Annotated in this window: 56 protein-coding genes (2 of these 56 cut by a window edge); 43 read left to right on the plus strand and 13 right to left on the minus strand. The window is 36.3% G+C overall.

Features of this window, described 5'->3' with window-relative positions:
• The 17 genes from J8281_RS14030 to J8281_RS14110 form a co-directional block, all read left to right on the plus strand.
• Positions 1 to 270: the 3' portion of a polymer-forming cytoskeletal protein gene (locus J8281_RS14030; RefSeq protein WP_210198269.1), read on the plus strand. Its footprint begins 189 nt before the window's first position; the window shows 270 of its 459 coding nt (coding positions 190-459); its start codon lies off the left edge, out of view; the stop codon is at positions 268 to 270.
• A complete protein-coding gene (locus tag J8281_RS19975; protein WP_371812619.1) occupies positions 212 to 466 on the plus strand; it encodes an AtpZ/AtpI family protein in 255 nt (84 codons plus the stop codon). The genes J8281_RS14030 and J8281_RS19975 overlap by 59 nt, the downstream gene beginning before the upstream one ends.
• A gap of 6 nt (positions 467 to 472) precedes the next feature.
• On the plus strand, positions 473 to 850 hold the full coding sequence (locus J8281_RS14040) for a DUF6168 family protein (RefSeq protein WP_210198271.1): 378 nt from the start codon (positions 473 to 475) through the stop codon (positions 848 to 850).
• Between the two features lie 121 nt (positions 851 to 971).
• Positions 972 to 2,051: a F0F1 ATP synthase subunit A gene (gene atpB, locus J8281_RS14045; protein ID WP_210198272.1), complete on the plus strand. Its 1,080-nt coding sequence runs from the start codon at positions 972 to 974 to the stop codon at positions 2,049 to 2,051.
• Between the two features lie 32 nt (positions 2,052 to 2,083).
• Positions 2,084 to 2,278, plus strand: coding sequence for an ATP synthase F0 subunit C (gene atpE / locus J8281_RS14050; RefSeq protein ID WP_210198273.1), 195 nt, complete (start codon positions 2,084 to 2,086; stop codon positions 2,276 to 2,278).
• Positions 2,279 to 2,373: 95 nt separating this feature from the next.
• Positions 2,374 to 2,874 (plus strand): F0F1 ATP synthase subunit B, encoded by a 501-nt coding sequence (locus J8281_RS14055; protein ID WP_210198274.1) that lies wholly within the window; start codon positions 2,374 to 2,376, stop codon positions 2,872 to 2,874.
• A gap of 7 nt (positions 2,875 to 2,881) precedes the next feature.
• Positions 2,882 to 3,409, plus strand: coding sequence for an ATP synthase F1 subunit delta (gene atpH / locus J8281_RS14060; RefSeq protein WP_210198275.1), 528 nt, complete (start codon positions 2,882 to 2,884; stop codon positions 3,407 to 3,409).
• A gap of 60 nt (positions 3,410 to 3,469) precedes the next feature.
• A complete protein-coding gene (atpA, locus tag J8281_RS14065; RefSeq protein ID WP_210198276.1) occupies positions 3,470 to 5,047 on the plus strand; it encodes a F0F1 ATP synthase subunit alpha in 1,578 nt (525 codons plus the stop codon).
• A gap of 35 nt (positions 5,048 to 5,082) precedes the next feature.
• Positions 5,083 to 5,424 (plus strand): four helix bundle protein, encoded by a 342-nt coding sequence (locus tag J8281_RS14070; protein WP_210198277.1) that lies wholly within the window; start codon positions 5,083 to 5,085, stop codon positions 5,422 to 5,424.
• A 46-nt stretch (positions 5,425 to 5,470) separates the two neighbouring features.
• Positions 5,471 to 6,331, plus strand: coding sequence for an ATP synthase F1 subunit gamma (atpG, locus tag J8281_RS14075; protein WP_210198278.1), 861 nt, complete (start codon positions 5,471 to 5,473; stop codon positions 6,329 to 6,331).
• A gap of 156 nt (positions 6,332 to 6,487) precedes the next feature.
• Positions 6,488 to 6,979 carry a hypothetical protein gene (locus tag J8281_RS14080; protein WP_210198279.1) on the plus strand — a complete coding sequence of 164 codons (492 nt, stop codon included), beginning with the start codon at positions 6,488 to 6,490 and terminating at the stop codon, positions 6,977 to 6,979.
• Between the two features lie 49 nt (positions 6,980 to 7,028).
• Positions 7,029 to 8,489, plus strand: coding sequence for a lipopolysaccharide biosynthesis protein (locus J8281_RS14085; protein ID WP_210198280.1), 1,461 nt, complete (start codon positions 7,029 to 7,031; stop codon positions 8,487 to 8,489).
• Between the two features lie 108 nt (positions 8,490 to 8,597).
• On the plus strand, positions 8,598 to 9,032 hold the full coding sequence (gene dut, locus J8281_RS14090; protein ID WP_210198281.1) for a dUTP diphosphatase: 435 nt from the start codon (positions 8,598 to 8,600) through the stop codon (positions 9,030 to 9,032).
• A gap of 511 nt (positions 9,033 to 9,543) precedes the next feature.
• Positions 9,544 to 10,560: a sugar phosphate nucleotidyltransferase gene (locus J8281_RS14095; RefSeq protein ID WP_210198282.1), complete on the plus strand. Its 1,017-nt coding sequence runs from the start codon at positions 9,544 to 9,546 to the stop codon at positions 10,558 to 10,560.
• Between the two features lie 85 nt (positions 10,561 to 10,645).
• On the plus strand, positions 10,646 to 11,977 hold the full coding sequence (locus J8281_RS14100) for a lipopolysaccharide assembly protein LapB (protein ID WP_210198283.1): 1,332 nt from the start codon (positions 10,646 to 10,648) through the stop codon (positions 11,975 to 11,977).
• Positions 11,978 to 12,060: 83 nt separating this feature from the next.
• A complete protein-coding gene (locus tag J8281_RS14105) occupies positions 12,061 to 12,753 on the plus strand; it encodes a DUF4292 domain-containing protein (RefSeq protein ID WP_210198284.1) in 693 nt (230 codons plus the stop codon).
• A complete protein-coding gene (locus tag J8281_RS14110; RefSeq protein WP_210198285.1) occupies positions 12,750 to 13,979 on the plus strand; it encodes a murein hydrolase activator EnvC in 1,230 nt (409 codons plus the stop codon). The genes J8281_RS14105 and J8281_RS14110 overlap by 4 nt, the downstream gene beginning before the upstream one ends.
• 4 nt (positions 13,980 to 13,983) lie before the next feature.
• Here the strand turns inward: J8281_RS14110 and J8281_RS14115 are convergent, their stop codons facing one another.
• Together J8281_RS14115 and J8281_RS14120 are read right to left on the minus strand one after the other, a co-directional pair.
• Complete coding sequence (locus tag J8281_RS14115) at positions 13,984 to 14,493, minus strand: acyl-CoA thioesterase (protein WP_210198286.1); 510 nt, start codon at positions 14,491 to 14,493, stop codon at positions 13,984 to 13,986.
• 403 nt (positions 14,494 to 14,896) lie between these two features.
• Positions 14,897 to 15,907, minus strand: a complete 1,011-nt coding sequence (locus tag J8281_RS14120; RefSeq protein WP_210198287.1) for an SPOR domain-containing protein — start codon at positions 15,905 to 15,907, stop codon at positions 14,897 to 14,899.
• 149 nt (positions 15,908 to 16,056) lie between these two features.
• On the opposite strand from J8281_RS14120, the gene dprA reads away from it, so the two are divergent.
• Complete coding sequence (gene dprA / locus J8281_RS14125; RefSeq protein ID WP_210198341.1) at positions 16,057 to 17,160, plus strand: DNA-processing protein DprA; 1,104 nt, start codon at positions 16,057 to 16,059, stop codon at positions 17,158 to 17,160.
• Positions 17,161 to 17,265: 105 nt separating this feature from the next.
• On the opposite strand, the gene J8281_RS14130 is transcribed toward dprA, so the two are convergent.
• The 3 genes from J8281_RS14130 to J8281_RS14140 form a co-directional block, all read right to left on the minus strand.
• The gene (locus J8281_RS14130; RefSeq protein ID WP_210198288.1) at positions 17,266 to 18,369 is read right to left on the minus strand and encodes a glycoside hydrolase family 3 N-terminal domain-containing protein; all 1,104 of its coding nucleotides are present in this window, start codon (positions 18,367 to 18,369) and stop codon (positions 17,266 to 17,268) included.
• A 26-nt stretch (positions 18,370 to 18,395) separates the two neighbouring features.
• Entirely contained in the window at positions 18,396 to 19,709 is a 1,314-nt protein-coding gene (locus J8281_RS14135; RefSeq protein ID WP_210198289.1) for a rhodanese-like domain-containing protein, read from the minus strand.
• A gap of 304 nt (positions 19,710 to 20,013) precedes the next feature.
• Positions 20,014 to 21,009: an NAD(P)H-dependent glycerol-3-phosphate dehydrogenase gene (locus J8281_RS14140; protein WP_210198290.1), complete on the minus strand. Its 996-nt coding sequence runs from the start codon at positions 21,007 to 21,009 to the stop codon at positions 20,014 to 20,016.
• A gap of 126 nt (positions 21,010 to 21,135) precedes the next feature.
• On the opposite strand from J8281_RS14140, the gene J8281_RS14145 reads away from it, so the two are divergent.
• From J8281_RS14145 to J8281_RS14160, 4 genes are all read left to right on the plus strand, one after another.
• Positions 21,136 to 22,068 (plus strand): nicotinic acid mononucleotide adenyltransferase, encoded by a 933-nt coding sequence (locus J8281_RS14145; RefSeq protein ID WP_210198291.1) that lies wholly within the window; start codon positions 21,136 to 21,138, stop codon positions 22,066 to 22,068.
• A 434-nt stretch (positions 22,069 to 22,502) separates the two neighbouring features.
• The gene (locus tag J8281_RS14150; RefSeq protein WP_210198292.1) at positions 22,503 to 23,045 is read left to right on the plus strand and encodes a 3-hydroxyanthranilate 3,4-dioxygenase; all 543 of its coding nucleotides are present in this window, start codon (positions 22,503 to 22,505) and stop codon (positions 23,043 to 23,045) included.
• Between the two features lie 424 nt (positions 23,046 to 23,469).
• A complete protein-coding gene (locus J8281_RS14155; protein ID WP_210198293.1) occupies positions 23,470 to 25,023 on the plus strand; it encodes an aldehyde dehydrogenase family protein in 1,554 nt (517 codons plus the stop codon).
• Between the two features lie 353 nt (positions 25,024 to 25,376).
• Positions 25,377 to 29,099 (plus strand): T9SS type A sorting domain-containing protein, encoded by a 3,723-nt coding sequence (locus J8281_RS14160; protein WP_210198294.1) that lies wholly within the window; start codon positions 25,377 to 25,379, stop codon positions 29,097 to 29,099.
• 347 nt (positions 29,100 to 29,446) lie between these two features.
• On the opposite strand, the gene J8281_RS14165 is transcribed toward J8281_RS14160, so the two are convergent.
• The 4 genes from J8281_RS14165 to J8281_RS14180 form a co-directional block, all read right to left on the minus strand.
• Complete coding sequence (locus tag J8281_RS14165; RefSeq protein WP_210198295.1) at positions 29,447 to 29,629, minus strand: hypothetical protein; 183 nt, start codon at positions 29,627 to 29,629, stop codon at positions 29,447 to 29,449.
• Between the two features lie 290 nt (positions 29,630 to 29,919).
• On the minus strand, positions 29,920 to 30,648 hold the full coding sequence (locus J8281_RS14170) for a metallophosphoesterase family protein (protein ID WP_210198296.1): 729 nt from the start codon (positions 30,646 to 30,648) through the stop codon (positions 29,920 to 29,922).
• Positions 30,649 to 30,715: 67 nt separating this feature from the next.
• Positions 30,716 to 31,852, minus strand: coding sequence for an ATP-binding protein (locus tag J8281_RS14175; protein WP_210198297.1), 1,137 nt, complete (start codon positions 31,850 to 31,852; stop codon positions 30,716 to 30,718).
• Positions 31,853 to 31,953: 101 nt separating this feature from the next.
• Positions 31,954 to 32,703: an SDR family NAD(P)-dependent oxidoreductase gene (locus J8281_RS14180; RefSeq protein WP_210198298.1), complete on the minus strand. Its 750-nt coding sequence runs from the start codon at positions 32,701 to 32,703 to the stop codon at positions 31,954 to 31,956.
• A 525-nt stretch (positions 32,704 to 33,228) separates the two neighbouring features.
• Here J8281_RS14180 and J8281_RS14185 point away from each other — a divergent pair.
• From J8281_RS14185 to J8281_RS14250, 14 genes are all read left to right on the plus strand, one after another.
• Entirely contained in the window at positions 33,229 to 34,230 is a 1,002-nt protein-coding gene (locus J8281_RS14185; protein WP_210198299.1) for a MoxR family ATPase, read from the plus strand.
• Between the two features lie 87 nt (positions 34,231 to 34,317).
• Complete coding sequence (locus J8281_RS14190) at positions 34,318 to 35,184, plus strand: DUF58 domain-containing protein (RefSeq protein WP_210198300.1); 867 nt, start codon at positions 34,318 to 34,320, stop codon at positions 35,182 to 35,184.
• A 13-nt stretch (positions 35,185 to 35,197) separates the two neighbouring features.
• The gene (locus J8281_RS14195; RefSeq protein ID WP_210198301.1) at positions 35,198 to 36,856 is read left to right on the plus strand and encodes a DUF4381 domain-containing protein; all 1,659 of its coding nucleotides are present in this window, start codon (positions 35,198 to 35,200) and stop codon (positions 36,854 to 36,856) included.
• A 2-nt stretch (positions 36,857 to 36,858) separates the two neighbouring features.
• Positions 36,859 to 37,863, plus strand: coding sequence for a VWA domain-containing protein (locus J8281_RS14200; protein WP_210198302.1), 1,005 nt, complete (start codon positions 36,859 to 36,861; stop codon positions 37,861 to 37,863).
• A 63-nt stretch (positions 37,864 to 37,926) separates the two neighbouring features.
• Positions 37,927 to 38,961 (plus strand): VWA domain-containing protein, encoded by a 1,035-nt coding sequence (locus tag J8281_RS14205; protein ID WP_210198303.1) that lies wholly within the window; start codon positions 37,927 to 37,929, stop codon positions 38,959 to 38,961.
• 1 nt (position 38,962) lies between these two features.
• Positions 38,963 to 39,862 carry a tetratricopeptide repeat protein gene (locus J8281_RS14210; RefSeq protein WP_210198304.1) on the plus strand — a complete coding sequence of 300 codons (900 nt, stop codon included), beginning with the start codon at positions 38,963 to 38,965 and terminating at the stop codon, positions 39,860 to 39,862.
• A 57-nt stretch (positions 39,863 to 39,919) separates the two neighbouring features.
• Entirely contained in the window at positions 39,920 to 41,686 is a 1,767-nt protein-coding gene (locus tag J8281_RS14215) for a BatD family protein (protein ID WP_210198305.1), read from the plus strand.
• A 10-nt stretch (positions 41,687 to 41,696) separates the two neighbouring features.
• Entirely contained in the window at positions 41,697 to 42,446 is a 750-nt protein-coding gene (locus J8281_RS14220) for a tetratricopeptide repeat protein (RefSeq protein WP_210198306.1), read from the plus strand.
• A 153-nt stretch (positions 42,447 to 42,599) separates the two neighbouring features.
• Positions 42,600 to 43,211 carry a GNAT family N-acetyltransferase gene (locus J8281_RS14225; RefSeq protein WP_210198307.1) on the plus strand — a complete coding sequence of 204 codons (612 nt, stop codon included), beginning with the start codon at positions 42,600 to 42,602 and terminating at the stop codon, positions 43,209 to 43,211.
• Between the two features lie 554 nt (positions 43,212 to 43,765).
• Complete coding sequence (locus J8281_RS14230) at positions 43,766 to 44,074, plus strand: hypothetical protein (protein ID WP_210198308.1); 309 nt, start codon at positions 43,766 to 43,768, stop codon at positions 44,072 to 44,074.
• A 118-nt stretch (positions 44,075 to 44,192) separates the two neighbouring features.
• Entirely contained in the window at positions 44,193 to 45,773 is a 1,581-nt protein-coding gene (locus J8281_RS14235; protein ID WP_210198342.1) for a SulP family inorganic anion transporter, read from the plus strand.
• Between the two features lie 11 nt (positions 45,774 to 45,784).
• On the plus strand, positions 45,785 to 46,417 hold the full coding sequence (locus J8281_RS14240; protein ID WP_210198309.1) for a carbonic anhydrase family protein: 633 nt from the start codon (positions 45,785 to 45,787) through the stop codon (positions 46,415 to 46,417).
• Between the two features lie 198 nt (positions 46,418 to 46,615).
• Positions 46,616 to 48,463, plus strand: coding sequence for a SulP family inorganic anion transporter (locus J8281_RS14245; protein WP_210198310.1), 1,848 nt, complete (start codon positions 46,616 to 46,618; stop codon positions 48,461 to 48,463).
• Between the two features lie 42 nt (positions 48,464 to 48,505).
• Complete coding sequence (locus J8281_RS14250; protein ID WP_210198311.1) at positions 48,506 to 48,928, plus strand: VOC family protein; 423 nt, start codon at positions 48,506 to 48,508, stop codon at positions 48,926 to 48,928.
• A 246-nt stretch (positions 48,929 to 49,174) separates the two neighbouring features.
• On the opposite strand, the gene J8281_RS14255 is transcribed toward J8281_RS14250, so the two are convergent.
• Positions 49,175 to 49,375 (minus strand): hypothetical protein, encoded by a 201-nt coding sequence (locus J8281_RS14255; protein ID WP_210198312.1) that lies wholly within the window; start codon positions 49,373 to 49,375, stop codon positions 49,175 to 49,177.
• Positions 49,376 to 49,454: 79 nt separating this feature from the next.
• Between J8281_RS14255 and J8281_RS14260 the strand changes: the two genes are divergently transcribed.
• Positions 49,455 to 49,964: a DUF6265 family protein gene (locus J8281_RS14260; RefSeq protein ID WP_246849124.1), complete on the plus strand. Its 510-nt coding sequence runs from the start codon at positions 49,455 to 49,457 to the stop codon at positions 49,962 to 49,964.
• 318 nt (positions 49,965 to 50,282) lie between these two features.
• On the opposite strand, the gene J8281_RS19845 is transcribed toward J8281_RS14260, so the two are convergent.
• Positions 50,283 to 50,687, minus strand: a complete 405-nt coding sequence (locus tag J8281_RS19845; RefSeq protein WP_210198344.1) for a transposase — start codon at positions 50,685 to 50,687, stop codon at positions 50,283 to 50,285.
• Positions 50,688 to 50,759: 72 nt separating this feature from the next.
• A complete protein-coding gene (locus J8281_RS14270; RefSeq protein WP_210198313.1) occupies positions 50,760 to 51,245 on the minus strand; it encodes a CvpA family protein in 486 nt (161 codons plus the stop codon).
• 236 nt (positions 51,246 to 51,481) lie between these two features.
• On the opposite strand from J8281_RS14270, the gene J8281_RS14275 reads away from it, so the two are divergent.
• The 5 genes from J8281_RS14275 (at position 51,482) to J8281_RS14295 (ending at position 55,018) form a co-directional block, all read left to right on the plus strand.
• Positions 51,482 to 52,027 carry a fasciclin domain-containing protein gene (locus tag J8281_RS14275; protein ID WP_210198314.1) on the plus strand — a complete coding sequence of 182 codons (546 nt, stop codon included), beginning with the start codon at positions 51,482 to 51,484 and terminating at the stop codon, positions 52,025 to 52,027.
• 205 nt (positions 52,028 to 52,232) lie between these two features.
• A complete protein-coding gene (locus J8281_RS14280; protein ID WP_210198315.1) occupies positions 52,233 to 52,589 on the plus strand; it encodes a hypothetical protein in 357 nt (118 codons plus the stop codon).
• Positions 52,590 to 52,814: 225 nt separating this feature from the next.
• The gene (pheS, locus tag J8281_RS14285) at positions 52,815 to 53,834 is read left to right on the plus strand and encodes a phenylalanine--tRNA ligase subunit alpha (RefSeq protein ID WP_210198316.1); all 1,020 of its coding nucleotides are present in this window, start codon (positions 52,815 to 52,817) and stop codon (positions 53,832 to 53,834) included.
• Positions 53,835 to 53,957: 123 nt separating this feature from the next.
• Positions 53,958 to 54,353, plus strand: a complete 396-nt coding sequence (locus J8281_RS14290; protein WP_210198317.1) for a hypothetical protein — start codon at positions 53,958 to 53,960, stop codon at positions 54,351 to 54,353.
• Between the two features lie 128 nt (positions 54,354 to 54,481).
• On the plus strand, positions 54,482 to 55,018 hold the full coding sequence (locus J8281_RS14295; RefSeq protein WP_210198318.1) for a hypothetical protein: 537 nt from the start codon (positions 54,482 to 54,484) through the stop codon (positions 55,016 to 55,018).
• A 684-nt stretch (positions 55,019 to 55,702) separates the two neighbouring features.
• Here J8281_RS14295 and trpS read toward each other — a convergent pair.
• Positions 55,703 to 56,671, minus strand: a complete 969-nt coding sequence (trpS, locus tag J8281_RS14300; RefSeq protein ID WP_210198319.1) for a tryptophan--tRNA ligase — start codon at positions 56,669 to 56,671, stop codon at positions 55,703 to 55,705.
• 401 nt (positions 56,672 to 57,072) lie between these two features.
• On the opposite strand from trpS, the gene J8281_RS14305 reads away from it, so the two are divergent.
• Positions 57,073 to 57,671, plus strand: partial view of a lysophospholipid acyltransferase family protein gene (locus tag J8281_RS14305; protein ID WP_371812621.1) — the 5' portion only. Its footprint extends 88 nt past the window's final position; the window shows 599 of its 687 coding nt (coding positions 1-599); the start codon lies at positions 57,073 to 57,075; its stop codon lies off the right edge, out of view.

Raw genomic sequence — 57,671 nt, forward strand, 5'->3', positions numbered from 1 at the left:
ATACAAGGAACATTAGAATGTTCTGACGCCGATTTTGAAGGTAAATTTTCAGGAAACCTGAATGTTTCAAACACCTTATCTTTAAAACCAACAGCGCATATCGAAGGTGAAGTTACCGTAGGTAAATTAGCTGTAGAACCCGGTGCAAATTTTAATGCTTCCTGTTCTATGAAAGGCGGCGTAAAATCGTTAAGCAAACCATCATCAAGCAGTGAGCCAACAAAACAACCGCAAGCAGCCCAACCACAAGGACAAGGGAAGTCAGCTTAGGCGATTTGCAATACTAACGGGTATTGCTTTTGAAATGGGAGCCATTATTTTTTTGTTTGCCTATGTGGGCGAACAAATAGATACGTATTATGGGTTCGCAGAGCAATGGTCGACCATAGTTTTTGTACTATTGGGCGTGGCAGTTTCGTTGTATATTGTTATCAAGCAGCTTCATAGAGTTAATACGTCGAAATGATTACATATGCGCAGGCAGGCCATTAAATTTATAGTACTATTTATAATAGTAGTAGGATTAAGCTATATCGCTCATTATTGGATTGTCGATCATCTTTTTTTAGGAGGTCATATCGATATGGTACAAAAATCATATGGTTATAATGCATCTTTTACCTTTGTCTTGACTTTGATCCTTATTGCATTGAGCAAACGGTACAAAGATCAGATAGGTTTTATTTTTTTGGCAGGAAGTTTTATAAAAACAGGATTATTTTTTGCGATATTTGAGATGACAACATTCAAAATTGACAAAAATGTCTTTCTTAATTTCTTCATACCATATCTTCTTTGTTTGATTCTAGAAGTTTATTATGTTTCAAAAATTTTAAAAGCAGTTAAATAACTCATAATCATATATTTATATAGAATTAAGAGCACTTTAACTTATTTGTAAAAATAGTTTAAGAATCTAACTTAATTATGTACATTTGCACCGAAATTTAGGAACCGAATTTATACACGTAATGCAAAAACGTACTGTTGTTAAGATTTTATTGATTTTTACCTTTGTTTTTAACACATCAAACTTGTTTGCCAAAGAACCCGATAACGGAGAAGATGGCGGAAAAGTAAATACAAAATCTGAAATTGATGCGTATATAGAGCATCACTTGCAGGACACTCACGATTTTACACTTTGGTCTGATGGAGAAACAGGATCTCATGTTGGTTTTCCACTTCCGGTTATCTTATGGGATAATGGTTTAAAAGTTTTTTCTTCATCCAAATTTCATCATGGAGAAACCATTGCAGAAGTTGATGGTAATTATTACAGATTATATCACGGTAAAATTTATAAAACCGATGCAGAGGGTACTATAACATATGACGAGGATCAACATCCTACAAATCCTAAACCTTTAGATTTTTCAATTACAAAAAACGTAGTTACCATGATATTTGTGGGAATACTTATGTTTTTGTTATTTGGTGGTCTGGCCAGATCGTATAAAAAAGGAGCGCTGCCTACCGGTTTTGGCAGGGTACTAGAACCTCTGGTAATTTATGTGCGAGATGAAATTGCCATACCCAATATTGGAAGAGAAAAGCATAGAAAATTCATGGGCTTTTTGCTTACTGTGTTTTTTTTCATTTGGATTTTAAATTTATTGGGAATGACTCCTCTGGGCGTAAACGTAACTGGTAATATTGCCGTAACTGTTTGTTTGGCCTTATTTACCTATTTTATCACTCAGTTCAGTGCAAATAGAGAGTACTGGAAACATATCTTTTGGATGCCAGGAGTACCGGTAATCATGAAGATTGTTCTAATGCCTATCGAAATTCTGGGAACATTAACAAAACCTTTTGCATTATTAATACGTTTGTTTGCAAACATAACTGCTGGTCACGTGGTGATCATGAGTTTGATTGCATTAATTTTTATGGCAGACAATTTATACGTAATGACACCAATCTCATTACTATTAACCATATTTATATCAGTGATCGAACTTTTAGTGGCCTTTTTGCAAGCATTCATCTTTACGATGTTATCTGCTTTGTTTATTGGTTTGGCAGTTCAGGATCACGAGCATCATTAATAACAATTGTTTAATTATTTAATATTTATTTTATGGAAATTCCAGCTTTAGTAGGTGCAGGTTTGATCGTAATCGGAGCAGGTATCGGTTTAGGAAAAATTGGTGGTTCTGCAATGGAGGCGATCGCTCGCCAGCCAGAAGCTACTGGTAAAATTCAAACTGCGATGATTATTATCGCAGCGCTTTTAGAAGGATTAGCATTTGCTGCTTTAATTCTTGGAAAATAAGCAAAAATCCTAGAACATTATCTGTAACGGTTGGTTGCAGATAATGTTTACTTTAACAAAAATAATTAGACATCAAAAATTTAAGTACATAAGAAATGGATAAATTAATTAATGATTTTTCATTCGGATTATTTTTCTGGCAGGCCTTAATTCTTTTAGTGCTGCTATTTTTATTACGAAAGTATGCCTGGAAACCTATTCTAGATTCTTTAAATAATAGAGAAGAAGGCATCAAAAACGCTTTAGAATCTGCAGAAGAAGCTAAAAAAGAAATGCAAAGTTTGCAAGCAGATAACGAGCGCATTCTAAATGAAGCGAGAGCCGAGCGTGATGGTATGTTAAAAGAAGCGAGACAGCTTAAAGAAACGATGATTACAGATGCAAAAGCAGAAGCTCAAGCAGAAGCAGATAAAATCGTAGCTCAGGCGCAAGCCACCATTGCAAGTGAAAAGAAAGCTGCAATTACCGAGTTAAAAAGCCAGGTCGCTGAACTTTCAGTAGAAATTGCAGAAAAGGTAGTGCGAAAAGAATTAGCCAACAAAAAGGAACAACTAGAATTGGTTGATGCTATGTTGGGAGATGTTACTTTAAATTAATGATATCATGAGTAGAGCGGCAATACGTTACGCAAAAGCTGTTTTGAGTTTGGCTCAGGACAAAAAAGCCACGGGTGACGTTCAGAGCGATATGCAAACTATTATCGCTACGGTTAACCAGAGTGATGAGCTTAAAATGATACTGAATAGCCCGTTAATTAAGAACGAAGTAAAGTTGACTTCTCTGCGGGAGATTTTTAAAAATACAGGAGACATCACACAAAAGTTATTTGATATATTAATTCATAATAAAAGAGTTGATTTATTAGCTGATGTTGCCAAGCAGTACGTGGTTTTATTCGATCGCTTGCATCATACTCAGGTCGCAAAAGTGACTACTGCAGTGCCTTTAGACAAAGCTTTGAGTGACAAGGTTTCAGCAAAGGTTAAAGAGCTAACGGGTAATGAAGCTACTTTAGAAAACATAATCGATGAAAGTATCATTGGTGGTTTCATTCTAAGAGTAGGGGATTTGCAATACAACGCCAGTATAGCAAATAAGCTTACGAATTTGAAAAGAGAATTGAGTAATTAAACTATAAAATTAATAATAAGAGAGTAAGATTTTTATTTTATTCTTCTAAATTACTATAACATGGCAGAAGTGAATCCTGCTGAAGTATCAGCAATAATAAAACAACAATTATCTGGATTTGAAGCATCCGCTTCATTAGAAGAAGTGGGGACCGTATTACAAGTGGGTGATGGTATCGCACGTGTATATGGGTTATCTAATGCACAATATGGGGAATTAGTACAGTTTGATTCTGGATTAGAAGGAATTGTACTTAACCTTGAAGAAGATAATGTTGGGGTCGTACTTTTAGGTTCTTCTACAGAAGTGAAAGAAGGTGCTACCGTAAAGCGTACTCAGCGAATTGCATCGATTAATGTAGGAGAAGGAATTGTAGGGCGTGTGGTAGATACCTTAGGGAATCCTATTGATGGAAAAGGAGCGATCGAAGGTGAAACTTTTGAAATGCCATTAGAACGTAAAGCCCCGGGAGTTGTTTTCCGTCAGCCGGTAAATGAACCGCTTCAAACCGGTATCAAATCAATTGATGCTATGGTGCCCATCGGTAGAGGGCAGCGTGAATTGGTAATCGGAGACCGTCAAACGGGTAAAACTACCGTATGTATTGATACCATCCTTAATCAAAAAGAATTTTATGACGCTGGTGAGCCCGTATATTGTATTTATGTGGCTATCGGTCAAAAAGCATCTACAGTAGCAGGTATTGCTAAGGTTTTAGAAGATAAAGGTGCATTGGCATATACGACTATTGTCGCAGCAAACGCATCAGATCCTGCACCAATGCAGGTATATGCTCCTTTTGCCGGTGCGGCTATCGGAGAATATTTTCGTGATACCGGTCGCCCTGCGTTGATCATTTATGATGATTTATCTAAGCAAGCGGTTGCCTATCGTGAAGTATCTTTATTATTACGTCGTCCACCGGGGCGTGAGGCGTATCCGGGTGATGTTTTCTACCTTCACTCAAGATTGTTAGAGCGTTCAGCAAAGGTAATTGCTGATGATACGATCGCAAAAGACATGAACGACCTTCCTGATTCTATAAAAACAAAAGTAAAAGGTGGTGGATCATTAACTGCATTACCAATTATAGAGACTCAAGCAGGTGATGTATCAGCCTATATCCCCACTAACGTAATTTCTATTACCGATGGTCAGATCTTCTTAACATCAGACTTATTTAACTCTGGAGTGCGTCCTGCGATTAATGTAGGTATCTCGGTATCTCGAGTAGGAGGTTCTGCTCAAATCAAGTCGATGAAGAAAGTAGCAGGTACCTTAAAACTAGATCAAGCTCAGTTTCGTGAACTAGAAGCCTTTGCAAAGTTTGGTTCTGATTTGGATGCCGCTACATTAAACGTGATTGAAAAAGGAAAACGAAATGTTGAAATTTTGAAACAAGCACAAAACGATCCTTATACGGTAGAAGATCAAATCGCGATTATCTATGCCGGATCCAAGAATCTGTTGAAAGAGGTTCCTGTATCCAAAGTAAAAGAGTTTGAAAAAGACTATTTAGCATATCTTAACGCAAAACACAGAGACACATTAGATACATTAAAGTCAGGAAAGCTTACCGACGAAGCAACTGATGTATTAAGAGCTGCTTGTAAAGAAATATCGGCGAAGTACAAATAATTCAGAATTCGGAATGCTGAATTCAGAATTTATGTATGACGTATAAGAGAAGAAATAATATAATTGTTGATAAGAGTTTTTATTTTGGTTGTGATATTGTAAAATTTTGCAAAGAATTAAAAAAGAAGCATGAGTATGAAATAGCTAGTCAACTTATTAGAAGCGGTACTAGTATTGGAGCCAATGTAAGAGAATCACAAAGAGGAGTAAGTAATAAAGATTTCAAAAATAAATTAGCAATTGCATTAAAAGAAGCCGATGAAACATCTTTCTGGTTGGATATTGTAGAGGAAACCACAATGGAAGTTCCGAATCAATTAATCGAAAGGTGCGATGAACTTATAAGGCTTTTAGTTAGTATAATTAAAAATTCATAATTCTATCAATTCATAATTCATAATTCTGAATTCATAATTATAAAAAATGGCAAATTTAAAAGAATTACGTAATAGGATCACATCGGTATCCTCGACAATGCAAATTACCAGTGCTATGAAAATGGTATCTGCTGCAAAGTTGAACAAGGCTCAGATGGCAATTACGGCAATGAGACCCTACGCAGATAAGCTCACCGAATTATTGCAAAACCTTAGTGCTTCTCTAGACGGAGATAGTGCGAGCACATATGCAGAACAGCGTGAAGTGAACAAAGTATTGGTAGTAGCTATTGCTTCAAACCGTGGTCTGGCAGGTGCATTTAACTCGAATATAATCAAAGCAGTAAGAAATTTATCTGAAAATGAGTATGCCACTCAGCAAGTAGATTTTTATACGATTGGAAAAAAAGTAAATGATGTCGTTGCCAAAACGCATATTGTTGTTGCTAATAAAAACGATATCTACGATGACCTTTCGTTTACAAATGTTGCAACTGTGGCAGAAGAGTTAATGCACATGTTTACTACCGGTGCCTATGATAAAATTGTCATCGTTTACAATAAATTTAGAAATGCAGCTTCACAAGATGTTACTACAGAACAGTTTTTGCCTATCGTTCCGATAGAAGGAGATGCGATTACTAGCGCCGATTATATTTTTGAGCCGTCAAAAGAAGAAATCGTAGAGCAATTGATCCCTAAGTCTCTTAAAACACAACTGTACAAGGCGATACGTGATTCGTTCGCTTCAGAACACGGTGCGCGTATGACTGCTATGCATAAAGCAACAGATAACGCTACAGAGCTTAGAGATTCGCTTAAATTATCGTACAACAAAGCACGACAAGCTGCGATTACCAATGAGATCTTAGAGATCGTTGGTGGTGCAGAAGCATTGAATAGTTAAAATATGTCATTCCTGCCCTTCGTCTATCGCTCAGGATAAACTTCGGCAAGAATCTTAGAACTACATCAAATATGTAAAGCCTTACAAGGAAACTTATAAGGCTTTTCTTATTTTTGGCATTAGATTTGTCTTTCAGTATGATAAATAAGAATGATCATGAAAAATTTTAAAATGCTTTGCATTAAAATATGTATACTTTTAGGGGCAGTTACTTTTACGCAATGTGCTACTGGCCAAAAAATGGATAAAAACTCTGATTTGCAGATCAAAGACGCCTTTTTTCAGGAAATTCCTTCAGGAATAGCTAATGGTCCTATAACCTTATTCGTAAGTTTTAAAATTGAAGAAACTGCAACGATTCAGCTTACTCATGCTTTTTTTCGAGGGAAGAAAATTGCGTTGAAGAAATCAAAGACATCAGAACATACCTATGAAGGGCAGTATACCTATCCCGAAAAGTTACATGATTTAATCATGAGCGGTGATCCAAAAAAGGAATTCGGCAACCAGGTACCAAAAATAGAAGAACCAATTCCTTTTGAGCTTACAGGAAACGAATGTATGCTGCAGTATATCGATGACGGGAAAGAAAAAGTGTTTAAAATCAATACCCTTAAAGAGAAAGCATTGAAGAATATACCGATGTAAATCAGAGGATAAAAAATTGTATTTTTACAACTACGATTAGATTTAGCCATTGAGCATTTTTCAAAAACTATTTAAACAGACTTTTATTTACGGACTGGCAACTGTCTTGCCTAGAGTTCTAGGCATTATATTAGTACCGTTATATGTCGATGTTTTAGAAACCAATGATTATGGGGTTTATGCCTCATTAATGGCGCTTTTAATTACTGGCAATATTCTATTCTCTTACGGAATGGAAACGGCTTTTTTTAGATTTATCAATAAAGAAGGAAGCGATAAAAAAGAGGTACAATCGACCGTATTAACGACGTTAACGATCTCTACACTCTTTTTTTTTGGTCTAGGAGTAGTATGTAGAGAACATCTTGCAGTATTTCTGGAGTTTGACGTGCAATACATCACATATGGTTTAGGTATACTTTCGCTGGATGCTTTGGTAGTACTACCTTTTGCCTGGTTTCGCGTAAATGAGCGCCCCATTCGATATGCAATACTTAAAATATTGAATGTAAGTATTAATTTCGGACTTAATATATTTTTCTTTTTGATATTGCCCGTTTTGGCTAACCATACGAACTCTTTCTGGGATGCGATATATTTTAAAGAAGATTTGGTATCCTACGTGTTCATCGCAAATTTGGTGGCCAGTTTGCTTACATTTTTCATGGTACTTTCGCTTTATTTTAAAATTGGATTTGGATGGAATAAGGCAATTTGGACATCAATGATAACATATGCATTTCCAGTACTTATCGCAGGAGTAGCTTTTTCTATCAATGAGGCATTTGATAAACTGCTTTTAAAATATATCTTGCCGGCCGATATTGCAGCATCAGAAGTAGGAATTTATGCCGCCTGTTATAAGTTAGGGGTGTTTATGACACTGTTTAGTACTGCCTTTAGATTAGGCATAGAACCTTTTTTCTTTAATCATGCCAAGGCCAAAAATGCAAAAGAAACCTATGCTAAAATTACACTTTATTTTTCTGTGTTAGGAAGTTTAATCTTATTGGGTGTAGTGGTGTTTTCTGATGTTTTAAAAAAACTTCTGATTCCAGACTCATCGTATTGGGAAGCTATGGTAATTGTTCCAATCATTCTCTTGGCAAATCTCTGCCTGGGCTTATATCACAATCTTTCGGTTTGGTATAAAATTACAGATAACACGAAGTTTGGCGCCTATATTTCTATAGTTGGCGCTAGTATTACGTTAGTTCTTAATTTCTTACTCATACCGCAGTATAGCTATGTCGGATCAGCCATTGCCACCTTGGCAGCATATGGTATAATGATGTTCTTATCTTGGTATTTCGGAAGAAAATATTACCCCATTCCTTATAATTTAAAAAAGATAGGAGTATACCTCATCACATCAATCGTGTTCTCGATACTATCTTTTTATGTTTTCCAAAGTAATTATATGATTTCTATTCCGTTGTTACTCCTGTTTTTAGTAATTTTATACGCTCTTGAGCGTAAAGAATTTAAACAAATTTTAAAAAGATATTAGAAATCAAAAGCTGTTTTCGGTCATCTCGAGCGTAGTTGAGGGCTATTCAGGTTATGCTGAGCGCATTTTTAATTATACGCAACGTGACAGTGACATATAAAAATTTATATGCAAATAAAAATTATTAATCGATCACCACACGATCTTCCTAATTACGAAACCATTGCCTCTGCAGGGATGGATTTAAGAGCAAATGTTATAGAACCTATCACGTTACAACCTCTTGAAAGAACTATAGTAAAAACAGGTATTTTTATAGAACTTCCTGTAGGTTACGAAGCACAAGTAAGACCAAGAAGTGGATTAGCAGCCAAAAAAGGGGTCACTGTGCTAAATGCGCCAGGAACTATCGATGCAGATTATCGAGGAGAAATTGGTGTTATTTTGGTAAACCTTTCCAATCATGATTTTACCATCGAAAACGGAGAGCGAGTAGCCCAATTGGTAATAGCAAAGCACGAGCGTGCCGAATGGATAGAAGTAACCGAATTATCTGAAACTTCGAGAGGCGAAGGCGGATTTGGAAGCACGGGAGTAAAATAGGTATGAATGATGAGGTATGTGGTATGAGTATAGCTTTTAATTTAAAATTAAACATAAGCTCCTCCTTCTTTTAGGGGGAGGTGTCGAAGGCGGAGGGGGTTTTATTGGCACCGCCAAAGGGTATAATACTCTGAGGCTTGTCTCGAAATTGAAAAATTGTTTACAACGAATGCCTCGTGGGCTTGCCCCGAGGTAGTTTACCAAAATAGAAAAACTATTAATTTAACCCGGTTTATGCATTAGAATTTCGTTATGAGGTTTGAAAATGCACGACAAAGCATTGCTTTGGGCGAGATGTAGCGCTGGAAGAGTGTTTTCTAAGTTTCAGCATAGCATCGCTACGGTGAAACTTAAAAATACAACGTAGTGCTTGGTTTTGCAGTAGTTTAAAGCCGTAATAGATTTTCTAATGCATAAAACGGGTTTAGAATCTAAACATCCATAATTCCCCCTTTGAAGAGGACAAGGGGGTTGTATTAAAAATCAATAAACAACAATAAACAAAAAAAGAATGAAAATAATTGTACCTATGGCGGGCAGAGGTTCTAGATTAAGACCTCATACACTTACAGTTCCAAAACCATTAATTCCGGTGGCCGGTAAACCCATCGTGCATCGATTGGTATCAGATATCGCCAGAGTGTTAGCTGAACCTATAGACGAAATTGCTTTTGTTTTGGGTGATCCTGCTTTTTTTGGGGATGACGTGGTTGCCAGTTTAACCGAGTTGGCACAAGGCCTTGGTGCAAAAGCTTCTATTTACCGTCAAGACGAACCATTGGGTACAGGACATGCTATCATGTGTGCAAAAGATTCACTCTCGGGACCTGCCGTAATTGCCTATGCCGATACATTGATTAGAGCAGATTTTAATCTGGATAAAGAAGCTGATGCAGCTATCTGGGTAAAACAAGTAGACCAACCAGAAGCCTATGGGGTAGTGAAGCTTAACGATAAACGTCAAATTGTAGAATTGGTAGAAAAACCAAAAGAATTTGTGTCAGACCTTGCGGTTATCGGGATTTACTATTTCAAAGATGTAGCAGTGCTTAAAAATGAGTTGCAATATGTGTTGGATAACAATATCATTAACGGAGGTGAGTACCAGATTAACGATGGTATTAAAAGAATGATGGCCAATAACAAAACGTTTGTTACCGGTCAGGTAGACGAATGGATGGACTGTGGTAACAAAAACGTAACGGTAGAAACCAATACACGAATGTTGGGCTTTTTACAAAGCGATGCAGAAGAATTGGTAAGCAAAAATGTAACCTTAGAAAATTCAACAATACATCCACCTTGTTACATTGGACAAGACGTCATATTAAAAAATACAACAGTTGGACCAAATGTTTCTATAGGTGAGGGATGTGTTCTGGAAAATACGACGATCAAAAATAGTTTGGTTCAGACCAAAACTGTCATAAAAAATGCTAACTTAGACAATGCAATGATAGGAAATAACGCGATTTATGATGGAAATTTTAAAACAGTGAGTATCGGCGACTATTCTGTTTTAGAATAATATACCACCTACAATCAGGTTTTCAGTCTGTTCTATGAGTAAAAATGGTATACATATATGTTTCTCAATACTATTCGTCATTTTGATGGGGAACGTAATGATGTATGCGCAAGAGATAGAGCCAAAAGAAGAATTAAATATCGATGATTTGGGAGAGGTTTCAGATGAATTTCAAGAAAACTTCTTTGAAGCACTTATGCAAAAGGCAATTACGAATTATGATAAAGCAATTAAGGCATTAGAAAAATGTATTGAAATTGACGCTGAACCGATTTTTTTGTATTCAGAATTAGGGAAAAACTATTTGGCACTTAAGGTGTATGAAAAAGCCGAAGAGAATTTAAAAAAAGTACTTGAGGCTCAACCCAATAATAGATATGTGCTAGAACTTTTGTATGAAGTATATTTTCAGCAACGTAATTATAAAGCATCTATTAAAATTGTGGAAAGGTTGGTACCCTTCGATAGTATGTTCAAAGAGCAATTAGCAAATTTGTATTTTCTTGAAAAAAGATATGATGATGCGCTAGAGGCTCTTGATCAGCTCAATGATGAGTATGGGGTTGACAATTACCGTACCCAATTACGAAAAAGAATTACCGCAAAAATAACAAATCCCGATAGCAGAATAGCAATTCTTGAGAAGAAGATAAAAAAGAACCCGAAATCAGAACAAAACTATCTGAATTTGATCTATATATACAGTCAAAATAATCAGAGCGAAAAAGCTTTTGAGACCGCCAGACAATTACAAAAGGTGAAACCAAATTCAGAATTGGTACACCTGGCATTATATAAATTCTATTTGCAAAACAACGACGATAAAGCGGCTATGAACTCAATGCAAATAGCCTTACAAAGTAAGAAAGTAGATACGGCATCTAAATTTAAAATAATAAGTGATTTTTTACCGTTCTTAGATAAGAATCCGGAGTATGAGATAAAATTATCTGAAATTATGTCTCTAATCGATAGTAATCAGGATAATGCCAAGGTATTTACAGCGTTAGGCCATTTTTATTATAAAAAAGATCAAAAAGAGCAAGCCCTTAATTTTTATGAAAGAGGTATAAAAAGCAATGCCAGCGATTTTGCGCTTTTAAGAAGGATTTTATTATTACAGTTAGACCTAAAACGCTATGAAAAAGCAGCTATAGGAAGCCAAATGGCGTTAGAAATGTATCCTGCACAACCTATTTTTTATTTGGTGAATGGCGTTTCGTTGATTCACAGTGATAAAGCAGAAGAAGCCATAGAAATCTTATCTTTAGGCATTGATTATATTATTGATAACCAAAAAATGGAATCTGATTTTTATACACAAATGAGTATGGCGTATGAAAAACTAGGAAATACAACAAAAGCTTCAGAGTATCAGCAAAAAGCAAGTCAACTTCAGAAAAATCAAAACGGTTAATGTATAGAATTTTTTACGTATTGTGCCTTTCATTACTACTACTAAGTTCTTGTAAGGGGTCCAAAACGGCTACAGGTATAAAAATGAAAAAACTGAGTGCTCAAAAGGTTATTGCTAATCATTATAACAATGCGTTTAATTTTACTACGCTTCATGCCAAAATTAAAGTGCGATATGATGATGGAAAAAATTCGTATAGTCCTTCTGCTACTTTGCGTATAGAAAAGGATAAAGCGATTTGGATTAGCGTTAAAATGTTGGGAATCACACTGGCAAAAGTACTAATCACTCCAGAAAAGGTGAGTTACTACGAGAAAATCGAAAATACGTATTTTGAAGGAGATTTTTCGATGTTGAGCGAATGGTTGGGCACCAAAGAACTCGACTATCAAAAAATACAGCAAATGCTACTAGGGCAAGCACTTTTTAATTTGAGAGACGACCGGTACGAAGCTGCTATTGTTGAAGAAACCTACCAACTTCAGCCCAAAACCGAATTAGCGTTATTCGAGCGTTTGTTTAGAATACATCCCGATAGTTTTAAGATGAGTACCCAGCATATAAAGCAAACAGCAGAGAACAGAATGCTTACCATAAGCTATAACGGCTACCAAAAAATCGGAAATCAGGATTTTCCCAAAGAAATTAATATCGAAGCGTTGCAAAAAGACCAAAAAACCACAATAAGTATCATCTATAAAATGGTAGATTACAATGCGCAAGTAAGTTTTCCGTTTAAAATACCATCAGGTTATAAGGAAGTTACTATTCAATGAATTCGATAAGGGTATTATATGGTGTTATATTATTATTGATTGGCAATCCTTTGTTTTCTCAAAGCACAAAGCAACAACAGCTTGAAGAAGAGCGACAACGTCTTCGAGAAGAGATTGCACAAATGAAACGGTTACGAGAAGACAACAAGAAAAAAGAGCTATCGGTACTTGATCAGGTAGAAGCTATCAATTCTCAGATAAGCACCAGAGAAAACCTTATAAAAATTACAAATCAACAGGCTAATCTGTTAACACGCGAAATAAATACGAATCTAAAAAAAATAGATGTGTATCGTACCGAATTAAAAGCGCTTAAAGCAGATTATGCTAAAATGATTAAGAAATCCTACAAAAGTAAATCTCATCAGAGTAGAATCATGTTTCTGTTATCATCATCCAACTTTGCACAGGCGTATAAACGATTGCAGTATATGAAGCAGTATAACGAGCATCGTAAAGAACAGGCAATTCGAATAGAAGGCAATGCACTGGAACTTCAAAGATTGAACCGCGATTTATCCAAACAAAAAGAAAATCAACAAGCGCTCATCACAGAAAATAGAGAGGCACAAGACAAGCTCTTAAAAGAGAAAAAAGAACAACAGGTACTAATGGCCTCAATTCGCAAAAAGCAAGGGGTATATACAAAGCAAATCAAAAAAAAGCAGGAGCAAGCTAGTGCAATTGATAGGGCGATCGAGAAGTTAATTCGCGAAGCCATTGCCAAGGCAAATAAAAAAGCAGGTAAGAAGGTCACCAATAAGGGCTCTGCAACTACATTTGCATTAACAGCAGAGGCAAAGTTGGTAGCCGATAATTTTACAGCTAATAAAGGTAAATTGCCCTGGCCAGTAGGCACCGGTAGAGTGACCAAAAAATTTGGTCGACAGCCACACCCTACACTACCTAATATACAAATTAATAGTAGCGGGGTAGAAATTGAAACCAGAAAAGGGGAGAAGGCCAGAGCTATATTTGAGGGCGAAGTAATTGCCATTCAAAAATTAAAGGGGGCCAGTCGCTTAGTTCAGATTAGACATGGTAATTATATTACGACCTACTATAACATTGAAAATATTTCGGTAAAGGAAGGACAACAAGTTAATACCAAGCAAGCCATAGGCGAGGTTCGAGTGAACCCTACTACCGGAAGGGCTATTATGAAATTTTTGATTTATCAAAATGCGAAACGCTTAAATCCGCAAAGTTGGATTTACAGAATGTGAATTCTTAGACAAACAATGCTTTTAACTCGGTAGCATCATCGGGTTTCATTTTTCCGGCCAGTACCAAACTTAATTGCTTGCGTCTTAATGCAGCATCATATCGCTCCTTTTCAAGATCGGTTTGTGGTTCGATAGGCGGTACCACGACAGGATTTCCTGATTCATTTACAGCAACAAACGTATAGATAGCTTCATTAGCTTTGGTTTTATCACCACTTTGGCGATCTTCTACCCACACATCTATATATACTTCCATCGATGAAGTAAATGCCCGCGATACTTTTGCCTCTACGGTGACCACACTACCTAGCGGGATCGCTTTATTAAAAGCTACATGGTTTACAGAGGCAGTCACTACAACTCTTCTCGAATGTCTACCGGCGGCAATACCCGCAGCTCGATCCATGCGGGCTAGTAATTCACCACCAAATAGATTGTTCAAAGAATTAGTTTCTCCGGTCAAAACAAAATCAGTAAGTGTAGCAAGAGATTCTGAAGGGTATCTGGCATTCATAGTAAATTAAATTTTTAGCAAAGATAAATTACGTATACAGAAGTAGTACTATATGAACTTGTAAAAATAAAGGCTGACACAGATGACTATATTGTCAATTTAGCATAGATTTTATCTAAAATTTGCTATACTCCCTAAAAAAGGAAAAGAAGTACGAAAATAGTATGAAGTTAATCGGATTTCTTTAGTAAAAGAATAATTTTTAAACCCGCTTTATGCATTAGAATTTCGTTATGAGGTTTGAAAATACCACGACAAAGCATTGCTTTGGGCGAGACGCAGCGTTGGTTGTATTTTCTAAGTTTCAGCATAGCCATAGCTACGGTGAAACTTAAAATACAACGTAGTGCTTGGTTTTGCAGCAGTTTGAAGTCGTAATAGATTTTCTAATGCATAAAGCGGGTTAAAGTTCCTGAACCAACAACCAGGCTCTTGGGCTTTCTTCTTTTTTAATACGTCGAAGTGCTTCTAGGGCTTCAATTCTATCGTTATAGCTTTGATACACGACTTGATGAAGACCGTATTTGTTCACACCGATAAGAAAAGCATCAAAGCCTGCAGTTTTGAGTTTACGAACCTTCTTGTCTGCATTTGATTTGATTCTAAAAGCACCTGCAACAATATGATATTTTCCAGATATCGACTTCGTTGTATTGGCATGTTTTTTGACTGGGTTTTCTTCCGCGTTTTCTTCTTTTGTGATGTTTAATGTAATTACCGGCAATGGATTAGTAATTTCGAAGGTAGCTTCCTGAATTCTATTCTCGATTTCGGCATTTGCTTTTTCCCATTCGATATTGTTATGGCTTATGGTATGATTACTTACTTGTTTCAACCCAAAAAAACCTCCTACTCCAAAAATGATGGCAGCGACAGCAGCATATTGTAAATAAGGGCGGTCTTTACGTTTTTCTGGAGTAAATATTAGGGGAACAGTCTCTTCAAGGCTTTCAACTTCTTTTTTATAGACCTCGCGCATTATTGTACTTTCCGTTTTAACCACGGGAGAAACGAAACTATGCAGTCCAAAGGCTTCTGTAAGATAGTTGACGCTTTCTTGAGGTTCAAATTGTATCGTATCTTCTAATGAGGTAAAAAATGCTCCAATATTAGCAAGCTCAAGTCGTTCACCTTTGGCCATTTTTTCGGTAAGAGATACTACATATCGCTGGATTTTGGCTAAGGCATCTGTATACGATATCGATTCTGCCGAAGCTATATAATTCGCCAATAATCCATCGTTATTTTTTAATTGGCTATTAAAAGATATACACTTTTTAGGAGGGAAAAACGAGTGTGTATCTTCATGTATTTCTGCAGGTTTTCTCCTTGTTAAAAAGGCACCAAATCCCGGTAATATGACGCACTCATATCGGTACAATAATTCGCTAATATATGTTGCTGTGTTATTCATTATCCCCTTGCTTTGATAGATGCTGTGAAGTGTAATCTATGAATCGAATCAAAGGTAACAAAAATTGAAAATCATAATAATTTTGCGCTGTGAATTTATTAACAGGTTTGTATTTTTTTCGTTTCTTGCAACAATATACGTATTATGATATGACGGTTGATAGGCTTATTGCATTACTTCGACTACAAAGAGTTGCAAATTTAGGAGATAGTTCTATAAAAAAATTGATTCGAGAGGTTGGCTCTGCTGAAGGAGTTCTTGCTGAAAATCCAAAAAACTTACTCAAAATTGACGGTATAGGCATAGCTAAAGTTAAAGATCTTCATAATCCTGATCATGAAAAGGACGCAAGGCATGAATTACGATTTATAGAAGATAATAACATAAGTTATTGGGCATATGACCATCCTGATTATCCCGAAAAACTAAAGCATTGTATTGATAGCCCCATTTTATTATTTGGTTCTGGAAATATAGCATTACACCATAAAAAAATTATAAGTATAGTTGGTACGAGAAAAATAACCAATTATGGCGTCCGATTTTGTGAAGAATTAATCGAGGCTCTTGTGCCTGTTGATCCGGTTATCATTTCTGGCTTTGCGTATGGTGTGGATATTACCGCGCAACGAGCTGCCGTTAAACATGGGCTGCAAACTATAGGATGTTTGGCTCACGGCCTTAATCAAATTTATCCAAAAGCCCATAAAAAGTATGTGGCTCAAATAAAAGAAAACGGAGGCTTTTTTACAGATTTTTGGAGCACTGATACTTTTGACCGTAAAAATTTTTTAGCACGAAATCGTATTATCGCCGGCCTTAGTGAAGCAACGATAGTTATCGAAAGTGCTGATAAAGGAGGATCATTAGTAACTGCCGATATCGCACATTCGTATCACCGCGAAGTATTTGCAGTGCCGGGCAGAGCTCATGATCCACTAAGTAAAGGATGCAATATGTTGATCAAAACACAAAAAGCGCACATGCTTACCGATGCCGCTGACGTAATGTATATGCTCAACTGGGATTTACAAGAAAAACAACCGGCAACCGTGCAAAAGAAGTTATTCGTCGAATTACAAGGTGACGAGAAAACGATCTATAACTTTTTACAGCAGAATGGTAAAGAATTATTAGATGTTATTGCCCTACAATGCCAAATACCGACCTTTAAAGTTGCTTCTACTTTGCTTGCTATGGAACTTAAAGGAGTCGTTAAACCTCTGCCAGGAAAATTATTTGAGGTAGTCTAAGTGATAATCATCTAAAATTCTGGCCTGTTGGCTGATAACACTTTAGAATGTCATTAACCCGGTTTATTGGCACCGCCAAAGAGTATACTACCTCGAGGTAGTTTACTACACATCTAAAATTCCGGCACAAATCTTAAGTCGCAAAATTTTCTTAATCGATGCCACAACCTGCTTATGATAATCGGAATCGTTGCTCATCGCTGTTAAAATAGCATCCATTGTTTTTTTCTCGTCTTGAGGCATCAGGATCATATCACAGCCTGCTTTTGAAGCTAGCAAGGGAGCATTATCCAAAATAGTAACAGCTTTCATAATATTAAGCGCATCAGAAACTACGATACCTTCAAAACACATCCCATCTTTTAAAAGATCTGTTATGATTCTTCTAGAGCAACTTGCCGGTAAACCATCGGTTCCGAAAATTTCGTTGTTAACTACGGTGATATGTGCGATCATAATTGAAAGCACTCCTTCGTCAATTACAGGAGCATAGTTATTTACTTCCTGCAAAGCTCCGTCAATATAAACACTTTGTTTATGCGTATCTCCTTTTACTAGTCCATGACCCGGAAAATGTTTTGCCGTAGCAATAATTCCACCTTCTTGTGTACACTCTATAAAACGATTTGCTAAATTAATTACAGAATCTTTGTGATTACCATAACTGCGGGATTTGATAGCTTCATTACCCGGACTAATATCCAAAACCGGTGCAAAATTATGGTGCACCCCAATTTGTTTAAGTTCTTCATTAATAGTGTGCACCACAGCATCAGACTGAGCGTATGTTTTAATAGCAATAGTCTCGCCTACGTCTTGAGCACCCTTGATTCTGCTGGCAAATAAACTTGGCTCTGCGTCCATGCTAAATATAAGAGGTAGCGTACTGTTTTTTTCTGAAATGAGATTCAGCTCATCAATCGTTTTGGTATGTTCTTTTTTACTTCCTTTTAGAAAAACCACACCTCCAATAATGGTGTCTTTAACCAGTTTTTTAATCTTAGCCTTCGGTTTTCCTAACTCTCCGGTACAACTGATGATCATTTGCGCTACCTTCTGCCGATCTGAAAGGGTATTAAAAACAGAGTCTACTTTACATTTCAAATTAGGATTATCAGAAAAGAAATCCTCTAAGTTGTAGGCAGCATGTTGAGAAAAAAGAGGAGCTGCGCTGTAGAGCGTAGCTAATAAAAAGAAAATCTTTTTCATATATAGGTAAAAATAAAAAATGATAATTAACAAGTAATAGGCACTCCATCTAATTGCCCCCATTCACTCCATGAGCCGTCATATACCGCTGTTTGTTGATATCCCGCTAATGCTGCGGCCAACAAAATGATACAGGCAGTAATTCCTGATCCGCATGTAAAAAGTATCATTTTGTTTTCAATACCAAGATCTGTAAAAATCTCTTGTAATTCTTTTACAGGAAGCATTTTACCATTTCTAAGAACTGTCGTATAGGGTAAATTTATAGAGGTTGGGATATGGCCTCTTTTTAGATCTTCTCTAGGTTCTGGCACTTTGGCCAAAAACCTGTCTTCAGACCTTGCGTCGATAATAGCAGTATTTTCATGACCAATTGCTTTAAGGATTTCTTTTGAGGAAACCACAAGATCAGGTTGATATAGCGCTCTAAAATTACCTCGTTTACGTTGTACAGGTCTAGTTTCAACAATAGAAGGCAGTTGTGCATATTTCCAGGCAGGGAGTCCCCCGTCGAGTACGGCTACGTCTTTGTGCCCCATTGCTTTAAACATCCACCAAACTCTTGGACTAGAGTATATGCCTAATTGATCATATACCACTATTTTATGATGCGTTTGAATGCCTAAGGTTCGACATGCTTTTTCAAAAAATGCTGCAGAAGGTAACATATTAGGTAAATCGCTGCTCATATCTGAAAATGTATTTTTGATATCAAAAAAAAGTGCGTTTTTAATTTTTACATTAGAAAGAGGTGCATTGGCTGAAGCAATTTTTTTAATAGTTGCATCCAGAATAATTAAATCGGGATCATCCAGATGATCAGACAACCATTGCACACTAACGAGAGGTGTTTTAATCCCTGCAGATCTTTGGATAGTTGATGTTGGTTTTACGATGTATTTATCTAACAATAGCGCAGAGCGATGTTGTAATTTTTTTTTAAAATATAACGTTCCTCCCAGTGCTTTTCCTTTCCAGCCCATGGCTTGTGCTGCCCATCTTTTTAAGCTAAAATGATCGGTATGTTTACTAATTTTCCCTTCTTTAAACTCAAAAGTTGCACGCACTTTATTTAGAACAGGACGTTGTTTGGGACCAAATGAATATCGGGCTTCCCAATATACAGAAGCCGTATCTCCATCAATAGTAATGTCTCTATATTTCGCAGTAAGATCTTTTCCATGTTCGCAAAGCCAATACCATACTTTTCTGGCGTGTTCTGGCGATAATGTGCCAAAGATAGGGTCTTCAAAAATTATATCTTCATGATAGCACGCCATCATAGCATCAACATCATGCTCATTTAAAGCGGTAAAAAAAGTAGTAATAAGCTCTTTCATCTGTTTATATTTTTTGTTTTTTAGTTGTCAGATGGAATCGCCACTTAATCATATCGGTGGGTATCATCCTCTTGGTTATGGCTTATTTCATAGCATAATGTATAACATTCAAATTAAGATATAGTTACCAAATTTAGGTCTAGATTTTTCTTCAGAACAACGTAGCTGTCGAAAAATAAGCATTATCTTTTTTGAAGCATCTGTATTTTCGTTAAAATACCCTTAATGGATAGAAAATCTAAGAAAGTCAATGTTCCCAATACCTATGAATACAATATGTTTCGGGTCAAGTCAAGAGTAGCGCCTAATCTAACTTTTCTGCTAATTTTTTAAAAACTTTCTTAGGGTTTTTATTTTCATAAAGAATATCATGAACGGCATCTATTATTGGCGTTCTAGCACTTTTTGTGGCTTTCATTTCATAGGCAGTTTTGGCGGCATAATACCCTTCGGCAATCATGTTCATTTCCATTTGGGCACTTTTAACAGTATACCCTTTACCGATCATATTACCAAACATACGATTACGAGAAAAAATTGAATATCCGGTAACTAATAAATCTCCTAAGTAAGCCGAATTATTGATGTTACGTTTCATTTTGTGCACTTTTTTGATAAAACGCTTCATTTCGCGAATGGCATTGCTCATCAAAACACTTTGAAAATTATCACCATATCCTAATCCGTGTGCAATACCCGCAGCTACCGAGTAAATGTTCTTAAGTACCGCGGCATACTCTGTACCAATAATATCATCACTGGTTTTACACTTTATGTAATCGCTACTTAGATGTTTTGCCATTATTTTGGCTTTTTCTTCATCATGAGAGGCAATGGTCAAGTACGAGAGACGCTCAAGGGCGACTTCCTCGGCATGACAAGGTCCTGTAATCACTCCTATATTATCATAAGGAATGGTATACGCATCATGAAAATGTTCGCCAACAATCAGACCTGTTTCAGGAACAATACCTTTAATTGCCGAAAAGATGATCTTGTCCTGTATGGATTCGGTAAGTTTCTCTAATTCGGTATGCAAAAATGCCGAGGGGATGGCAAATATCAAATAATCGGCATAAGCCACAGCCTCATTAATATCGTTGGTAAGTCTTAACTGTTCTAGTTTGAACTCTACCGAACTCAGGTAATTAGGATTGTGCTCTTGTCTTTTTAAATGTTCTAGAGCATACACACTTCTCATATACCAACCCACTTCGGTTACGTTTTCGGTAAGCATTTTTACGATAGCTGTAGCCCAGCTTCCTCCTCCAAGCACCGCAAATTTTAATTGTTTTTCCATTCAAAAAAGTTGTAGGCTTCAAAAGTAAGTAAAATTGATTTCAAATTAAAAAACTGATTATCAGTTTATTATAATTTTGGCATATGTTTTGGTTCTTTCCTAATGAAATTAGAAAATACATAGCTTATGAAGATATTCAAATTACTTTCGGTTATTTTATTTGGATCTACGCTACTTAGTTCTTGTGTGGCAGAGGTGATTGTAGAAGAAGATGTTTATATTGAAGAACCTGTGGGTATTAATCTTAATGCCCTTTTACGAACCTATGAAATTTGGTATGTCGATATTGAGCGTACACAAGGTAATGGCGAAATTCCGTTTTTGCAAAAGGCATTTACCATCTCTTTTAGAAACGGGACATTTTTTGCTAACAATAATCTTGTTGGAATGGGAAGTAATGGAAACGGGTTTGGATTGGATGTAGGTTTTTATGAAACCATTGGATCAAGGGTTACCATAGATCATGATATCGATGGAAGATATCCGCTTGAGGTTTTACAGCGGTCAAACAACCAAATAGAATTGTTTGATGCGCTCACCAATACGAGTTACTTTTTAATTGGATACCAAAGAAATACTTTCGACTATGACCGTGTATTTTATGATAACATTCATTATTTTCTTCAAGAATATAGGGTTTGGGAAAAAATTTATACGAGTGAATTTGGTGCGTTAAACGAATTTGATAATGAAAATTACTTGACATTCGAATATTTTGGAGCTGGCGAAAACTTTAAGAGTTCTCAAGATCAAAATGGGCTTCCTATAGCTGATATTTTTTATGATTATACCGGCTTTTATGAAGTTAATAATATCCTTAATGTGTTTGATAGGAAAACTTTAACACTTAGTTACGATTACCTGGGCAATGAATTCTTCGAATTATCCGTTATCAATGATAGTACTATAGAACTGTTTCATCCGGCTTCAGAAACGATATATGAATTTGAAGGTAGAGGGCGTATACAGTTCAAAAGTTCAGAGCAAGGAAAACCTACTCAGAACGAAACGAAACGATATAAAAAAGCCGATTTCCTAAAGCTTCAAAATGAAAAGTAAGGATCGCGCTAAACATATGTAACTTTTTGGTTGGTTATTTAGTTGGGAATCGCTCTACAGGAGAAATCTTGTCGGGGCGATTTCTTTTTAATGAGACTCTTGGTTTACGGATACAATGAATTAAACCAAGTTAGTCGAATTAATCCCGAACCTGTTTCGAGATCTCTTCAATTTTAGCTTGAGCCAAATTAAACCCGGATTATGTATTAGAATGTCGTTATGAGGTTTGAAAATACCATAAAACCAAGTATTTTCTAAGTTTCAGCATAGCACCGCTACGGTGACACTTAAAAATATAACGTAGTGCTTGGTTTTGCAGTAGTTTCAAGCCGTAATAGATCTTGTAATGCATAATCCGGGTTAGAGGCTCAAAGAAAGAGGTTATAACATTTTCCATTCATTTCCGTACTTTTATACTTCTTAAAAATTAATGTATGGCAATTCAAAAACCATTCAATCTAAAGCAATGGATTGATGAAAATAGAGATACTTTAAAACCACCTGTTGGAAACAAAAATTTATACAAAGAAGCCGGTGATTATATTGTTATGATCGTAGCGGGTCCAAATGCCAGAAAAGATTATCATTACAACGAGACTGAAGAACTTTTTTATCAGCTAGAAGGGAATATAGAGGTTCATGTTCAGGAAGATGGCAAAAAGAAAACAATGCAATTAGGCCCTGGCGATATGTATCTGCACCCTGCAAAAGTACCACACTCTCCGGTTCGACATGAAGGATCTATTGGTTTGGTTATCGAGAGAAAGCGAGTAGATCTCGAAGCCGAAGATGGTTTATTATGGTTTTGTGATCATTGCAATCATAAATTGCATGAAGTGTATTTCAAATTACATGATATCGAAAAAGACTTCCTAAAGCATTTTAAGCATTTTTATGGAAGCAAAAACTTAAGAACCTGCAATAATTGCGGAACCGTAATGCCCGCCGACGCCAGATTTGTTTCTGAAGAAGCGTAAGGCCAATTTGATTCAGAAAATGAATTTTTACCGAAAATTTGATACTATTGAAAGGTATTGCATTAAAAATTATAGAGGTCAGTAAAAAAATTTTACGATGTTTAATTCATCATATTGATTTTCAGTAATTTAAAAATTAATCAATTATAGCTATTTTAGACATCCTATTAAAATTCTAATTAGTAATTTAACTGATATAAATAAACATCCATCCCTTTTCCAGCGCTCTACTTCGCCTGTCGCTACCGCGCCATCGTATTCAAAGGGAGGAGAGCAAAGTCCCTCTTTGAAGAGGGATTTAGGGAGGTGTTAACTTGCTGAATTTCATAATAATACGAATTACGACAATGATAGCATAAGGAGCTACTATTTAATATATCTGCAAAACGCAGTATCTTTACCCTTTCAAAAAGTAATAAATAATATGGCAGCAGCAATAGCAGATTTCGGAATTCAGGAAGCCTTAAAACAATTAGGTATTTTGGATCAAAATAAAGGAACTTCAACAGGATCAAATTGGTTTTCTAATAAGGAGGCAATAGACTCACACTCTCCAGTAGATGGCGAATTAATAGGGAAGGTAGAAACTACATCAAAAGAAGATTATGAACAAGTTATCCAAACAGCTGCTAAAGCTTTCACTTCCTGGAGAGTAATACCCGCTCCGCAGCGAGGAGAAGTTGTTCGACAATTCGGAGAAGAACTTCGTCGATTAAAAAAACCTTTAGGTAAATTGGTCTCTTACGAAATGGGAAAATCCTATCAAGAAGGATTAGGAGAGGTGCAAGAAATGATAGATATATGCGACTTTGCCGTAGGTTTATCACGGCAATTACATGGATTTACAATGCACTCAGAACGACCAGGGCATAGAATGTACGAGCAGTATCATCCCCTGGGCATCGTAGGGATAATTTCAGCGTTTAATTTTCCGGTAGCCGTTTGGGCATGGAATACAGCTTTAGCTTGGATTTGCGGCGATGTTTGTGTATGGAAGCCTAGTGAGAAAACGCCACTTTGCGGGATCGCTTGCCAACATATAATCGCAAACGTACTAAAGCAAAATAATTTACCAGAAGGGATATCATGTCTAATTAATGGGGATTATAAAGTAGGTCAATTGCTCACAACCGATAAAAGAGTACCTCTAATTTCGGCAACCGGTTCAACACGCATGGGTAAACTGGTGGCCGCAACCGTAGGGGAACGTTTGGGAAAATCCTTACTCGAATTGGGTGGTAATAATGCGATAATTGTAACTCCCGATGCCGATATCAAAATGACGGTAATTGGAGCTGTCTTTGGTGCGGTAGGCACTGCAGGACAACGATGCACATCTACTAGAAGATTGATCATTCACGAATCCATTTATGATAAAGTAAAAAATGCCATCGTCGATGCCTACAAGCAATTGAAAATTGGCAATCCCCTTGATGAAAATAATCACGTAGGGCCATTAATTGACAAAGATGCGGTGCAAGGATATCAAACTGCACTCGAGAAAGTGGTTCAAGAGGGAGGAACCATGGTAGTAGAAGGAGGAGTACTTTCTGGTGAAGGGTATGAAAGTGGTTGTTATGTTAAACCAGCTATAGCCGAAGCCAAAAACTCTTTTGACATTGTACAGCATGAAACCTTTGCTCCAGTTTTATACCTTTTAAAGTACAATGGTGAAATTGAAAATGCGATCGACATCCAAAATGGAGTAGCTCAAGGTTTATCTTCTGCAATAATGACCAACAATCTACGTGAAGCAGAACTCTTTCTCTCGCATGCAGGTTCAGACTGTGGAATTGCTAATGTGAATATAGGAACCTCTGGAGCAGAAATCGGAGGTGCTTTTGGAGGAGAAAAAGAGACGGGCGGGGGGCGCGAATCAGGTTCAGATGCCTGGAAAGTCTATATGCGTCGCCAAACTAATACTATTAATTACACTACAGAATTACCACTGGCACAAGGTATTAAATTTGATTTATGATGAGTATTGCGTGAATGTATATTTGCTAAATCAAAACTAGCAATTGCTCATAATTACCCAAAAAGATAACGGTGTATATGTATCGATAAAAGAGTAACAATTCTATAAATAGATGATGAATTTGAATACATTTCTTAAATATTGTGCTAAACTGAAGATTTAACATTAATTTAATGTACCGAGTAATGCTTTCATTTTAGTCTGCAATGCCCAAATAATACTGGGTTTTTAGAAAACTGATCATTTTAATAGATTATGGTATAGATAATAAATTCTTAAATTTCCTTAAATTTTAAGAAAAAATGTGCAAATTTTAAGTTAGATTTGCGAATTACTCACAAATCAGCTTAAAAATGAAAACATTTTTATTTTATTCCAAACGCTTAGTTTGGGGGATAGTTATGTTGGGAGCTATCACGACGACCAATGCCCAACAACCTGGTCTTAAAACCAAAGCAAATAAGCTTAACGGCCGACAGATTTATCATCAATCCAAAATTTATGATAATAGTGTAAAAGGCAATGCAAAAAAATCCAAAGTAGAAAGAATTATGGAGGATATTGAGGCTAGGGAAAGATATGAGTTCCAGAGACTCAAGAACCCTTCTTCGAATCAAATTCCTTCAGGGATTAGAGATGCAGAGCTTAAATTTTCAAGTAAAATTGCTACGGGCAACGATTCTAAAAATGCAATCGCTACGGCAGCAAAATCTTCAAAGGCACGTCGTTTTTCATATTGGGAAAACAGAGGTCCATTTAACGTAGGAGGTCGAACCAGAGCACTGGCTATTGATCGTACCAATGAGAATATAATTCTTGCGGGTGGCGTATCTGGAGGGTTATGGCGTTCTACAGATGCTGGTCAAACATGGAGAAAAGTAACCAATCGCAGACAATCTCCTAGTATTACTTGTATTGTACAAGACCCAAGACCAGGACAAGAACGTGTTTGGTACTACGGGACAGGAGAACGTTTTGGAAACTCTGCCAGCGAAGGTGGTGCCTTTTTTAGAGGTACGGGAGTTTTTAAATCGGTTAATGGCGGTAGAACATGGAGGCTTCTAGAGTCTACCGATGACGGCGCCGTAGGAAGTACCTCTCCTTTCGACATTATCAATTCTATTGTTATAGATCCAACTAATGGTGACGTATATTTGGGTACAATTAATGGGGTACAAAGATCTCAAGATGGTGGCGCGACTTTTCAAGAAGTTTTAGCAAGCGGCTTTCTAGGAACTGTTGAGGTTGCAGTGACTCCCACAGGGCAACTTTATGCTACCATTAGAAGCGATGCAGCATCAAATCCGGGATTCTTCACATCTAGCGACGGTAATGAGTGGACAAATATTACACCAGAATTTTTACCTGCAACAATCGGAAGAACAGTAATGGAAATCGATCCTTCTGACGAAAGTAAAGTAGTTTTCTTTGCACAGAATTTAGGACCTGAAGGACCGGCTTTTTTATTGAAGTATGACGCAAACGCCAGTACTCCAGAAGAAACATGGACTGACTTAAGTGCAAATTTACCGACTACCATTGGTGGACCGGTAGGTAACCTAAACCTTCAAGGAGGTTATAATATGGTAGTTGAAATAAGTCCTGCCGATTCAAACTTAATGTTTGTAGGAGGGACTAATTTATACAGATCTACTACTGGATTTACAACACCAGCATTACAAGATAGTTGGGTGGCAGGGTACTCACCAATAAATGATGTAAGTACCTATCCCGATCAACATCCCGATCAGCATGCATTGGTTTTTTATCCTTCTAACCCTAATAAAGTATTAACCGGTAGTGATGGCGGTGTTGCGGTTACAGAAGATATTACAACTTCCCTTTTAGAGTTCGAGCCGGTAGACTGGATTTCTTTAAACCAAGGGTATTTAACTACTCAGCCATATCATGTTTCTTTTGATCCTGAAGCAAATAGTGATGATTTATTAGCTGGTTTCCAAGATAATAGTACTTGGTATACCAACTCTACCGATCCAAAAGCAACTTGGGTAAACCAATTTGGAGGAGACGGTTCTTACAGCGCAATAGCAGACGGAGGCAGAACACGATATGTATCTTCACAAAGAGGTCGTGTACACCGATTAAATTTTGATGAGGCAGGAGAGTTAATTTCTTATGCCAGAGTACAACCCGCAGGAGCTTCAGATTTTGACTTTATCGCACCTTTCATTTTGGATGCTAATAATGATAATATCATGTATATGCCTGCAGGTAATAGAATCTGGAGAAATAATAATTTAGATGAAATACCTTTTATCGCAAATGACGGTAGTACAAGTGTTTTTGCAGGAGCTCCTACGACAGTAAACTGGGTTAATCTTCCTCAAACTGATACGCCATCTGGATTTATTACGTCATTAGATGTTTCGACCTACCCTGTAGCGAATAGATTATACTATGGTTCTAGTGAAGGTGGAATATTTAAGATGGATAATGCTAATATTGATGGTCAAGAGGTGATCGATATATCATCGGGTAAAGGACTTCCAGAAGGAGGATATGTTAACGATATCAATGTAGACGAATCAAACTCAGACCGTGTTATTGTAAGTTATTCAAACTACGGTATTATTAGTCTTTTCCTTACGGAAAACGGAGGTGAAACTTGGACAAATATCAGTGGGAATCTTGAAGAAAACCCTGACGGAAGTGGAAACGGTCCTTCGGTAAGAAGTAGTGCATTTTTAGGAGGTAGTCAAGGATTTTTGGGTTCACGCCTACAAAAAGTATACGTAGCAACTAGTACGGGGTTATATTATACCAATAGATTAAATGGAGAAAGAACGCGTTGGATTAAAGAACCTTTTGCCATAGGAAATGCTGTAACAGATGAAGTGAGAACTCGTAAAGATGGATTTATCGCTGTTGCTGCACATGGAAATGGACTTTTTAGTGCGCGATTCCCAATAATTAACGAATTACCTGAGTCATCATTGAGTGTAGCGTATTTATTACCTGATCTTTTAGTTGCAGAGAATAGCGAGGATATCGAAGTAGATATTACTGATTTGTTTGTACAGACCAATAGTAATCCTATCGATATTGATTTTACGAATTCTAATCCCGAATTGGTAACTGCAACTTTAAATGGGAATACCATCACACTTTCTATTGCTCCAGATAGCAAAGGTCAGGCTACAATTGGTCTTGTTGCTACCTCTGGAGAAGAGCAAGTAGCTGAAGGTTTTACTATTAACGTTTCAGAATTGGCTATTTACCAACAAAATTCAGGTTCGGTATCTTCATTACCTTCTCAATTTTTTACAGATTTTGGAGGGCTAGCACAATCTGCAGATGATTTTACAATTCCCGAAGGAGCTTCTTGGACCATCGATAGAATCGTAGCGTTTGGTGGTGCCAATAATGCACCTGCCTTAACAAGTGCGACAATTGTGATTTACGAAGACAATAATGGTACACCAGGTGCAGAAGTATACAGTAGCGGACAAATTGCTCCGATTTCTGAGCCAAATGATGTGAACTTGAACTTGTTATTACCAGAGGCTATTGTTGTTGAAAGCGGAACGTACTGGTTAAGTGTATATGCAAATCTAGCTTTCAATCCAGCGCAAACGCAATGGTTTTGGGCATCTCAAAACGGAGGTATAGGATTAGAGCCTCAGTTTAAAGATGATCTTAATTTATTTGGAACCGGAGCTGTAGACTGGACACCAGTATCTGAAGCTTTTGGAAGAGATCCACTTGATCAAGTATTCCAGGTTTTTGGTGATGTGAACGATTCTGGATCCGGAGTTCCTGAAGAAGAAGCTGGTTTGAAAGAGCCTCTAACCACATTAGAAGGAAAAATGAGTGGTCTGGTATTTCCAAACCCTTCAACAAATAGCTTCACATTCAATTTTAATAATCTTAAAGTACCCAATAAAGTAGATATCAAAATATTTGATATCGCTGGTAACATGGTTTATCAAGAATCAGGATTAGACTCGAGTTCTGGTACGTCTTATTGGGATGCATCAGCTATGACGCCAGGATTTTATTTTGCCAAGATCACTAGCGATTCTTTTTCTGCCAATGTAAAACTGGTAAAAAGATAAGCAATTATTATATGTAAATTTTATAGAAAGGAGTTGATTTTGTCAACTCCTTTTTACTTTGAAATCGTGAATAAATTAGCAGGAATAGCCATACGAGTGGCATTGTTTTCTTGTAACACTAAATCAATTGGTATTGCCTAAGAAAAGAAACAACCACTCTAAAAAATAAAAGCGACGTTTATACCGATAGACCATTTTTTGGTGACTCTAGAGACAAAAGAAGAACTGATTTTGATAAAACTAAGTAGCTTTAAGAATAATAAGAACTAATGATATAGTAAGATAGAAGAAAGTAATAAAAGCAATAGCCCTTTTCAAAATACTGAAAAGGGCTATTGTATACTGTTTTATTCATCATAACGGTCGTCTGGAGAACCTTTATAGTAGCAAACACCTCCGTAAATGAAACATGCAAGTTCATTATACGGTGGACAAATGGCATGCGCATAACAATTAACAGGTCTTCCCCCTTTAATAGATTTTTTTTGCTTGGCGTCTAAAATAGTACCAATAGATTTTAAATTTTCCATACATATATGATTTGTATAGGCTTCTGCATGAAACTTTTACATACTCCGCCTAAGGTTAAAAGATAATTTAAGATACAAACTTATTTAGGAAAAAAGAACTTCAATAATTAAAAAAACAGGTAAGTTTTTAAGAATATCCGTAATTTAACCTAAACGGTTTGCGTCAAGCTGAACTCGTTTCAGCTTCTCATCTCAATGTACTGAAAATGAACTTAATGAGATCCTAAAATGAATTCAGGATGACTCCTCAGTTAAATTTTAGGTATAATAACAGACAATCAATTAAGTTTTTAATTTCTACCTTTTTCATCAGGATATAGTTTAAACACAGGATCACTTTGCCAATAGGTTTTTGTGTCAGTGTCTAGTATGGTTAAGGGACCTTGAAATGCGGCACCGGTATCAATATTCCAAACGCATGCAGCATTAACAGGGGTGGTTTTCCCAATTCGGGTTACTGGAGTATGCCCGATGTATATTTCATCAAATAACAATAGTCTTTTTGGGTATTTAAGATCAGATTTTGTAAGTTGGGTATCTAGCGATAGCGCAGTTTCCCATAACGTTCTATCCCAGTAGAATAATTTGCTAAAATATTCTTTTTCTGGCCCGTGTAAATTGGTAAATCCTGCGTGTAAGAAAAGTCGGTTTTGTGGGTCTATGTGATAATCCAAAAGATGTTCATAAAATTTTTTATGCAATTTTATTTCCTCAGGAGATAATTTCGAATATGAATCTATAGTTGTTTGTCCGCCGTGTTTAAGCCATTCAGGATTATACGTATTTTCATTAAGCCACTTGTAACAAAGTTCGTCGTGGTTTCCTCTTATAAAGATACAATGCTGTTTTTCTTTAAGTGCAATCAAATATGAAATCAAGGGCGCACTTTGGCTCCATCCATCGACATAGTCACCCAAAAAAATTAACGTATCATCTGGTGTCACTTTTGCCTTTTCAAATACTTGTTGTAATGCTTTAAGCGCACCGTGAATATCCCCAATTACTAAAGTTCTGCCCATTTAATTTTCAATTTATTAAAAACTTAGTCCTTTACATATAGCTATATGGTTAATCAGCCTATTATATTTAGCTATACCTTACTTTTCTCAATATGCGTATGCTTTCTTTATAAGATGAATATACTTCGTTATCATAGTTTTTTAAAATCGTTTTGGCTTCTTCTAGTTTTTCTATTGCATCGCTAAAATCGTTAAAGTAACACAAAAGATAGGTAGCCGGAAGATTACGTATATCTTTTTTTTCAGTAACGGTCAAATGAGTTTTGCGCTTCAATTTTTCTAGCAAGGTATTATTACTATTGTATAGATGATACAATGTTTTGCGATCAAATTGTGGGGGCTCAAAAAGAAGTTTACTATCAATATCATAGCGTGCATTATCTTTAAAGGTAATAACGACTTCTTCCAAGGGGTAATAGGTATACTTGTCCTGCAAACCTAATTGTACGTACTCAATAATTTTAAATTGATCTTCAGAAATAGTAATACGTACTTCATCTAATTCAGAATAGAAAAGTTTTACATGTTCGTTGATCAATTCGATATCTACTCTAGAAAAGTAGATATCATCATTTTGTCTTTTTTCTTTGGCCGCCCAGCATACCACAAAATATTCTTTAAATACTTTATAATTGGGATTGTAATCTTTTCTAGAGGTCATGAAATCGAAAACTCCGTCTAGTGTAAGTTCTATATTGTTTTGCGCATGGCTTTCGATCGAACTTACGATTTCAGAATTGGTATCTTTAATTTCGATATCAAAAACTTTTGGCATACTTATACTGCCATCTCTTAGAAATACGGTGCCTCCATAATATTTCCAGATATTTTTGCGCAGTGCGCATAGCTTACCTTCCAGGGATCGAATGGAGACTAGCCCTACAACTTTATCACTTGGTAAATGAGGGAAGGGAATATTTTCATAAGCAACCAGAGGAGGATTATCTAAATATGCATTGACTAGATTTTGGATTTTACTGTCGTCAAAAAAATCGGTTCCCACGATTTGATTATCTTCATCCTCGACACCAATTACGATGTACGAATTGTTCTTAGGATTAGAATTTGCGAGAGCGCAGATGTGTTTTAAGAATTTGGCTTTACCTTCTTTTTCACCAATATTGAGTTTACGCTTTTTATCATAAAAACTATTTTCGTCATTATGGGCTAGAAGATTTTTAATAAGAAGCCGTTTATTGATCATTCTCTTTCCAAATACCAAAGGTTAGATTCTCCCATATAAACTTAGCCAAAAAAATTGGGTCGACCATGTAGAGAGAATAAAGAAATTAAACCAGTTCATCATCAACTTTTTTTAACTATGGTACTACTGGCTTGTGCAGTAGGAAACACGATCAAATCGGCAATATTAACGTGATACGGTCTTGTAACTACAAAAGCAATAATATCGGCAATATCCTGTGCTGTTAATGGGTCGAAGCCTTTGTATACCTCATCAGCTCGCCTGTCATCTCCTTTAAAACGTATACTACTAAATTCAGTTTCTACAAGTCCGGGATGTATGGCACCTACTTTGATGTCATAGGGATTAAGATCTATCTGCATACTTTTATTGATTGCATCTACGGCATGTTTACTTGCACAATACACATTTCCGTTGGGGTATACTTCTTTTCCCGCAATAGAACCGATATTAATGATATGTCCTGATTTTTGAGCTATCATCTTAGGCATAATAGCTTTAGAAACATATAAAAGTCCCTTTACATTACTATCAATCATGGCGTCCCAATCGTCGATACTTCCTGTTTGTATCGGGTCTAAACCATGAGCATTACCTGCATTGTTAATCAATATATCTATAGTAGCGAATGCTTCAGGTAAGTTTTTGATCATATCAAACACCTGTTCTTTTTCTCGTACATCAAAACAAAGTGTATGCACTGCTACTTTTGTGTTCAATTCATTGGCAAGACGCTCCAATCGCTCTTGCCTTCTTCCGCAAATAATGAGATTGATATGATGTTCTGCGAATACTTTCGCAGTTGCTTTTCCAATTCCGCTAGTGGCTCCGGTAATTAATGCTGTTTTCATCTGTTTGTATTTTTTGTTTTTCATTTGTCAGATGGAATCGCCATATAATCATATCGGTGGGTATCATCCTCATGGTTATGGCTTATTTCATACGTTTAAATCTTTTTAATTGTTTTTGAAAACGAAATAATTAAAAAATTGAGAACGTATGTAACCGCTACGCTCTCACATTAAAAATTTTAAATCCTGCACTCTACCTGGCTTGTTCGCTAAAAATGCTTACCAAATATTTTTTTAACGCTCCACCCTGTAAAGTAACTTTTAAAATTTATTACTATTCGTTTCATTGCTACAAATTTTTATATGCAACACTGTATGATATGCTCCGTCTTTGTAAGGCCATCATCAACAAAATGATGAGCACGCTTGTGTTTATACCGAGCATAATGAAGTTTAAATATACTGTAAAAATTGGGCATTTACGGGGTACATTTAACCAAGAATTAACAAGATGATGAAAAATATTTTAACAATTTGCATTGCTGAATAAGTAATATTAAATTCACGCTTTTAAAAATTACATAGATGGAAGAAAACAGTTCTATTGATATTGCTTCAATCAACCAGAAAATAGAGAAAGAATCTGCTTTTGTAGATTTACTTACCCTAGAAATGAATAAGGTTATTGTAGGCCAAAAACATATGGTAGAGCGTCTGCTTATTGGCTTACTGGGACAAGGACATATTTTACTCGAAGGGGTCCCTGGACTTGCAAAAACACTTGCGATTAATACCCTGGCCAAGGCAGTACAAGGTAGTTTTAGCCGAATACAATTTACACCAGATCTGTTACCCGCAGATGTAGTAGGTACCCTAATTTTTAATATGAAGGAGAATGACTTCTCCATTAAAAAAGGACCTATTTTCGCAAATTTTGTGTTGGCAGATGAAATTAACCGTGCTCCTGCAAAAGTACAAAGTGCGTTGCTAGAGGCCATGCAAGAAAAACAGGTAACCATAGGCGATGAGACATTCGTACTAGACAAACCATTTTTGGTAATGGCAACACAAAACCCTGTAGAGCAAGAGGGAACGTATCCTTTGCCAGAAGCACAAGTCGATCGATTTATGTTGAAAACCGTAATCGATTATCCCAAATTAGACGAAGAGCAATTGATTGTGCGAGCGAATCTGAAAGGGTCTTTTGAGCAAGTAAATCCCGTAGTGTCTTTAGAGCAGATTTTAAATGCGCAAAAAGCAGTTAGGGAAGTGTATATGGATGAAAAAATTGAAAAATATATATTGGATATCATTTTTGCGACGCGTTATCCCGAAAAATATGGTCTCGAAGAGCTTAAGCCATTAATCAATTTTGGAGCTTCACCTCGTGGTAGTATTAACTTGGCAACTGCTTCAAAATGTTATGCATTTATTAGAAGAAGGGGTTATGTTATTCCTGAAGACGTTCGAGCCATTGTTCATGATGTATTGCGTCATCGTATTGGGATCACATATGAAGCCGAAGCCGAAAACGTGACGTCTGTTGATATTATTAACAAAATCGTCAATGAGATTGAAGTACCTTAATAGTTTATTGTTTGAGGTTTAGGGTTTTAAGTGAGTTAAACTTGAAACTTAAAACTTTTGCAAAGCAAATAAACTTGAAACCAAACAATGGATACCAAAGAGTTACTAAAGAAAGTTCGCAAGATCGAAATAAAAACACGTCGCTTAAGCGACCATATTTTTGGAGGAGAATATCATTCTACCTTCAAAGGTCGTGGTATGACTTTTAGCGAAGTGCGACAATATCAATTTGGAGACGACGTGCGTACGATTGACTGGAACGTTACCGCACGATACAATGAGCCTTATATTAAAGTATTTGAAGAAGAACGCGAGCTTACCATGATGTTAATGGTCGATGTGTCGGGTTCTCAATTTTTTGGCACGCAGCAACAATTCAAGAAAGAAATCATTACCGAAATTGCTGCAACATTGGCTTTTTCAGCTACACAAAACAATGATAAAATTGGATTGATATTATTTACAGATGGGATAGAACTCTTTATTCCGCCTAAAAAAGGAAGATCTCACGTGCTTAGAATCATTAGAGAATTACTAGAGTTCGAACCTAAAAGCAAAAAGACCGATATCACAGAGGCGCTAAAATTTTTATCGAACGTGATGAAGAAAAAAGCGATCGTCTTTATACTGTCAGATTTTATAGCTGATGATTACCAGCAAACCCTTAAAATAGTTGGTGGCAAGCACGATGTAACTGGTATTAGAATATATGACCAGCGAGAAGAGAAGATCCCGAATCTGGGAATGGTGCATATGGAAGATGAAGAAACCGGAGAGCTCATGTTGGTCAATACGAGCTCAAAAAAAACTCGAATCGAGTATACCAAGTATTATCAGGATCGAGTACACTACTTTAAAGATAGTTTTAACCGAAGCGGTGCAGGTTCATTAAGCAGCAGAGTAGACGAAAGCTACGTAAAAAAATTATTAGGCTATTTTAAAAGAAGAGGCTAATAAAGAACTACAAATGAAGAATTACGAATTACAAAGAATAAAAATAAGAAATTCGATTCCCCCTTTGAAGGGGGTTAGGGGGATGTTGCTGATATCCTTCTTGTTGCTTTTTGTTGAAATGAGTTTTGCTCAAGTCTCTGCCACCATAGATTCGACATCTATTCAAATTGGAGAAGAGATTCGCTATAAAGTGCAAGTTGAAGCAGATGCTTCTCAAATTGTAGTTTTTCCAGAGGGGCAAACATTTACCCCACTCGAAGTTATTGAATCTTACAAAATCGATACGGTAAAAAAAGCTGAGATACTCGCACTTACCAAAGAATACGCTTTAACTCAGTTTGATTCTGGCAGGTATGTTATACCTCAACAAAAGGTGCGTATTGGCGATCGGGTATTGTATACAGATTCATTAACGGTTGAAGTACGAGATGTGCCGGTAGATACGACCCAACAAAAAATGTTCGAAATTAAGCCCTTGGTAGATGTTGATGCCTCCTCTTTTAACTGGAGAGCATATATTTGGTGGATTATCATTCCTGTACTTTTATTAGGATTGATCGCTTTTTTTGTATTTAGGAAGAAGAAAAAGAAAAAAAAGAAAGAAGAGGAACTCCCCCCTTACGAAAGAGCGATGCTAGCACTTAAACGTATCGACGAATCTCATTTGCTGGAAAAAGAATCGCATAAAGAGTATTACTCACAATTAAGTGAGACCGCGCGTCGGTATATTGATGAAGAAGTTTATGACCATGCTCTCGAAAGTACGACCGACGAACTGATCATTCGACTAGATGAAGAGATTAAATCGGGGTCGCTTGATCTTGATAGGCAAACTATAGAAGAACTTAAGAACGTACTCAAAACAGCCGATATGGCTAAGTTTGCCAGATCAAAACCAGATGTAGGCACAGCAAAAGCAGACAGAAATGTAATAGAACGTGTTATTACACAAACCAAAGAAGCCATTCCTGAACCTACTGAAGAAGAATTATTAGCCGATGAGGAGTATCGAAGAATAGTTGCCGAAAAAAAGCGAAGAAAAAAAATTATTATTGGCAGTCTTGCCGCAGTTGCCGTAGTAGCAATTACCCTCATTGCTTTTATAGCTATTAAAGGATATGACCTGGTTAAAGATACGCTACTGGGTCACCCTACCAAAGAGTTGGCAGAGTCAGAATGGATTACTAGTGCTTATGGTGCGCCACCGGTTACTATTTCTACGCCAAAGGTATTGCTGCGAAATAACTTCAAATTGACCGAAGAACAAAAGCAGGTGCTCAAAGGCAATGAAACTTTTGTCTATGGCAGCTTGCTTGGTGATTTCTACATTTCAGTAAGTACGGTAAGTTTCAATCAAAAAACTGAAATGGATCTCGAAAAAGCAGTAGAGGGCGCTATCGGAGGTATGGAGTCTCAAGGAGCCAAAAATATAACGTTTAAAACAGATAAATATCAAACCTTGGGAGGTGCCGACGGACTTAAAGTCTACGGCAGTATGGAAAAAGAAAATCCGCTATCCAAAAAGATGCAAAAGGGAGATTATTTCATGTTGAACTTTGCTGAAAAAGGCGGTTTCCAACAAATTATGGTCGTCTATAATTCAGACGATCGGTATGCAAAAGATATTGCAGAACGTATTATTAATTCTGTAGAACTTAGAAATGCCAAATAATCATGTTTGAAAATTTTACATTTGAAAATCCACAATTTTTCTGGTTGTTTTTATTGCTACCATTAGCGATCACATGGTTTATATGGAAACGTAATACGCAACAGGCAGAATTAAAGATGTCGAGTTTACAGGGATTTAAAGTATCTGGCAATTGGCTGGCCAAGCTAAAACCGTTATTGTTTATACTTAGAATTTTGGCGATGTCACTTATTATTACGGCATTAGCAAGACCCAGAACCGTAGATGTTTCTACCAAAACGAAGACCACCAAAGGGATTGATATTATTATGGCCATAGATGTGTCTGCAAGTATGTTAGCCAAAGACCTTCGACCTAATCGATTAGAAGCCTTAAAAGAAGTCGCTGCAGAATTCGTAAAAGGAAGACCTAGCGATCGTATAGGATTAGTCGTGTATGCCGGTGAAAGTTTTACCAAAACCCCGATTACCAGCGACAAATCTATTGTGCTTAGTAGTATGAAGGATATAAAGTATGATAACGTTCTGGAAAACGGTACCGCAATTGGAATGGGTCTGGCAACAGCTGTAAATCGATTAAAAGAAAGCAAAGCTAAAAGTAAAGTTATTATTTTATTGACCGATGGTTCTAATAATGCAGGGTTTATTGATCCTAAAATTGCTTCAGAATTGGCAGTAGAATACGGCATCAAAACATATACCATTGGTTTAGGAACAAATGGCATGGCTCTTGCTCCTGTGGCCATACTTCCCAACGGATCGTTTCAATATGGAAGAGTGCAGGTAGAGATTGACGAAGATTTACTTAAAGAAATCGCAAAAGCAACAGGGGGTAAGTATTTCAGGGCTACAAATAATAAAAAATTAGAAGAGATCTATCAAGAAATTGATAAATTGGAAAAAACAGATATCGAAGAATTTAAATTCTATAATTATGAAGAAAAGTTTAGATCATTCGTCTTGCTGGCGGGAGTATTGATCTTTTTCGAATTTCTATTACGATATACTGTGTTTAGAAGTTTTATATGATATCAAATTATAAAGGTTCCATAATTAAAACATAGGCTATCAACTACAAACTATAGACGTGTAATGTACTTATTAGAAGAAAAAATATATTTCTGGTTGTTATTGAGCATCCCGGTACTTTTAGTGCTGTTTTTGGGAGTTTTGATATGGAAAAAAACGACGCAAAAGAAATTCGCAGATACCGAATTACTTAAAAAGCTAAGTCCAAATCAGTCTATTTTCAAATCAATTTTGAAAACTATTGTGATAAGCCTGGCGTTGGTTTGTCTCATTATCGCATTGGTAAATCCTAAAGTGGGGACCAAATTAGAGACTGTTAAGCGCGAAGGTGTAGATGTCGTTTTTGCTATCGATGTTTCAAAAAGCATGTTGGCCGAGGATATTGCACCTAATAGACTAGAAAAATCCAAGCAGCTCATCACGCAGATTATTAATAATTTGGCTAGTGACAGAATAGGCATTATTGCGTATGCCGCTAGTGCGTTTCCGCAATTGCCGATTACTACCGATTATGCTTCTGGCAAGATGTTTTTACAAGCTATGAATACAGACATGCTGTCTTCTCAAGGTACAGCAATTTATGAAGCTATAGAGTTAGCAAAAACGTATTATAATGACGAAGAACAGACCAATAGAGTATTGTTTATCATAAGTGATGGCGAAGATCATGAAGGTAATGTTGGTGCCATCGCCGAAGAGGCTGCAAAAGAAGGAATCAAGATATTTACCATAGGTGTAGGTTCTGTAAAAGGAGCTCCCATCCCTATAAAACGTAACGGTATTGTGCAGAGCTACAAGAAAAACAGTCAGGGAAATACAGTAATCACAAAATTAAACACGACAACTTTGCAGGAAATTGCCAATCAGGCAAATGGCACGTACATTGATGGTAAAAATACAGCGAGTGTAGTTGAAGAAGTGACAACGATTCTTCAAAATATGGATAAAAAAGAATTTGAAGCCAAGCAATTCGCAGACTTCAAAGATCAGTTTCAGTGGTTTTTAGGAGCTGGATTGTTGCTGTTGTTTCTAGATGTTTTCTTATTAGAAAGAAAAACATTGTGGGTTAAAAAATTAAATCTGTTTAACGAGCAGTAAAATGAAAAAATTTATAATTTTAATACTAAGTCTGCAATTCGGATTCATCTTTTCGCAAGAAAATCAACTCGAAAAGGCTGCTAATAAAGCAAAGCAATATATTGCTCAGGGTAACGAGTTGTTGGTAGATCAAGGTAATTTTTCTAAAGCTGAAGGCGAGTATAGAAAAGCGATCGCGACCTATCCAGAAAATCCAACAGCCAAGTATAATTTAGCAAATGCATATTACGGTTCTGAAAAATATGATGAAGCTACTTTACGTTATAAAGAGGCGACCAAAGTGGCAGATGCTACAAAATCTGAAAAACATAGAGCGTTTCATAATCAGGGTAATACCTTTATGGAACAAAAAAAATATAAAGAGGCAATAGAAGCGTATAAAAATGCATTACGAAATAATCCGAAAGATGATGAAACGAGATATAATCTGGCATTGGCCAAAAAAATGTTAGAACAGCAAGAGCAGCAAAACGACCAAAATCAAGATCAAAAAGATCAGAACCAGGATCAGGATCAAAAAGAAGATCAAAAAGAAGATCAAAAAGATCAAAAAGAGGGGGATGATAAGGAAGAAAAGAAAGGAGATGATGGAGAAAATAAAGACGATCAAAAAGATAAAGGTGACCAGGATAACAAGGAAAAGGATCAGGGAGAAGATCAAAAAGATGAAGATGGAGAACCCAAGGATGATCAAAAAGATAAAGGAGATCAAGGTGAGCAGGATAAGAACGAACAAGGCGAACCTAAAGAACAGCAGCCACAGCGACCCCAGGGTCAACTATCTCCGCAGCAGGTAAAAAGTTTACTAGAGGCTATGAATAATGAAGAAAAAAAGGTGCAGGATAAAATTAATGCTAAAAAAACCCAGGGGAGCAAGGTTAAAACTGAAAAGGACTGGTAGCATTCGTGCAATCTTAACCTTTGATATGCTCAAAGGTGTAAATGAAAGTGAATTGAAATGAAATTAAAATTAGTTTTTCTAACAGTAGTACTGGCATTAAGTCAGCTTACTTTTGCGCAAGTCAAATTTGAAGCAAAAGTAAGTAAAAGTACGTTAGGTATTAATGAACGATTACGCATAGATTTTGAAATGAATAAAGACGGTGATAATTTTACACCACCTTCGTTCTCTGGATTTACAGTAGTCGGCGGACCCAATCAATCTATTAGTAATTCATGGATTAACGGAAAGAGATCCTATGCAAAAACATTCAGTTATTTTTTGGAACCTACCCAACGCGGAAAATTTACGATAAAACAGGCAACTATCGAGATCGATGGTCAAACGTATAAAACACTACCCGTTACAGTACAAGTTACTGGGGCAGTAGATAAACCCAAAGATGGTAACAATACAGATTTTGTAGCTAGTGAAAACTTGCATTTAGTTGCCGAGGTTTCCAAAGCTAATCCTTATTTGAACGAAGCCATTACCGTGGTGTACAAACTATACGTTAGTCCGCGAATTAGTGTGAGTAACTGGAGAGAGCTCGATAGCCCGAAATATAGTGATTTTTGGAGCCAGGCTATCGATATGAAACAACTCAAAATCGAAAATGGCAGGTACAAAGGTGAACCGTATCGTTTTGTAGTGCTTCGTAAAACAGTATTGTATCCTCAAAAAACAGGAAAATTAAATATAGAACCCCTTACGTTAACGGTTTCTGTAGATGTTCCTACCAATCGAAGAGACATTTTTGGCGGCAGATTGTATTCGACCGTAAACAAAACAGTAGCTGCAGGTAATAGAACTATCAATGTTAAACCATTGCCTCAAAAAGGGAAGCCTGATGATTTTTCTGGTGCAGTTGGCTCTTTTGATTTTAAGGTAACCACTAACAAAACAACTCTTGATGCTACAGAGTCCTTAGATGCCAAAGTAGTTGTATCTGGTACAGGTAACCTTAAACTATTCGATTTACCCAAGCTTACCGTTCCCAATGGTTTAGAGCAATATGAGCCAGAACATAATGAGCGCGTACGAACCAACCTTACCGGTATGGCAGGAAACATATCTGATAGTTATACTCTGGTACCGCAGTACAAAGGAAAATATCCAATTCCGGCAGTGTCTTTTACATATTTTGATTTGAAAACTGAATCGTATAAGCGAATTACTTCCGAAGAAATTATTATTAATGTAAAGACCGGTCCCGATGGGGGAGATGTCGCCACTTCTAACAGCGCAACAACGCCAGGAAAAAAACTAGTAACACAATCGGGGAATCAATTCCGTTTTTTGAAGTTTGATGCAAACCTGAAGCCTATAGAGCGAGAGCATTTTTTCAAGTCTACAGCATTTTGGGTTTCGCTAACAGCTCCTTTATTAGCCATTCCTTTGTTTATGTTTTTCGGGAAAAAAAGAGAAGAACGTTTAAATGACGTACGTGGCAATAGAGTGCGCAAAGCAGATAAATTAGCAAGAAAATATTTGTCTGAAGCAAAAAAGAATCTTGGTAATCAGAAAGCCTTTTATATCGCTATGGAACGAGCGTTACACAATTATTTAAAAGCCAAGTTGCATATCCAAACTAGTGATATGAGTAAAGATCGAATTCAACGACTTCTTAAAGAGCGTAACGTGGATACTGCAGTGACTATAGAATTCATTGGTTTGTTAGAAAGTTGTGAGTTTGCTCGGTACACCCCGTCTTCAAGCTCTGCTATGCAACAAGACTATGAGAAAGCTTCTAGAGTGATATCGACGATGGATAAACAATTATAATAGTGTAGACGTGAAAAAAATAGTAAAAATAATAGTTTTTCTTATAGTAAGTATTGGGTTTACTCAGGATGAAGAGGTCTTCCAACGAGGAAATTCGTTATACAATCAAGAAAAATATCAAGAAGCTATTGATGCCTATACATCGATTTTGGATACCGGTAAAGCCTCGGCCTCTTTGTATTATAATTTGGGGAACGCACATTACAAATTAAGTAATATTGGCCCCAGTATATATTACTATGAAAAGGCATTAGCATTAAGTCCAAATGATGAGGATATTAAAAATAATTTGGTGTTTGCACAAAACGCCACTATTGATGCTATTGACGTGATTCCCGAAGGAATTATTTCAAAAATAGCAAATCGATTTACATACGTTATGTCATATGATAGTTGGGCATGGTTTTCGGTATGCTGTGTTGTACTATTTGTGTTATTTTTTATACTTTATTATACTGCTTCTACCTCTTTACGAAAGCGGATTTTCTTCATAGGTTCCTGGTCTATTTTTGTGATGGGTTTGTTCGGATTATTTTTTGCGTTTAAACAATTTAATAGTGATCAAAACAATCAATTCGCTATAATATTTGCTCAAGAAACTATCATTAAAAGTGAGCCCAATTTACGCAGTGAAGAGATATTTCAACTTCATGAAGGCACTAAAGTAAAAATTACCGAAACAGTCAACAATTGGAAAAAAATCAAGCTTGCTGACGGTAAAATTGGTTGGATCCCCGCTTCAGATATTAAAGAGTTGTAAATAACCACCGAAATTTATAGGCAAGTCGTTTTAATACTATTCGTCAATTAGAAATCTGCTGGATTTGTAAATAGTATAAGGGTATATGTAGTTACTAGGTTTATTGCATACAATTGTTACTGTTCATTCATAAAACTCTTTAAAATATTGAAAATGAAAATCGATTTTGAAGAGAACTATATTTTAGAGAATGATTCAGTTAGGTTAAGCCCTCTAGAAGTATCTGATTTTAAACATCTATTAGAATATTCAATAAATGAACCTGAATTGTGGCGATTCAACTCTGGAGGAGCAAACGGAGAGAAAAATCTTGAAAAATATATTCGCAACGCACTTCAACAACGTAAAGAGGAAAAGGAATACCCTTTTATTGTATTTGATAAGCGGAAAAAGAAATTTGTGGGCAGTACTCGATTTTATGCTTTCAAAATACTAAATAACACTGTTGATTTAGGGTATACTTGGTATGGAAAACAAACGCACGGAGATGGAACAAATAAAAATTGTAAATACCTTATGTTGGAATTTGCTTTTGAAAAAATTCAAGTAGAACGAGTAGGATTCGCAGCCAGTACCCTAAATGAGAGAAGTATAAATGCTATGAAAAGCATAGGATGTACTGTAGAGGGAATTTTCAGAAATTACTGCCTCGACAATCATGGTAAAAGAATAGATGCCATTTTTTTATGTATCTTAAAAGAAGAGTGGTTTAAAAAGGTCAAAGAAGATTTGAAAATAAAATTAGAAAAGTACGCCGAAAAATAACGAAACGATAACACTATTGATGTAATCATAGCAACTCCTAAGTAAACAATCGAATGGCTATTGTATTATTGGTAAGTTGCAATGCTTGCAGAATAAAAAAGTAACCGATCAATGAGTAGAAAAAATAAAAACGCCGGCTAATATTTTGCTCTGCTATGACATGTGTATCAACATTAATCAATCTAATGAAATAAAAAATAGGACCAATGAATAATAAATGTACATTAATTTGTACAGTTTATTACTAATTTTCTTAAATTATTTCGAGTATACCACTTGTATAACATAGGTAATGGATGAATGCACAAAATTACGTCTACGACAGGATTTTTATAAGACGTAGTATAATAGCATAGATAGTATATGATGTCTTAAAAGACTTCCTACATGCCTTACATTAAGTTTTTGGTATATAATGAATGTTTTGAAAAAACTCTAAAATTCTAACAAATTATTAGATAGATTTACAATTCAGTTAACAATTTTTGAAAGTGATACTATTATTTTAGCTACCTTAGCCATTCATGATTATAAAATTATACATAATAAAGTTTTTGATCATTCTAGGATGTAGCATCAACGTCTTTAATTTTGGTTTGCGCTTGCTTCATTCTTATAACCACAATGATCAAATCTCATATGCGTATGAAGAATCTGAAAATTCTGAAGAAAAAGAGTCAGAAAATTCGGATAAAGAAGATAGTCAAGGAAAAGATAAAATTGTATATCCTCACGACAACAAAATCTCAACAGTATTAGAATTGGCATACAATCGCTATCCGGATCTTTACAAACCCAGGTCTTCAGAATTTATAGAACATAAAACACCACCTCCAGAGTACTGTTCTACCGTTTTTTCTTAAGCTCATCAACGGCTTTATTCATAGCTGTAGAAATAGCTATTTTTCGTTTTTCAAATCTATCGTAAGTGTTTTCTATCGCTAATAACGAAGAGAACCACAAATTTTAATTATTATGAACATTTTCAAGAATCTTAAAAATGATCTTCCGGCCAGTATTGTAGTATTTTTTGTTGCCCTACCACTATGCCTTGGGATAGCCCTCGCTAGTGGTGCGCCACTTTTTTCAGGCTTAATCGCCGGGATTGTAGGAGGAATAATCGTAGGTGCTTTAAGTGGGTCAAAAATCGGGGTGAGTGGTCCCGCTGCAGGTTTAGCTGCTATCGTACTAAGCTCTATTGCTGCATTAGGAGGTTATCAAAACTTCCTTGTTGCTGTAGTGCTAGGGGGGATCATACAATTACTCTTTGGGATTTTAAAGGCTGGTATTATCGGATATTATTTTCCATCGTCAGTAATTAAAGGGATGCTTACAGGAATTGGAATTATTATTATTTTAAAGCAAATCCCTCATTTTTTCGGTTACGATGCCGATCCCGAAGGAGATTTTGCCTTTTTTCAAATGGATGGAGAAAATACGTTTTCAGAAATTATAAATACTATCAATTTTATTAGTCCGGGGGCTACACTTATTGCTATTATCGGACTGGGAATATTGATTTTATGGGATCAAGTACTTACCAAAAAAGCTAAAATCTTTCAGTTGATCCAGGGCCCCTTAGTGGCAGTTGTTGTAGGTATATTATTCTACATTTTTACTCAAAATCAGGAAACCCTGGCAATTTCTAAAGAACACTTGGTAAGTGTACCTATACCTGGGGATTTATCTTCATTTTTGGGTCAGTTTAGCTTTCCAAATTTTACGGTTATCGGGCAAACTGATGTTTGGGTAACCGCATTTACGATCGCGCTGGTCGCCAGTTTAGAAACACTTTTATGCGTCGAGGCTACCGACAAATTAGATCCAGAAAAACATGTAACTCCAACGAATAGAGAATTATTAGCACAGGGAACAGGAAATATTATCTCGGGAATGATAGGAGGATTGCCAATAACACAAGTTATTGTAAGAAGCTCTGCGAATATTCAATCCGGGGGAAAAACAAAAATGTCTGCAATTATTCATGGTTTCCTTTTACTGATTTCGGTAGTATTGATACCCAGATTATTAAATATGATACCGCTATCGGTTCTGGCTTCGGTGTTACTTTTAGTGGGATATAAGCTTGCCAAACCATCGTTATTTAAAAAGATGTATACCCTTGGGTGGAAACAATTTCTTCCCTTTACGGTTACCGTTGTCGGAATCGTATTTACAGATCTTTTAATCGGTATTGGTTTAGGACTTCTGGTAGGTATCGGCGTTATTCTTATTAAAAGCTATCAAAATTCTCATTTTTTACACATTGAAAACGTAGATGATGGTAGACATCGGGTAAAAATGACTTTGGCAGAAGAGGTAACTTTTTTCAACAAAGGAGCTATTTTAAAAGAACTTGATAGATTACCCGAAGAAACGTATCTCACCTTAGATGTGCGTAAAACCAGGTATCTGGATAACGACATTATTGAAATCCTGGAAGATTTTTCTGAAAAAGCAAAAAATAAAAATATAGATATAAAACTTATTTCTGAACGCGGGATTATAGAAAACCCAGACAGTTTTATTCAATTTTTTAAGTTAAGACCGAAAACGACATAAATCAAATAGACATGAAAGCGCTTACCAAAAAAACACAAGCAGCCATTACTCCACAAATAGCAGTTCAGCTTTTAAAGGAAGGTAACGAGAGATTTCTGAATAATAAAAAAGTAGGCAGGGATCTTTTAGAGCAGGTTAACGATACCAAAAGCGGGCAATTTCCTTTTGCTACAATTTTAAGCTGTATCGACTCCCGGGTATCTTCAGAATTAATTTTTGATCAGGGGATAGGCGATATTTTTAGTGCCCGAATAGCCGGAAACTTTGTAAATGAGGATATCCTCGGCAGTATGGAGTTTGCCTGTAAACTTGCAGGAACCAAATTAATTTTAGTGTTAGGCCATACCAGTTGTGGTGCCGTAAAGGGAGCATGTGATGATGCTCAATTAGGCAATCTTACCGCGCTGTTAAGTAAAATCAAGCCCGCTGTTGCCGCCGTAGCAGACCCTAAAGACGAGGCATTACGAAATTCTAAAAACATAAAATTTGTGAACGATGTGGCTACCAAAAATGTACATATGACAATCGATATGATTAGAAAAGAAAGTGAAGTACTACGAGAAATGGAGGATAGAGGGGATATTTTGATACTTGGGGGGATGTATGATATCAACGATGGTAAAGTTGATTTTTTTGAAGGATAAATGCGTTACGCTCACGAATAGAATCGATGTAGTTCAAACATCAAAGGTTTCGGTACTATATTTGAGTTTTTATGGGTACCGCCAAAGGATATCATACTCCTGAGGCTTGCCTCGAAATTAAAAAATTATTTTCAACGAATGCCTCATGGGCTTGCCCCGAAAGTAGTTTACTTTAGTAATTTGAAATAGGCTTGTCATATGAACGATTTTTTTAAACACCTTAAAGGAGATGCTTTCGGAGGATTAACTGCAGGAATTGTAGCCTTGCCACTAGCACTGGCATTTGGAGTTTCTTCTGGATTAGGTCCCAGTGCCGGCCTATACGGTGCGATATTTATCGGTTTTTTTGCTGCCCTTTTTGGGGGTACCAGTACTCAGATTTCGGGGCCTACGGCTCCAATGACCGCAGTAAGTATGTTGGTTATTGCAGGATTGATCGGTGCAAATAATGGGGATGTTAGCAAAGCACTGCCGGCAATTCTTACCGTATTTCTTTTAGCAGGTTTGATGCAAATCGGTCTGGGAGTTGCAGGGATTGGTAAATACATCAAATACATTCCGTATCCGGTAGTATCGGGTTTTATGACCGCCATTGGGATTATGATTTTAATTACGCAACTATTACCAGCTTTAGGATATTATCCCCAAGAAGACGAAACTTTTGTGAGAAAATTTATGCCAGAAGCCGAAGAGGTTATTTTAAATACTATTTTGAAGAATGAAGCAAGTGAAGGGGTATTAGTACTAGAAGATTTTAGAGAAACAATTAAAATAGCAGAAGATATTGGCGAAGAAGATATCTATCTCGAAGCCAAAACGCTCGCCAAGAGTAATTCATCAGGAGCTGTTGGTGCTATAAAGAGTCTTCCCCGTGCTATAAACAATATCGATTATCTAGAACTCATACTTTGTATAGCAACTATTCTAATTATTTATGGGTTTAAAAGAATAACGACGACCATACCCAGTACATTGGTTGCATTACTCGTCGTCTCAGGATTAGCCTATGGTTTTGGATTGGAATATCGACCGATAGAAAAAATCCCTAGCGGCTTTCCAACTCCTAATCTGGCGATTATTACAGATTTCAAATTAGGTGCTATACTGCCGTATTTTTTTACCGCTTTATCCCTTGCATTTCTAGGAGCTATTGATTCGTTATTAACATCGGTAATTGCAGATAATATGACCAAAACCAAGCATCACCCTAAAAAAGAACTAATAGGTCAGGGTATCGGTAATAGTATTGCTGCGATTTTTGGAGGTATTCCCGGGGCAGGGGCTACCATACGAACCGTAGTAAACATCAATGCGGGAGGCAAGACCAAATTATCGGGTATGATAGCGGCCGTATTATTACTCATTATTCTATTGGCGCTCGGACCCATAGCCTCTCAAATTCCGGCAGCCGTATTGGCAGGAATTCTTATCACCGTGGGCATCGGTGTTATGGATTATAAAGGATTAAAAGCTATTCCTAGCATGCCAAGGGTAGATGTCGTTATCATGTTTATCGTTTTAATATTATCTGTAGTTTGGGATTTGGTATATGCTGTGGGCATAGGACTTATATTGGCATCGTTGATTTTTATGAAAAAAATGGGAGATGTAACCGCCAGGAATTCTAAAATAGAACCTTTACAAGGGTTTGATACTACTGAAAATGAAGAAACCTGGGAAGATGAAGTTGGAATGCCCCAGGAACTAAAAAGTAAAATTTTTATCAAACATCTTAACGGCCCGTTATTTTTTGGATCAACCAGCGAGTTACAACAATTGGCCAGTCAAATCCCGAAAACAGCGACTCAAGTCATCCTGCGAATGGATAGAGTACCATACATGGATCAGTCTGGAGTGTATACCCTTGAAGATATTATTCTGGGTCTTGAGCAAAAAGGCGTCAAAACATACATCGTAGGCATTCAAAAACAGCCGCAGTATCTTGCAGAAAAAATTGATATCATTCCCGATTTGGTGCCAAAACAGTGTGTGTTTCCTGATTTTGAATCGTGTGTAGCCTATTTAAGACAGGATTCATTTGGGTAGTGAACGCGATATATACTGTATCATTAATTTATAAAACAAACAATGAAACAATCTATAGTTCACGTAGCAATAGTAGTGAAGGATTATGATGAAGCTATTGAATTTTATACTAGAAAACTTAATTTTGATGTCATTGAAGATACCTATCAACCTGAACACAATAAAAGATGGGTTGTTGTAGCACCACCCAATTCAACAGGAACCACGATTTTACTTGCTAGAGCATCAAAACCTGAACAAGAAAGCCGTATTGGAAATCAAACAGGAGGAAGAGTTTTTCTGTTTTTAAACTCTGACAACTTCTGGCGGGACTATAACAATATGATATCAAAAGGAATCGAATTTGTTAGGAAACCGGAAAAAGCAGCGTATGGAACAGTTGCTGTATTTAAGGATCTGTATGGAAATTTGTGGGATTTACTAGAATTGAATCCAGGCCATCCAATTGCTAAAAGAGTCAAATAATGAAACTGGCTACATCAAAGTAATTAGCAAGAATGGAGGAAATAGATTCAAATGAACTTCTGAAGAAGTGATAAGATCATGACATCTTCTATTAAAAGCGACCTCAAGTATAGCTTTGACTGCAATTTATTCAACACTTTTAGAAAAATCTTCCTTAAAATTAGAAATAAAATCATTGCTATACTTTTTGTCTTTGCCTAACTTTCCTAAAAACCAAATAATGCATCCTTTTTAAACCATGCTGTCCTATTCGCTTAAAAGTGATTGATAAGATAATTTAAATGATTTCAATGCCCATTTCGGCATACAAATCATCCCCATATTTGCATCTATCGTATCTAGAGCAACCTCTGTTGCCAGTGCATAACAAGATGTATAGTTTATAGCGGCGGAAATTCCGTTAGGAATTTCACGCAGGTTTGTTAACTTTGGGTTGTGACGAAACATTAACTGTATGTTTGTTCGCCACAAACCATATATAAACGTTAGCAACAAGCAAAAACAAACATCACAAAAACCAACAATTATGAGAAAATTAATCATCGTTCTAACTGGAATTTTAATTATTTCCTGCAATGAAAACAAAAAGGAAAATAAAAATTCTGAGAAGCAACAAACAGAAACTAAACACACAGAAATTGAGCAGAAGACCAATAATTTTGATTGGCTTGTTGGAAAGTGGAAAAGATTGGACGAAGAAGAAGGAAAAGAAACATTTGAAAACTGGGCAAAAAATAGCGAAACTGAATATTCTGGAATTGGGTTTACAATGCAGAATAACGACACTATAAAACAAGAGCGAATGATACTGCAAAAAAATAACGGAAAATGGGAGTTGAACGTAAAAGTTCCAGATGAACCTGAAAGTGTTACATTCAGAATGACAGAACACAACGAAAAGGAATTTGTTTGCGTGAATAATGAAATCGACTTTCCAAACAAAATCCATTATTGGAAAACTGGCGACAGAATTAACGCAACAGTTTCAAATTCGGAAATGGAAATTCCGTTTGAGTTTGAGAGATTGAGCGAATAATGCTAATGGCTAACAACGGTAACCGTTGCACAAGCCTATGATTTTTTTAAAAACGACGTGTTTTAAGCCTTTTTAATAAGACTTTTTTTATGCTTCGCAGTATTTGATTTTAATTTTTAAGGGCTTTATATCGCAGCCAAAAAGGATATAAAACGTAGTTTTTATACATTCTGATAAAGTAGAGGTAGCTGCTCCGCTTTTTACCTTTTTTTCTATAAATTTCAAGTATTTTTTCAAGTTATAAGCAGTCGCTGAGAGATGCATCACCTTGTTAGCCTGCTGTATGCCTATCGTGTTTATTTTTCGCAAATCCATAAACTAGGTAAGTGTACCAAAAACAGGTTCTACCGTGCTCTGTCGTTTAGACCTCATACGTTTACCTTTTTCTGTTTGTAATCGCTCTTTGATACGTTCATACTCCTCCCGGTAATACGTAACACTGAATTTCTTTTCCTTAGCACTTTTACCTAAACAACTTCCTGACAATGGACAATCCCTACAAATTTTACTAGAGATGCGGTACTTTTTTTTGGTCTTTGTGCGATAATCTAAAAATACCTTTTTAAAAGGTACTATTTGTGCATTAGGACAAATATAGTGGTCTTTGTCCTCTACATAAGTAAACCCATCTGGTTCTCCTTTATTGCCCGCACCCAGTCGCTGATCCTGGTTCTCATTACAGTCTTTATTACGGCTTTTGAGCTTTTTGTCACTGGCAGTTATACTCTGTTGTGCTTAACTCGCTTTATTCTCTTTTGCCCTGCGAAAAGTTTCTTTGTCACGGTTACCCTATGTTCAGGTTTGTTTCAAAACGTTAGGCAGTACAGCAGTAGCAATTTTACTTACCGGACCATATAAAACCGAAGAATCCAAGGTTTCCTGCTTAATTAAAGTAATGTTTTCGTTAATAGCATTTATAAATATGATAATAACACTTGCAATAAACCCCATTTTTAATAGCCCGAAAACACCTCCTAGAATTTTATTAAGAATACCCAGAGCAGCATAATCGGCAATTTTGGTCAATAACTTACCTGCTAAAGAGACCGAGATGACTACAATAATAAATGTAAGTGCAAATGCGGTTAATTTCATTGTAGCTTCAGACCAATCGACATAGTTTCGTACAAAATTTGCGGCTATGTAAGAGAAATGTACAGCAATGTATATGCCCACAATTAGGGCTACCAAGGATGCTAGCGAAGCAAATAATCCCTTAGACAGTCCTTTTATCAATCCCCATAATAAAAGTATACCTAAGATAATATCAAGGTAATTCATGAATCTGATACTAATACTTTTCAAATATAACTAAATCAATACTAAGAGCTGTAGAAGATACATCAAGAAATATAATAGGAGGTAACATTACTTTCAACTTAAATATGTCATAGCGAACTACTTAAGCGTTAAATTTTCATTAAAAATACAGATAGCGTTCTTTTTTAAAGCTATCGAGCTAAATACTACCTAAGGGCATACTTAATTTAGTAGTCAAACCATAAAAAATTAAAACTATGATGATGAAACGTTTGGGTATAGTACCCATGTTGATAACAGTAGCATTGATTACTTTCAGCACAAAAGCACAATCCGATTTAGAAGTTTTTAACAAAGTAGACAATACAGAAAATTTTACTACGGCAGATTTGGTACAGATGGATAGGAATTTGTCTAATTTTTCGGTATTACTTCGATTATCTGGTCTAGAAGCATCCTTAGGCCAAGCCGAAGGACATACCTTACTAGTGCCTACTAATGAAGCATTAAATAAAATGTCTATCGATAAGTTTGCAGAATTGACCAACCCTAAAAACAAAGCCAAACTAATGCAGTTTATCAAATACCATTTCATTGCCAAAAAGGTTACAAAATGGGATATGAAAGAGCACGATATTATCGATGAGGCCGGGACCCAAAAAGAAATTAGATTATCAAATACTGGAGATGTAGTCTACGTTGGCGGAGCCCAAATTATATCTCCGGCTATACAGGCGTCTAACGGACTTATGTATATTGTAAACAACACGGTTACACCAAGCGAGGATATCGTATTGGATTAAAAGTATAACAATTTTAATTAGTTAAATTCGAAGTAAAGAGGTCTTTCAATTACCATTTGGAAGGCCTCTTTTTTTGAACCCAGTTGATACATAGGATCTGTAAAAATAGCAGAGCAGGGTAGCGCAAAACTTAAGTTCATTTAGTATTTTTGCTTGGCTTAAGCTATGAATTCATGATGAGTGCTATGATAACTAAAATAATACTATGGCCAGGGATGAAAAGTTGAAAGAGCGCTGGGGGAATCTGGTGCAGAAATTGTCTAATCAATTTGCAGCAGGTGATGACCTGGACCTTGACGGAATTATTTATTTGATAGGAGTTCAGGAATTGGGACAAATACATCGTCGATTTAAAAAAGATGAGAAATTAGATCTTATGCATATCGCTATTTGTAGATTGCTAGAGCCCTATGGTTATTATGAGTTCGATTATTTTGATGATGAAGGATGGCCTCACTATAAAATCAAAGAACAATTACCCAATTTAAAAGCCGGCGAACAATCTATTTTGATGAAAGAAGCTATTGTAAACTATTTCTTAATGAGCCGGTATATAGAATAGTTAAAATTATTGGCACCACCCTGGGCGTAGGGAACGGATACTAGGGCTTTTAGAACTAAGAGCCAAGATTATCTAGTTTCTTGATTATCCAAACGAAACGGCCTTAATTTAGATACGTCCATGAGGCTAATTCGAGGTGGTTTATGAGCACATACAAATCCTTTTAAAAATCTAAACAAACTAGTTAGGAAATATGTAAATTTGCTGTTCTGCAAAGAAAAAGTAATGATTGATAAGATTAAAGAATATATCGCTGAGGTAGATGCGTTCAAAGCCAAGTCCAAAGAAGAAATCGAAGCTTTCCGAATTAAATTTTCGGGCAGAAAAGGAATTATTAATGATTTTTTTACCGAGTTTAGAACTGTGGCTAATGAGCAAAAAAAAGAATTGGGTCAGGCAATTAACACACTAAAAATAGCTGCCGAAGAAAAAGTACAGCTACTTAAAGAAGAATTTGAAGCCAATGTAGAAGAAAAAGGGAGTTATGGTGATCTTACACGCCCCGCAGCACCCATTGCATTAGGTTCGCGACATCCCATATCGTTGGTTAAAAATCAAATTATCGATATTTTTTCCCGTATTGGATTTAATGTTAGCGAAGGTCCCGAGATTGAAGACGACTGGCATAACTTTACGGCTCTCAATTTGCCAGAGTACCATCCGGCTCGAGATATGCAGGATACATTTTTTATTCAGACCGATCCTGATATTTTATTACGCACCCATACTTCATCTGTGCAAGTGCGGTATATGGAGAATAATCAGCCTCCCATTAGAACGATTTCACCAGGTAGAGTATATCGTAACGAAGCTATTTCGGCACGTTCACATTGTTTTTTTCATCAGGTAGAGGGATTATATATTGATAAAGATGTTTCTTTTTCAGATTTAAAACAAACCTTGCAATATTTCACTACAGCACTATTTGGGAAATCAGAGATTAGGTTACGCCCATCATATTTTCCATTTACTGAGCCTAGTGCCGAGGTAGATGTATACTGGGGCCTAGAGACCGAAACTGATTACAAAATGACCAAAGGCACAGGATGGTTAGAAATCATGGGGTGCGGAATGGTAGATCCAAACGTACTTAAAAACTGTAATATTGATCCTGAAGTGTATAGTGGTTTCGCGTTTGGAATGGGGATTGATCGTATCGCATTATTGGTATATGGTATTTCAGATATTCGTATGTTAAGTGAAAATGATATACGGTTTTTAGAGCAGTTTAAATCGGCACTATAAAAGTGGTATGAAATAAGCCACAGCCATCAAGAGGATATCCAACAACATATAAAATGGCGATTCCACCCGCTTACCACCCGATGGGTAGACAGGTCTGACCATTAAAAACAATAGAAATAACAGATGAAAAAAGATATTGAAATTCCTATAGTTGAGAATGTCTATGTTGCGGTGGTTAAAGAGTGGAACGATGAATTTTTGGCGCAAGATTGGAATTCTTACATTATCAATGAACGGGATACTCCCATAGAAATGGTATTAGTAGTGACCAAGGGTTATGACGGAGATCGAAAAACGTCGTTATTACGACATGGCATAGGTACAATAGCTGCAAGGTCGTATGCAAAGATTGAAATGCTTCAAGAAGAGTTATTGGGCATGAATAACGAATTCGCTGTAACTTTTTTTGCGAATCATAAACTGTATGAGAAAAAATACATCTTCAGAAAAAACACAATTAACGAGAACGCTTTTAGGGATCTTCCCATTATGAATCAACGGGGCATATTGTTAAAATAATTTTCAAGTAGTTGGAAGCAATTAGATAAAAAGCATTAAATAACGATGAAATACACATTTTAATGTTAATAATTTGTTAATAATAAGTTTTCTGCCTACATTTGTTCCAGGAAAATACACTGGGATTTATGAAGAAATTATTACGTAATGAGCGGTATATGCACAGATTATCATTGCTGTGTGTATCCAGGGCAAGTTCATTTAATGCCGCTGCTAAATTATTGATACTATCGCTGCTGCTTTGTACTTCCTGCGGAAGTAGTGATACCCATACTCAGGAAAATTCTATTATCGGGAAGTGGAAATTGCAACAAGAGTACAGCAACGAAGGAAGAGACACACCACTAAAAGAGTTTCCTTTATCTCAATGTGATAAAGAAACCACTTTAGAAGTTTTAGATACAGGTATTTTTGTTGAAAAGAATTATTATGAAGACTCCAGTATTGGCGGTGAATGTGGTAAAGATAGTCAAGATACCAGAGGCGGTTGGAAAAAAAGTAGCCCAAACACGTATCTATTTACCTATGACAAGAGTAATCCGTTATTGTTAAGGCGCTCTGTAGTAAATGTAGTACGAGGGGATTTGATTGTTAACGTAACCTACAACGATAGGGATTTAGGCCCTAATACAAAAGTAAAATTTATATATGCTAAGGTTCAATAAGTGTTAATTACCTTTATGTATTAGTAAAGCCTGTGCAAGAAAGCACAGGCTTTATTGTCTATTGCCACGAGTCACCTAAACTACGTGGAAATGAGGGGGCTCACTACAACACTGTGACAAAGACATTTTTATACATCACCATAGCCAAATTAATAGGATTAAGAATACAAGATTTTAAAGTATAATTCTAACTGCATGAATCAGAATAAAGTGTTCATTCGATTCCTAGTTTACTCACCACAGGGTGGCTTTTCTACATATACGTAGTTTATTTTTCTACTTATCGTATATATAATACCATCTACCATCTAGTTATCGCTTATTTCATTGCATAGATCCCCTTACATAAAATTCAGCAATTTTTCTCTGACGTAATGTAGCAAGAAAACAAATATCTTTTTTACGGGAATCCATAGTTCAGGTGAATTTTTCCCTTAAAAAATTATAAAAATCACCCGTTGTGTATTATGAAAGGAATAACAAAGAAAAGCGTCAATTTGAGTGATTTTTTCCAATAACCTCTTGACTCCGATCGAGATGACACAGAAAAAAAATACTCGAATTAATAGATTTTGAATGAAAAAATCGAAATACACAACGGGTAAAAACCTTTACTTTAAATTGTGTAAGCTTTTAATAGTAAGTCGTGTGATAAGCTTCTTTTAAAGGTGTTGAGTCGACTAATTAATATCCTATTCTTTTTCTAACTTTTTCTAGTACTTGATTAGCTACCTGTGATGCTTTTTTAGCACCTATTGACAAGGCTTTGTCCACTTCATCCAAATGCTCCGTATAATATGTGTAGCGTTCACGTTCTTTTGCGAATTTTTCAATAAGTAGTTCGAACAACGCTTGTTTTGCGTGACCATATCCATAATTACCAGCCAGGTAATTGTCATGCATTTCAGATAGTTGTTTGGCAGAGGCTATAAGTCTATAAAGAGCAAAAACATTACAAGTTTCGGGATCTTTTGGATCTTCTAGGGGTGTGCTATCTGTGGCGATCGACATAATTTGCTTTCGTAGTTGCTTATCAGGCAAAAAAAGATTAATGATATTGCCTTTGGATTTGCTCATTTTGCTTCCGTCTGTCCCGGGTACATACATAGTTTCTTTTTGTACTTGAGCTTCAGGAAGTACAAATAATTCACCAACCTGAGCATGTATGCGCGAAGCTACATCTCTGGTTATTTCTAGATGTTGTAACTGATCTTTGCCTACAGGCACTATTTCAGCATCATAAAGTAGAATATCAGCGGCCATTAGCATAGGATAGGTAAAAAGACCGGCATTAACATCTTCAAGACGATCGGCTTTATCTTTAAATGAATGGGCTAACGTAAGTCGTTGATAAGGAAAAAAACAACTTAAGTACCAATTTAATTCAGTAACCTGGGGGATGTCGCTTTGCCTGTAAAAAATAGTGTTATCAATATCTAATCCGCAGGCCAACCAAGCTGCAGCAGTAGCATATGTATTCTCTCGTAAAGTTTTGGCGTCTTTTATTTGGGTAAGCGAATGCATATCGGCGATAAATAAAAACGACTCATTTTGAGGCTCGTTTGCCATTTTTATAGCCGGGATTATAGCCCCCAGTAAATTTCCTAGATGTGGAGTTCCTGTACTTTGCACCCCTGTAAGAATTCTGGACATAGTGTTGATCTGTGTTTTGGCACCGCCGAAAGGTTTAATACCCTAAGGATTGCCTTGAAATTAAAATTCAGTTTCTTACAAATACCTCGTGGGATTGCCCCGAGGTAGTTTATTCTTAACATTTTCAAACCTGGTTGCACTATTGCATATATGTACAAGATTTGACACTCAATATAAGCCCTGTAAGAACTATATATAGCAGCGTTAATGCCGTTTTTATTAACTTTTGGCCGTTGCGCAACTATGATTTTACTTCTTACTCTACTATGCTTGCGCCATGGCTTTTCCAGCAAAGGTAATTTTTTTGTGTAGATACATCAAACCAATTATGTATTTTTGAATTAATGATCTTTATCAGGAACATATTTATTCTTTTATGGCGTATTTGGTTTTACATTGTTATGGGAATCCCAATAATCCTGATGTTTCCGGTATTACTGGTACTTACGTCTAGAGAACAATGGTATCCTCAATTTTTTAAAGTAGCACGGTTCTGGGCAAAAATTGTTTTATATGGCTCTGGGTTTCTACCAAAAGTGACTCACGAGGTCGTAGTAGACCATAAAAAAAGTTATATGTTCGTTGCGAATCACACCTCGATGACCGATATCATGTTTATGCTCTATTGTGTAAAAAATCCTTTCGTTTTTGTGGGTAAAAAGGAATTGGCTAAAATTCCGATTTTTGGCTTTTTCTATAAGCGCACCTGTATTCTTGTCGATCGTAATAGCCAGAGAAGCCGAAAAGAAGTATTTGACAGGGCTCATGCCAGATTACACAATGGAACCAGTATTTGTATTTTTCCTGAAGGCGGTGTACCCGAGGATCAATCGATCTTATTAGATGATTTTAAAGACGGGGCATTTAGACTGGCAATAGATCATCAAATCCCTATCCTGCCGTTAACATTTTTTGATAATAAGAAGCGATTTTCTTATACCTTTTTTAGTGGTAGTCCTGGGATAATGAGAGGTCATATCCATCATGAAATTTCGACTAA

The sequence above is a fragment of the Aquimarina sp. U1-2 genome, assembly GCF_017897595.1.
In the GTDB taxonomy this organism is placed as follows: domain Bacteria; phylum Bacteroidota; class Bacteroidia; order Flavobacteriales; family Flavobacteriaceae; genus Aquimarina.

Coding starts and splice junctions, on each gene's coding strand:
- J8281_RS14040 (WP_210198271.1), top strand. CDS start 473: ATGCGCAGGCAGGCCATTAAATTTATAGTACTATTTATAATAGTAGTA.
- atpB (WP_210198272.1), top strand. CDS start 972: ATGCAAAAACGTACTGTTGTTAAGATTTTATTGATTTTTACCTTTGTT.
- atpE (WP_210198273.1), top strand. CDS start 2,084: ATGGAAATTCCAGCTTTAGTAGGTGCAGGTTTGATCGTAATCGGAGCA.
- J8281_RS14055 (WP_210198274.1), top strand. CDS start 2,374: ATGGATAAATTAATTAATGATTTTTCATTCGGATTATTTTTCTGGCAG.
- atpH (WP_210198275.1), top strand. CDS start 2,882: ATGAGTAGAGCGGCAATACGTTACGCAAAAGCTGTTTTGAGTTTGGCT.
- atpA (WP_210198276.1), top strand. CDS start 3,470: ATGGCAGAAGTGAATCCTGCTGAAGTATCAGCAATAATAAAACAACAA.
- J8281_RS14070 (WP_210198277.1), top strand. CDS start 5,083: ATGACGTATAAGAGAAGAAATAATATAATTGTTGATAAGAGTTTTTAT.
- atpG (WP_210198278.1), top strand. CDS start 5,471: ATGGCAAATTTAAAAGAATTACGTAATAGGATCACATCGGTATCCTCG.
- J8281_RS14080 (WP_210198279.1), top strand. CDS start 6,488: ATGAAAAATTTTAAAATGCTTTGCATTAAAATATGTATACTTTTAGGG.
- dut (WP_210198281.1), top strand. CDS start 8,598: ATGCAAATAAAAATTATTAATCGATCACCACACGATCTTCCTAATTAC.
- J8281_RS14095 (WP_210198282.1), top strand. CDS start 9,544: ATGAAAATAATTGTACCTATGGCGGGCAGAGGTTCTAGATTAAGACCT.
- J8281_RS14100 (WP_210198283.1), top strand. CDS start 10,646: ATGGGGAACGTAATGATGTATGCGCAAGAGATAGAGCCAAAAGAAGAA.
- J8281_RS14105 (WP_210198284.1), top strand. CDS start 12,061: ATGAAAAAACTGAGTGCTCAAAAGGTTATTGCTAATCATTATAACAAT.
- J8281_RS14110 (WP_210198285.1), top strand. CDS start 12,750: ATGAATTCGATAAGGGTATTATATGGTGTTATATTATTATTGATTGGC.
- J8281_RS14115 (WP_210198286.1), bottom strand. CDS start 14,493: ATGAATGCCAGATACCCTTCAGAATCTCTTGCTACACTTACTGATTTT.
- J8281_RS14120 (WP_210198287.1), bottom strand. CDS start 15,907: ATGAATAACACAGCAACATATATTAGCGAATTATTGTACCGATATGAG.
- dprA (WP_210198341.1), top strand. CDS start 16,057: ATGACGGTTGATAGGCTTATTGCATTACTTCGACTACAAAGAGTTGCA.
- J8281_RS14130 (WP_210198288.1), bottom strand. CDS start 18,369: ATGAAAAAGATTTTCTTTTTATTAGCTACGCTCTACAGCGCAGCTCCT.
- J8281_RS14135 (WP_210198289.1), bottom strand. CDS start 19,709: ATGAAAGAGCTTATTACTACTTTTTTTACCGCTTTAAATGAGCATGAT.
- J8281_RS14140 (WP_210198290.1), bottom strand. CDS start 21,009: ATGGAAAAACAATTAAAATTTGCGGTGCTTGGAGGAGGAAGCTGGGCT.
- J8281_RS14145 (WP_210198291.1), top strand. CDS start 21,136: ATGAAGATATTCAAATTACTTTCGGTTATTTTATTTGGATCTACGCTA.
- J8281_RS14150 (WP_210198292.1), top strand. CDS start 22,503: ATGGCAATTCAAAAACCATTCAATCTAAAGCAATGGATTGATGAAAAT.
- J8281_RS14155 (WP_210198293.1), top strand. CDS start 23,470: ATGGCAGCAGCAATAGCAGATTTCGGAATTCAGGAAGCCTTAAAACAA.
- J8281_RS14160 (WP_210198294.1), top strand. CDS start 25,377: ATGAAAACATTTTTATTTTATTCCAAACGCTTAGTTTGGGGGATAGTT.
- J8281_RS14165 (WP_210198295.1), bottom strand. CDS start 29,629: ATGGAAAATTTAAAATCTATTGGTACTATTTTAGACGCCAAGCAAAAA.
- J8281_RS14170 (WP_210198296.1), bottom strand. CDS start 30,648: ATGGGCAGAACTTTAGTAATTGGGGATATTCACGGTGCGCTTAAAGCA.
- J8281_RS14175 (WP_210198297.1), bottom strand. CDS start 31,852: ATGATCAATAAACGGCTTCTTATTAAAAATCTTCTAGCCCATAATGAC.
- J8281_RS14180 (WP_210198298.1), bottom strand. CDS start 32,703: ATGAAAACAGCATTAATTACCGGAGCCACTAGCGGAATTGGAAAAGCA.
- J8281_RS14185 (WP_210198299.1), top strand. CDS start 33,229: ATGGAAGAAAACAGTTCTATTGATATTGCTTCAATCAACCAGAAAATA.
- J8281_RS14190 (WP_210198300.1), top strand. CDS start 34,318: ATGGATACCAAAGAGTTACTAAAGAAAGTTCGCAAGATCGAAATAAAA.
- J8281_RS14195 (WP_210198301.1), top strand. CDS start 35,198: ATGAAGAATTACGAATTACAAAGAATAAAAATAAGAAATTCGATTCCC.
- J8281_RS14200 (WP_210198302.1), top strand. CDS start 36,859: ATGTTTGAAAATTTTACATTTGAAAATCCACAATTTTTCTGGTTGTTT.
- J8281_RS14205 (WP_210198303.1), top strand. CDS start 37,927: ATGTACTTATTAGAAGAAAAAATATATTTCTGGTTGTTATTGAGCATC.
- J8281_RS14210 (WP_210198304.1), top strand. CDS start 38,963: ATGAAAAAATTTATAATTTTAATACTAAGTCTGCAATTCGGATTCATC.
- J8281_RS14215 (WP_210198305.1), top strand. CDS start 39,920: ATGAAATTAAAATTAGTTTTTCTAACAGTAGTACTGGCATTAAGTCAG.
- J8281_RS14225 (WP_210198307.1), top strand. CDS start 42,600: ATGAAAATCGATTTTGAAGAGAACTATATTTTAGAGAATGATTCAGTT.
- J8281_RS14240 (WP_210198309.1), top strand. CDS start 45,785: ATGAAAGCGCTTACCAAAAAAACACAAGCAGCCATTACTCCACAAATA.
- J8281_RS14245 (WP_210198310.1), top strand. CDS start 46,616: ATGAACGATTTTTTTAAACACCTTAAAGGAGATGCTTTCGGAGGATTA.
- J8281_RS14250 (WP_210198311.1), top strand. CDS start 48,506: ATGAAACAATCTATAGTTCACGTAGCAATAGTAGTGAAGGATTATGAT.
- J8281_RS14255 (WP_210198312.1), bottom strand. CDS start 49,375: ATGTTTCGTCACAACCCAAAGTTAACAAACCTGCGTGAAATTCCTAAC.
- J8281_RS14260 (WP_246849124.1), top strand. CDS start 49,455: ATGAGAAAATTAATCATCGTTCTAACTGGAATTTTAATTATTTCCTGC.
- J8281_RS14270 (WP_210198313.1), bottom strand. CDS start 51,245: ATGAATTACCTTGATATTATCTTAGGTATACTTTTATTATGGGGATTG.
- J8281_RS14275 (WP_210198314.1), top strand. CDS start 51,482: ATGATGATGAAACGTTTGGGTATAGTACCCATGTTGATAACAGTAGCA.
- J8281_RS14280 (WP_210198315.1), top strand. CDS start 52,233: ATGGCCAGGGATGAAAAGTTGAAAGAGCGCTGGGGGAATCTGGTGCAG.
- pheS (WP_210198316.1), top strand. CDS start 52,815: ATGATTGATAAGATTAAAGAATATATCGCTGAGGTAGATGCGTTCAAA.
- J8281_RS14290 (WP_210198317.1), top strand. CDS start 53,958: ATGAAAAAAGATATTGAAATTCCTATAGTTGAGAATGTCTATGTTGCG.
- J8281_RS14295 (WP_210198318.1), top strand. CDS start 54,482: ATGAAGAAATTATTACGTAATGAGCGGTATATGCACAGATTATCATTG.
- trpS (WP_210198319.1), bottom strand. CDS start 56,671: ATGTCCAGAATTCTTACAGGGGTGCAAAGTACAGGAACTCCACATCTA.